The organism is Steroidobacter sp. (assembly GCF_036406195.1).
GTDB lineage: Bacteria > Pseudomonadota > Gammaproteobacteria > Steroidobacterales > Steroidobacteraceae > Steroidobacter.
Genome location: NZ_DASWVW010000028.1, coordinates 1 through 57,671 on the forward strand (window position 1 = coordinate 1; position 57,671 = coordinate 57,671).

General features: G+C 63.0%; 48 protein-coding genes and 3 pseudogenes (1 of these 51 running past the window's edge). 31 read left to right on the plus strand and 20 right to left on the minus strand.

Going from position 1 to position 57,671, the window contains the following annotated elements:
- Positions 1 to 238: pseudogene (locus VGE08_RS14235) on the plus strand (hypothetical protein); the annotation flags it as partial.
- Between the two features lie 227 nt (positions 239 to 465).
- On the opposite strand, the gene VGE08_RS14240 reads toward VGE08_RS14235, so the two are convergent.
- Complete coding sequence (locus tag VGE08_RS14240; RefSeq protein WP_331068567.1) at positions 466 to 876, minus strand: DUF6491 family protein; 411 nt, start codon at positions 874 to 876, stop codon at positions 466 to 468.
- A gap of 202 nt (positions 877 to 1,078) precedes the next feature.
- On the opposite strand from VGE08_RS14240, the gene VGE08_RS26365 reads away from it, so the two are divergent.
- The 3 genes and pseudogenes from VGE08_RS26365 (at position 1,079) to VGE08_RS14250 (ending at position 2,852) form a co-directional block, all read left to right on the plus strand.
- Complete coding sequence (locus VGE08_RS26365; protein ID WP_349258702.1) at positions 1,079 to 1,330, plus strand: hypothetical protein; 252 nt, start codon at positions 1,079 to 1,081, stop codon at positions 1,328 to 1,330.
- Between the two features lie 18 nt (positions 1,331 to 1,348).
- Positions 1,349 to 1,864, plus strand: a pseudogene (locus VGE08_RS14245) (helix-turn-helix transcriptional regulator); the annotation flags it as partial.
- A 160-nt stretch (positions 1,865 to 2,024) separates the two neighbouring features.
- Entirely contained in the window at positions 2,025 to 2,852 is an 828-nt protein-coding gene (locus tag VGE08_RS14250; protein ID WP_331068569.1) for a uroporphyrinogen-III synthase, read from the plus strand.
- 31 nt (positions 2,853 to 2,883) lie between these two features.
- Here the strand turns inward: VGE08_RS14250 and VGE08_RS14255 are convergent, their stop codons facing one another.
- Entirely contained in the window at positions 2,884 to 3,807 is a 924-nt protein-coding gene (locus VGE08_RS14255) for a LysR family transcriptional regulator (protein ID WP_331068570.1), read from the minus strand.
- 117 nt (positions 3,808 to 3,924) lie between these two features.
- Between VGE08_RS14255 and VGE08_RS14260 the strand changes: the two genes are divergently transcribed.
- Both VGE08_RS14260 and VGE08_RS14265 read left to right on the plus strand, forming a co-directional pair.
- Complete coding sequence (locus VGE08_RS14260; RefSeq protein ID WP_331068571.1) at positions 3,925 to 4,287, plus strand: rhodanese-like domain-containing protein; 363 nt, start codon at positions 3,925 to 3,927, stop codon at positions 4,285 to 4,287.
- Between the two features lie 76 nt (positions 4,288 to 4,363).
- Positions 4,364 to 4,786, plus strand: coding sequence for a DoxX family protein (locus tag VGE08_RS14265; protein ID WP_331068572.1), 423 nt, complete (start codon positions 4,364 to 4,366; stop codon positions 4,784 to 4,786).
- Between the two features lie 26 nt (positions 4,787 to 4,812).
- On the opposite strand, the gene gcvA is transcribed toward VGE08_RS14265, so the two are convergent.
- Positions 4,813 to 5,733, minus strand: a complete 921-nt coding sequence (gene gcvA / locus VGE08_RS14270) for a transcriptional regulator GcvA (protein WP_331068573.1) — start codon at positions 5,731 to 5,733, stop codon at positions 4,813 to 4,815.
- A 142-nt stretch (positions 5,734 to 5,875) separates the two neighbouring features.
- Here gcvA and VGE08_RS14275 point away from each other — a divergent pair, with 142 nt between their 5' ends.
- From VGE08_RS14275 to VGE08_RS14300, 6 genes are all read left to right on the plus strand, one after another.
- A complete protein-coding gene (locus VGE08_RS14275; RefSeq protein ID WP_331068574.1) occupies positions 5,876 to 6,400 on the plus strand; it encodes a GNAT family N-acetyltransferase in 525 nt (174 codons plus the stop codon).
- A 202-nt stretch (positions 6,401 to 6,602) separates the two neighbouring features.
- Positions 6,603 to 6,932 carry a LysR family transcriptional regulator gene (locus VGE08_RS14280; RefSeq protein WP_331068575.1) on the plus strand — a complete coding sequence of 110 codons (330 nt, stop codon included), beginning with the start codon at positions 6,603 to 6,605 and terminating at the stop codon, positions 6,930 to 6,932.
- Between the two features lie 126 nt (positions 6,933 to 7,058).
- Positions 7,059 to 8,228, plus strand: coding sequence for a cytochrome-c peroxidase (locus tag VGE08_RS14285; RefSeq protein WP_349258704.1), 1,170 nt, complete (start codon positions 7,059 to 7,061; stop codon positions 8,226 to 8,228).
- Between the two features lie 2 nt (positions 8,229 to 8,230).
- Entirely contained in the window at positions 8,231 to 9,304 is a 1,074-nt protein-coding gene (locus VGE08_RS14290) for a metallophosphoesterase family protein (RefSeq protein ID WP_331068577.1), read from the plus strand.
- A gap of 32 nt (positions 9,305 to 9,336) precedes the next feature.
- The gene (locus tag VGE08_RS14295) at positions 9,337 to 9,738 is read left to right on the plus strand and encodes a hypothetical protein (RefSeq protein ID WP_331068578.1); all 402 of its coding nucleotides are present in this window, start codon (positions 9,337 to 9,339) and stop codon (positions 9,736 to 9,738) included.
- A complete protein-coding gene (locus VGE08_RS14300) occupies positions 9,738 to 10,142 on the plus strand; it encodes a rhodanese-like domain-containing protein (protein ID WP_331068579.1) in 405 nt (134 codons plus the stop codon). Before VGE08_RS14295 ends, VGE08_RS14300 begins: the two co-directional genes overlap by 1 nt.
- Positions 10,143 to 10,163: 21 nt before the next feature.
- Here the strand turns inward: VGE08_RS14300 and VGE08_RS14305 are convergent, their stop codons facing one another.
- The 7 genes from VGE08_RS14305 to VGE08_RS14335 all read right to left on the minus strand — a co-directional run bounded on the left by VGE08_RS14305 (position 10,164) and on the right by VGE08_RS14335 (position 21,004).
- Complete coding sequence (locus tag VGE08_RS14305; RefSeq protein WP_331068580.1) at positions 10,164 to 13,271, minus strand: efflux RND transporter permease subunit; 3,108 nt, start codon at positions 13,269 to 13,271, stop codon at positions 10,164 to 10,166.
- 3 nt (positions 13,272 to 13,274) lie between these two features.
- Positions 13,275 to 14,345 (minus strand): efflux RND transporter periplasmic adaptor subunit, encoded by a 1,071-nt coding sequence (locus VGE08_RS14310; protein ID WP_331068581.1) that lies wholly within the window; start codon positions 14,343 to 14,345, stop codon positions 13,275 to 13,277.
- A gap of 2 nt (positions 14,346 to 14,347) precedes the next feature.
- Positions 14,348 to 15,766 carry a TolC family protein gene (locus tag VGE08_RS14315; RefSeq protein ID WP_331068582.1) on the minus strand — a complete coding sequence of 473 codons (1,419 nt, stop codon included), beginning with the start codon at positions 15,764 to 15,766 and terminating at the stop codon, positions 14,348 to 14,350.
- A gap of 120 nt (positions 15,767 to 15,886) precedes the next feature.
- Positions 15,887 to 16,558 (minus strand): TetR/AcrR family transcriptional regulator, encoded by a 672-nt coding sequence (locus VGE08_RS14320; RefSeq protein WP_331068583.1) that lies wholly within the window; start codon positions 16,556 to 16,558, stop codon positions 15,887 to 15,889.
- A gap of 31 nt (positions 16,559 to 16,589) precedes the next feature.
- The gene (locus VGE08_RS14325; protein ID WP_331068584.1) at positions 16,590 to 18,467 is read right to left on the minus strand and encodes a DAK2 domain-containing protein; all 1,878 of its coding nucleotides are present in this window, start codon (positions 18,465 to 18,467) and stop codon (positions 16,590 to 16,592) included.
- 45 nt (positions 18,468 to 18,512) lie between these two features.
- Entirely contained in the window at positions 18,513 to 19,361 is an 849-nt protein-coding gene (locus VGE08_RS14330) for a general secretion pathway protein GspB (RefSeq protein ID WP_331068585.1), read from the minus strand.
- On the minus strand, positions 19,361 to 21,004 hold the full coding sequence (locus VGE08_RS14335; protein ID WP_331068586.1) for an ExeA family protein: 1,644 nt from the start codon (positions 21,002 to 21,004) through the stop codon (positions 19,361 to 19,363). The genes VGE08_RS14330 and VGE08_RS14335 overlap by 1 nt, the downstream gene beginning before the upstream one ends.
- 311 nt (positions 21,005 to 21,315) lie before the next feature.
- Between VGE08_RS14335 and VGE08_RS14340 the strand changes: the two genes are divergently transcribed.
- Entirely contained in the window at positions 21,316 to 22,272 is a 957-nt protein-coding gene (locus VGE08_RS14340) for an ABC transporter ATP-binding protein (RefSeq protein ID WP_331068587.1), read from the plus strand.
- Positions 22,273 to 22,306: 34 nt separating this feature from the next.
- The gene (locus VGE08_RS14345) at positions 22,307 to 23,092 is read left to right on the plus strand and encodes an ABC transporter permease (RefSeq protein ID WP_331068623.1); all 786 of its coding nucleotides are present in this window, start codon (positions 22,307 to 22,309) and stop codon (positions 23,090 to 23,092) included.
- Positions 23,093 to 23,098: 6 nt separating this feature from the next.
- On the opposite strand, the gene VGE08_RS14350 is transcribed toward VGE08_RS14345, so the two are convergent.
- The 4 genes from VGE08_RS14350 to VGE08_RS14365 form a co-directional block, all read right to left on the minus strand.
- Positions 23,099 to 23,467, minus strand: a complete 369-nt coding sequence (locus VGE08_RS14350; RefSeq protein WP_331068588.1) for a VOC family protein — start codon at positions 23,465 to 23,467, stop codon at positions 23,099 to 23,101.
- A 231-nt stretch (positions 23,468 to 23,698) separates the two neighbouring features.
- Positions 23,699 to 24,256, minus strand: a complete 558-nt coding sequence (locus VGE08_RS14355; RefSeq protein ID WP_331068589.1) for a hypothetical protein — start codon at positions 24,254 to 24,256, stop codon at positions 23,699 to 23,701.
- A gap of 51 nt (positions 24,257 to 24,307) precedes the next feature.
- The gene (locus VGE08_RS14360; RefSeq protein WP_331068590.1) at positions 24,308 to 24,817 is read right to left on the minus strand and encodes a DUF2938 domain-containing protein; all 510 of its coding nucleotides are present in this window, start codon (positions 24,815 to 24,817) and stop codon (positions 24,308 to 24,310) included.
- 116 nt (positions 24,818 to 24,933) lie between these two features.
- Positions 24,934 to 25,164, minus strand: a complete 231-nt coding sequence (locus VGE08_RS14365; protein ID WP_331068591.1) for an addiction module protein — start codon at positions 25,162 to 25,164, stop codon at positions 24,934 to 24,936.
- Positions 25,165 to 25,487: 323 nt separating this feature from the next.
- Between VGE08_RS14365 and VGE08_RS14370 the strand changes: the two genes are divergently transcribed.
- The 3 genes from VGE08_RS14370 to VGE08_RS14380 are packed head-to-tail and all read left to right on the plus strand — an operon-like array spanning position 25,488 to position 29,797.
- Positions 25,488 to 27,191: an AMP-binding protein gene (locus VGE08_RS14370; protein ID WP_331068592.1), complete on the plus strand. Its 1,704-nt coding sequence runs from the start codon at positions 25,488 to 25,490 to the stop codon at positions 27,189 to 27,191.
- Positions 27,192 to 27,207: 16 nt separating this feature from the next.
- Entirely contained in the window at positions 27,208 to 28,395 is a 1,188-nt protein-coding gene (locus tag VGE08_RS14375; RefSeq protein WP_331068593.1) for an FIST signal transduction protein, read from the plus strand.
- A gap of 1 nt (position 28,396) precedes the next feature.
- Positions 28,397 to 29,797, plus strand: a complete 1,401-nt coding sequence (locus VGE08_RS14380) for a hybrid sensor histidine kinase/response regulator (RefSeq protein ID WP_331068594.1) — start codon at positions 28,397 to 28,399, stop codon at positions 29,795 to 29,797.
- Positions 29,798 to 29,826: 29 nt separating this feature from the next.
- Here the strand turns inward: VGE08_RS14380 and VGE08_RS14385 are convergent, their stop codons facing one another.
- Positions 29,827 to 30,513 carry a response regulator transcription factor gene (locus VGE08_RS14385; protein ID WP_331068595.1) on the minus strand — a complete coding sequence of 229 codons (687 nt, stop codon included), beginning with the start codon at positions 30,511 to 30,513 and terminating at the stop codon, positions 29,827 to 29,829.
- Between the two features lie 182 nt (positions 30,514 to 30,695).
- Here VGE08_RS14385 and VGE08_RS14390 point away from each other — a divergent pair, with 182 nt between their 5' ends.
- From VGE08_RS14390 to qhpE, 9 genes are all read left to right on the plus strand, one after another.
- Positions 30,696 to 32,246: an aldehyde dehydrogenase family protein gene (locus tag VGE08_RS14390; protein WP_331068596.1), complete on the plus strand. Its 1,551-nt coding sequence runs from the start codon at positions 30,696 to 30,698 to the stop codon at positions 32,244 to 32,246.
- Positions 32,247 to 32,327: 81 nt separating this feature from the next.
- The gene (locus VGE08_RS14395; RefSeq protein ID WP_331068597.1) at positions 32,328 to 34,625 is read left to right on the plus strand and encodes a TonB-dependent receptor; all 2,298 of its coding nucleotides are present in this window, start codon (positions 32,328 to 32,330) and stop codon (positions 34,623 to 34,625) included.
- Between the two features lie 26 nt (positions 34,626 to 34,651).
- Positions 34,652 to 36,019, plus strand: coding sequence for a flavin-dependent monooxygenase QhpG (qhpG, locus tag VGE08_RS14400; RefSeq protein WP_331068598.1), 1,368 nt, complete (start codon positions 34,652 to 34,654; stop codon positions 36,017 to 36,019).
- Between the two features lie 44 nt (positions 36,020 to 36,063).
- The gene (gene peaA, locus VGE08_RS14405) at positions 36,064 to 37,650 is read left to right on the plus strand and encodes a quinohemoprotein amine dehydrogenase subunit alpha (RefSeq protein ID WP_331068599.1); all 1,587 of its coding nucleotides are present in this window, start codon (positions 36,064 to 36,066) and stop codon (positions 37,648 to 37,650) included.
- 111 nt (positions 37,651 to 37,761) lie between these two features.
- Complete coding sequence (gene peaB, locus VGE08_RS14410) at positions 37,762 to 39,207, plus strand: quinohemoprotein amine dehydrogenase maturation protein (RefSeq protein WP_331068600.1); 1,446 nt, start codon at positions 37,762 to 37,764, stop codon at positions 39,205 to 39,207.
- Complete coding sequence (qhpC, locus tag VGE08_RS14415; protein ID WP_331068601.1) at positions 39,204 to 39,524, plus strand: quinohemoprotein amine dehydrogenase subunit gamma; 321 nt, start codon at positions 39,204 to 39,206, stop codon at positions 39,522 to 39,524. Before peaB ends, qhpC begins: the two co-directional genes overlap by 4 nt.
- A 31-nt stretch (positions 39,525 to 39,555) precedes the next feature.
- Complete coding sequence (peaD, locus tag VGE08_RS14420) at positions 39,556 to 40,671, plus strand: quinohemoprotein amine dehydrogenase subunit beta (protein ID WP_331068602.1); 1,116 nt, start codon at positions 39,556 to 39,558, stop codon at positions 40,669 to 40,671.
- On the plus strand, positions 40,655 to 42,373 hold the full coding sequence (locus tag VGE08_RS14425) for an ABC transporter ATP-binding protein (protein ID WP_331068603.1): 1,719 nt from the start codon (positions 40,655 to 40,657) through the stop codon (positions 42,371 to 42,373). The genes peaD and VGE08_RS14425 overlap by 17 nt, the downstream gene beginning before the upstream one ends.
- Positions 42,366 to 43,037 carry a subtilisin-like serine protease QhpE gene (gene qhpE, locus VGE08_RS14430; protein ID WP_331068604.1) on the plus strand — a complete coding sequence of 224 codons (672 nt, stop codon included), beginning with the start codon at positions 42,366 to 42,368 and terminating at the stop codon, positions 43,035 to 43,037. Before VGE08_RS14425 ends, qhpE begins: the two co-directional genes overlap by 8 nt.
- Positions 43,038 to 43,116: 79 nt before the next feature.
- Here qhpE and VGE08_RS14435 read toward each other — a convergent pair whose 3' ends face one another.
- The 3 genes from VGE08_RS14435 to VGE08_RS14445 form a co-directional block, all read right to left on the minus strand.
- A complete protein-coding gene (locus tag VGE08_RS14435) occupies positions 43,117 to 44,601 on the minus strand; it encodes a glutamate synthase subunit beta (RefSeq protein ID WP_331068605.1) in 1,485 nt (494 codons plus the stop codon).
- A gap of 132 nt (positions 44,602 to 44,733) precedes the next feature.
- A complete protein-coding gene (gene gltB, locus VGE08_RS14440; protein WP_331068606.1) occupies positions 44,734 to 49,395 on the minus strand; it encodes a glutamate synthase large subunit in 4,662 nt (1,553 codons plus the stop codon).
- A 364-nt stretch (positions 49,396 to 49,759) separates the two neighbouring features.
- Entirely contained in the window at positions 49,760 to 50,209 is a 450-nt protein-coding gene (locus VGE08_RS14445) for a hypothetical protein (protein WP_331068607.1), read from the minus strand.
- 256 nt (positions 50,210 to 50,465) lie between these two features.
- Between VGE08_RS14445 and VGE08_RS14450 the strand changes: the two genes are divergently transcribed.
- On the plus strand, positions 50,466 to 51,530 hold the full coding sequence (locus VGE08_RS14450) for a CsgG/HfaB family protein (RefSeq protein ID WP_331068608.1): 1,065 nt from the start codon (positions 50,466 to 50,468) through the stop codon (positions 51,528 to 51,530).
- Positions 51,531 to 51,605: 75 nt separating this feature from the next.
- Here the strand turns inward: VGE08_RS14450 and aac(6') are convergent, their stop codons facing one another.
- The gene (gene aac(6'), locus VGE08_RS14455; RefSeq protein ID WP_331068609.1) at positions 51,606 to 52,076 is read right to left on the minus strand and encodes an aminoglycoside 6'-N-acetyltransferase; all 471 of its coding nucleotides are present in this window, start codon (positions 52,074 to 52,076) and stop codon (positions 51,606 to 51,608) included.
- 559 nt (positions 52,077 to 52,635) lie between these two features.
- On the opposite strand from aac(6'), the gene VGE08_RS14460 reads away from it, so the two are divergent.
- Together VGE08_RS14460 and VGE08_RS14465 are read left to right on the plus strand one after the other, a co-directional pair.
- Positions 52,636 to 54,888 (plus strand): TonB-dependent receptor, encoded by a 2,253-nt coding sequence (locus tag VGE08_RS14460; RefSeq protein WP_331068610.1) that lies wholly within the window; start codon positions 52,636 to 52,638, stop codon positions 54,886 to 54,888.
- A gap of 59 nt (positions 54,889 to 54,947) precedes the next feature.
- Entirely contained in the window at positions 54,948 to 56,201 is a 1,254-nt protein-coding gene (locus tag VGE08_RS14465; protein WP_331068611.1) for an MFS transporter, read from the plus strand.
- A 68-nt stretch (positions 56,202 to 56,269) separates the two neighbouring features.
- On the opposite strand, the gene VGE08_RS14470 is transcribed toward VGE08_RS14465, so the two are convergent.
- Complete coding sequence (locus tag VGE08_RS14470; RefSeq protein ID WP_331068612.1) at positions 56,270 to 57,121, minus strand: TauD/TfdA dioxygenase family protein; 852 nt, start codon at positions 57,119 to 57,121, stop codon at positions 56,270 to 56,272.
- A 276-nt stretch (positions 57,122 to 57,397) separates the two neighbouring features.
- On the opposite strand from VGE08_RS14470, the pseudogene VGE08_RS26560 reads away from it, so the two are divergent.
- Together VGE08_RS26560 and VGE08_RS26370 are read left to right on the plus strand one after the other, a co-directional pair.
- Positions 57,398 to 57,481, plus strand: a pseudogene (locus VGE08_RS26560) (hypothetical protein); the annotation flags it as partial.
- A gap of 10 nt (positions 57,482 to 57,491) precedes the next feature.
- Positions 57,492 to 57,671 carry the 5' portion of an aspartate dehydrogenase domain-containing protein gene (locus VGE08_RS26370; protein WP_349258703.1) on the plus strand. Its footprint extends 15 nt past the window's final position, so 180 of the gene's 195 nt are visible here — the first part of the coding sequence; its start codon is at positions 57,492 to 57,494; its stop codon lies beyond the right edge, outside the window.

Here is a 57,671-nt window from a genome sequence, read left to right on the forward strand (position 1 = left end):
CGATTGGACCGGGCGGCGACGCCGTGCTGACAAGCGCGGGGCTATGGAGCGGGATCTGCCACCCATGTTCACTCGATTGCAGATCGATCCGGATGCGTGGCTGCGAATGATGCGGCCGGGCGGCAATCTCTTTGGACGCGCCATCGGTCGGCTGGATCACTTGCACTCTTACGCCAGAAGATTGGGGCAGTGCTGGATTCGAGGGTTGCAGGCGGCGCGAAGGTTGCAGCAGGCGTGAGCTCAGCGCAAGCGGTCGATTCAGCACTGCCTGTCCTTTCTATTTTCTGATCTGCGTGGGTGTGTTGTTCTTTCAACCCGACGGATGACAACAGGTCGAGCCTCGGGATTGTTGGCGACAGCTTGTATGTGGATGTCCAGAGGAGGCGATGGCTTGTATGTGGATGTCCAGAGGAGGCGCAGAGGAGGCGGAGGAGGCGCCGCGGCAGCTGCCGAAAGAATAATGGCTTACTCACTCATTTCGGGCTTGGCTCGCGCATCCTGTTTCATCCTGCGGTAGTCGACCGGACGGATCTCGGTGATCATGCAGCGTTGATTGCGGCCGACGATGACCGAGTCGCCGCGATCGAGCGTGGGCCCGCGGCTCTTGATGGCGATGCGATTGACGAACGGCAGGTCGTTGCAGGGGCCGGCGATGGACAGCAAATAGGCATCGTTGATGCCGGTCCAGATCACGAGATGGTCCCGGCCCAACGGACGCCAGCTATCGTAGCGGCCGAAAGACGTAATCGAGCTGACCGGCTCGCCGGCGTACTGCCGGTACCTTTCCAAGACCTCCTTGTCGCTGGTCCGCTGCGGGATGCCCGCGCAGGCGGTCAGGAAAAGTGACAAGAGCACGGCAACAGCTGATTTGTTCATGTTTGCTCTCCGGTGCGAGGTTTCATCACCCGCAAATCGCGTCTGCAAGCCCCAATTTCAAGCGAATCGCCCAGTTAATCAACCATTTCGCCCCATCCAAGGGTGCCACTCTGCCATCCGACCTTGCAGCTCGGTGTTGGTTGCAAGCGCGGGTTGTCATTTGACAACCTTCACATCACTGGCTACTCTACAGGTGCGCGAAATGTGGCGAGCGAAGCATCCGAAGAAGGAAGTGGAGCGGGCTCTGCAATATGCGGAAATTTCTGGTTGGCGCGTCGAGCCTGGAGGCAGTCACGCCTGGGGTCGGATGTACTGTCCATACAATCGCATCGAGTGTCGCAAGGGCAGGCACTGCATCGCGAGCATATGGAGTACGCCGGCGAGCGCTGGAGATCACGCGCGAGATCTGGCGCGTGTGATCGACAACTGCGTGTTCCGCGAACAAAGCAACTGACGTGCCGAGCGAGCTGCGATGAAATATCACTTTGAGCTGGACTTCAAACTCAGCGCCGGCCAGGACCTCGAAGAGGTCGTGGGGCGGCTTGGCGAAGCGGGCTGCACGGATGCAACGCCGGGCATTGGCGTGGCGGGGGAGATTGCATTGACGTTCACCCGCGAAGCGCCATCGGCGCAGCAGGCGATCACTAGCGCGATCGCGGACGTGAAACGAGCGGTTCCGGATGCCGAGCTGATCGAGGCCGGCCCGGACCTGGTCGGTCTTACCGATATTGCGCAGTTCGTCAGCGTCACTCGGCAGAACATGCGCAAGCTGATGCTGAATAACAGAAACGATTTTCCCGCGCCCGTTCACGGCGGCACCACCATGATCTGGCATCTCGCTCCCGTGCTGGAGTGGCTGCTCGCGCGAGGTTACTCGATTGAACCTGGGCTGATCGATGTGGCGCGCATGACGAGGCAGGTCAACCTGGTGAAGGAGTTACAGAACCTGGAGCCAACCTTGGAGAATCGACTGCGCGCGCTGCTCGCTCCGCCGAAGCATGTGCGTGAATCAAAGGAGTCGGCGCCGGCGGCGCGCAGAAGCGATGTGCCGCGAGCCGCGCAAGCACGATGATGACACGGCGTTGCAGGCGTGCCGAATGCCGCCGAGGTCTGGCCTCGGCGGTGTCGAAGATGGTATAGCAAGACCAATGGCAACACTCACCGGTCGCACAATCGCTGTTCCCGAAACCCGGGAACTGGATGTCTTTTCCTCGATGCTGGAACGTCGCGGCGCGTCGGTATTGCGCTGTCCTCTCGTAGCCATCCTCGACGCACCCGATCCGCAGCCCGTTCTTCAATGGCTGCGTGCCTTCAACGAGGGTTCGTGCGACGACCTGATTCTTTTGACCGGTGAAGGCTTGCGACGGCTGCTGAGCTGCATCGAAAGAAACGATCCAGGATTGCGCGAGCCGTTCGTGCAGCGTCTGGGTGCGGTGAGAAAGATCACGCGCGGTCCGAAACCGGCGCGCGCCCTTCGAGAGCTCGGGCTCAAACCAGACATCACCGCCGAATCGCCCACGACGCCGGGCGTGATCGATTCGTTACGAGCGGAGAATCTGCAGGGGCGCAGAGTAGGTGTGCAACTGTATGGCACCGAACCCAATCGCCCATTGATGGAATTCCTGCAATCGGCTGGCGCCCAAGTGCTGACCGTCGCTCCCTATGTATATGCAGACAAAGCCGCGGACGACGCCGTGCGCGAGCTGTTGCAACGAATGGCCGCCGGTCAGGTAGATATCATTGCGTTCACCAGCACGCCGCAGGTCGAGCGATTGTTTGCGGTCGGGCCCATCGACCTGGTGAAGGCGGCGTTCGAGAAGACCGAGGTCGCTGCCGTCGGTCCGGTCGTCGCCGACGCATTGAAACGGCACGACATCGCCGTGCGCCTGATGCCGGAAGAATCGTTCTTCATGAAGCCGCTGACCAGTGCCATCGAGCAAGGCATCGGCACGCGCGACTCGAACGGGGAATCCTGACAGCGCGCGAGCCAGGGTACGCGCGCCGAGCTCAATCTTCCAGCGTCCAGCCTTTCTCCCACGGCGGCTCGGGACCAAACGTCGTCGCAACGAAGTCCACGAACGCGCGCACTTTGGGCATCAGATTGCGCCGCTCCGGATAGACCGCGTGCACGGCAATCTCGGGTGGCCTGAACTTGCAAAGCACTGGCTTGAGCTCTCCCGAGCGCAACTGGTCGCCGATGTAGAACGTCGGCAGTTGAATGATGCCGCCACCGGCGATGGCAGCGGCGCGGTTCACCAGGCCATTGTTCGAGTGCAGGGTCCCTTTGACTGGCACCACGTGCTCCTGTCCGTCGCTGTCGATGAAGCGCCATTCGCGCGGCGCGCTCAGCAACGAATAAAGAATGCAGTTGTGCTCGAGCAGATCCTCCGGCCGCTCCGGTGTGCCGTGTTTCGCGAGGTATGCCGGTGAGGCGCAGAGCACCTGGCGCGTCGGCGCAATCTTGCGGGCGATGAGATTCGAGTCGCGCAACCGGCCGATGCGAATCGCCACGTCGAAACCTTCTTCCACCAGATCGACCTGCCGATCGTCCATGGTCAGCTCGACGGTGACGCCGGGATAGCGCTCCATGAATGTTTGTATGGCTGGCCCGAGCTGCAGGATGCTGAAAGACATCGGTGCCGACACGCGCAACGTTCCGCGAGGCTCCGTTTGAAAGCGAGCGACTTCCAGCTCGGCATCTTCGATCTCGCGAAGTGCACTGCCGGAACGTCGATACAGCTCCGAGCCTGCTTCCGTCAGGCTGAGCCGGCGCGTCGTGCGGTTCAAAAGCCGCGCGCCGAGCTTCTCTTCAAGGCGCGTAACTGCCTTGCTGACAACGGGTTGTGACATCTCCAGCGCCTCCGCGGCGGCCGTAAAGCTGGAGAGCTCGACTACTTTCACGAAGATGGCGATGTCGGTGAGGTGCTGCATTTGGGGCGCTTCACGGAATAAATCCCATGCCGCCGAGGCCAATGATCCGGCGCCGGCGCATGACTAACGTAGCACCCCATCGGCCGGTCGTCCCGACCGTCTCAACGAGGTGCTGCCATGTTTACTCAAGATACCCGCCAGGCGCGCGACTATTTCGCGCAGAAGCTGGCTTTTCTCACCGGGCCGCACGAGCTGCACGGCCAGATGCTTCGTAACGAGCCCGTGACCATCGTCGATGTCCGGCTGCCGAGCGACTATCAAGCCGGCCACATCCCGGGTGCCATCAATCTGCCGCAAGGCAAGTGGCACACGCTCGCCGGCCTCCGCAAGGACCGTACCGCCGTCCTCTATTGCTACAGCCAGACCTGCAAATTGGCCGCCGCCGCTGCCGTGGAGCTTGCCTCGGCGGGTATTCCCGTCGTCGAGATGGAAGGCGGATTCGAGGCCTGGGTCAAGAGCGAATTCCCGGTGGAGCGCTGATGCGCGCGCCATGAAGTGTCAGTGCAACAGATGAGTCGAAGAGTCGTCGATCAACCCATTATCAACAGGAGCTGTCATGTCATTCTTCAATAGTTCTCAGCAGGCGGGCAATGCGTTATTGCGAGTTTCGCTCGGCATCATGTTCATTGCGCATGGTCTGATTTTGAAGTTCTTCATGTTCACGTTGGCGGGCACGGCGCAGTTCTTCGCGTCGATCGGCTTGCCCGGAGTGCTGGCGTACGTCGTGTTTGCGTTGGAAACGGTGGGTGGAATACTGCTGTTGATCAACTATCGGACGCGTTGGGTCGCCCTCGGGTTGATTCCCGTGCTGCTGGGGGCGCTGTGGGTTCACATCGGCAACGGCTGGGTGTTCAGCAATCCCAACGGCGGTTGGGAGTATCCGCTGTACTTGATCGTGATCAGCGTGGTCGTGGCGCTGCAGGCCGAGCCAGTGCAGGCGAAGAACACGCTCGGATCGGCGCAGCCGACGCTCGCATGAGCCATGCGATATCGAGCGGCGTCGCGCTATTGAGGCTCGAGCCGCTCGCCTTCCGGCGGCGGAAACTGGCTGCAGACCTCGCGCAGCCAGTCCCGGAAGCGGATGACCTTGGGGACTTCGAAGTTGTGGGCCGGTGCTACGAAGTAATAGGAGTGATGCTGTCGCACACTCTGGTCGGACGGCCGCACCAGTCTGCCCGACGCCAAATCTCCAGCGACCAGCGACCATCGCGCCAATGCCAGGCCGTGACCTTGTTCAGCTGCCGCGAGCACCGATGCAGAGTCGTCGAGAATCGGCCCGCGTTCGACGCGCGTTGTATCGCCGCCGACCCGGCGCAACCAGTCCACCCAGGGCTCGCTCGCGCTGTGCAGCAGCGGATACTTGTTCAGATCGCCGAGCGTCGAGATCGGTCCGAGCTGCGCGAACAAACTGGGGCTCGCCACGGGAAACACCCAATCGTCCAGCATCTTCTCCGCTTGCAGCTGCGGCCAGTTGCCCGAGCCGTAACGAACGGCGGCGTGGAAATCGGTTTGCATGAAGTCGACCAGCTCGCGACTGGCGCTGAAGCGCAGGTCCACCTCGGGATGCTTCTGGTAGAAGTCGCCGAGCCGCGGCAGCAGCCACTTCTGCAGGAACGAGCCGAGCAAGCTGATGTTGAGCAGGCCGCTGCTGCGATCGAGGCGCAATTGATCGACGGCACGGGTCAGCTCGCCCATGCCTCGTTGCACGCCAGGCAGCAAGCGTGCACCCTGCGGTGTGAGTCGTACCGAGCGGCTGTGGCGCACGAACAGAGGAGTCTCCAGAAACTCTTCCAGGGACTTGATGTGCGAGCTGACCGCCGCGGTGGTGACGTTCAGGGACTGAGCCGCGCCAGTGAAGCTCAAATGGGCGGCCACGGCTTCGAAAGCGCGAAGCGCGTTGAGAGGCAATTTGGTGGCATCGCTCATCACTCGCCCGCTTCGTTCAAAATTCTTTGATTCCGTGAACTCGAACGCCACACGAATTCTTGTATAAGTCACGAAAATATATCGATTCCCTTAATGATGCAAGGTACGATGCCGCGCCCTGGTCAAGCGGTAGGAGAGCGCCATGACCCGCCTGCATATTGAGCCGGCCACCCCGGCCGACGTGCCAATGATCCTGCAGTTGATTCGCGAGCTGGCCGAGTTCGAGAAGTTGCTGCACGAGGTGACTGCCACCGAAGCTCAGCTGCATGAGGGACTGTTCGGTCCGAAGCCGAGCGCCGAAGTAATCATGGGCCGGCTGGCGCCTGGCGGCGAAGTCGCGTGTTTCGCGCTGTTCTTCCACAACTTCTCGACCTTCCTCGCCAAGCCGGGCATCTACCTCGAGGACCTGTACGTGCGTCCGCAGTTTCGCGGCCGCGGCTTCGGTGAAGAGATGCTGCGTCATCTGGCTCGGCTGGCCCTGCAACGCGATTGTGGCCGCCTGGAGTGGTCGGTGCTCGACTGGAACCAGCGCGCGATCGCTTTCTATAAGAGTCTCGGCGCCGTGCCCATGAATGAATGGACGATGTACCGGGTCACTGGCGCAGCCCTGCAAAACCTGGGCACGCCCAATGCAAGCGATCCTGTCGATGGGGCCGATCGAAAATAACTACCGATATACCGCCAGGCGCTGCGTTTGGTGTGCTGACAGGCTGTCAGCACGCAGTGTATTTTCGGACGCGCATCTATGGCAGCGAGTGGACGGGATGTCCGAGCGCCTCGATGAACGGGTTTACTAATAAATCTAGCGCCGCGCTTGCGCGCACCGGCCCGTTGCGGGAACGCAAGCGTGCTGGACCAACGAGGGTCGCATGTCCATTCGCGCATTACGCTACCTCATCGCTCTCGCAGACTGTCTCAACTTCACTCGTGCGGCCGAGCGCTGCTCCGTCACTCAATCGACACTCAGCATCCAGGTGCGCAAGTTCGAGGAGTATCTCGGCGTGCGCTTGTTCGAGCGTGATCGATCGCATGTCGCGATCACTGAAGAGGGCCGCAAAGTGCTGCGCTTCGCTCGCGTCGCTGTGCGTGCCGCCGATCGCATCGTCACTGTGAGCCGCAATGGTCGCACTCGCTCGACCGCAGCCACTGCGGAGGCGCTTATTGAGGAGATCAATTGTCAGCGCGCGCCCATTGATTAGACTTTGTCTAAATTAGCCAGGATCGGCGCACAGTGGCCGGACCTCACAGGGGAGACTTCCAGCATGGGACCGCCGATTCACACCGTGCGCGTGGCGACGTGCGCCAGTATTTTGTCCGGCCTCATCATGATGAGCGCGGCACTGGCGCAGCCATTGGGTCTGCCTCCGGTGCCCATCCCGCCCGACAATCCGCAAACGCCCGAGAAGATCGCGCTCGGCGACAAGCTGTTCAACGACAATCGTTTCAGCAGCACCGGCGATGTGAGTTGCGCGAAGTGCCACGATCCCAAGAAGGGGTTCACGGATAGCCCGCTGGTGACGTCAGAGGGCATCAACAAGCTCACCGGCACGCGCAATTCGCCCACGGTCATCAACGCCGCCTATTTCAAGACGCTCTTCTGGGATGGCCGTTCGATCGATCTGGAAGACCAGGCGCAGCATCCCATCGTCAATCCGGTGGAGATGGGTCTGCTCAACCACGATCCGGTGTTGCAGATCGTGCGCACCGATCCCGACTACGTGGCGCGCTTCAAGAAAGTGTTCGGCAAGGAAGGCGAGCAGATCACGATGAACGAAGTGCAGCAGGCTATCGCCAGCTTCGAGCGCACCATCATCGCCGGCGATTCGCCATGGGACCGCTGGTACTACGGCGGCGATGAAAAAGCGGTGAGCGAGCAGGTGAAGCGCGGCTTCGACGTGTTCCTGACCAAGGGCCGCTGCGTGTCGTGCCACACCATCGAGCAGGACTACGCGTTGTTCACCGACAACCGCTTCCACAACATCGGCGTCGGTGTGAATCGCATCCAGAATGAAATCCCGCAATTCGCGCCAGCCTTCCTGACCGCGAAGGCGGCCGGCACGGATGTGGACAAGGCCGTGCTCACCAATCCGAAAGTCTCCGAGCTGGGACGCTTCGCGGTCACCGAGACGCTGGACGAGATCGGCGCGTTCAAGACTTCGACCTTGCGCAATGTCGCGGTCACCGCGCCGTTCATGCACGACGGCAGCCTGAAGACGCTGCGCGATGTCGTCGAGCACTACAACAACGGTGGCATTACCAAGAAGGATGATCCGGTCAACGATTTCTTGAGCGGCGGTATCCGTCCGCTGAACCTCACTGAGGAAGAAATCACCGACCTGGTGGCGTTCATGGAATCGCTCACCAGTCCGCAGTTCGCCGAACAGAAAGCTGCATCGGCCAACCCGGTGTCGTGCAATGTGAAGACGCCTGCTGTCGCGGCCACCAGCCCCGCGGCTCCGAGCTCGAGCTCCGTCAGCGGCGGAGCGGGGATGTAATCATGGACATCAAATACGATCGCCGCAGCTTCCTCAAAACCTCGACGGTGAGCCTGGGCGCCACGGTGCTGCCGCTCACCATGGTCGAGCTGGCGTTCGCGAAGCCCGATGAGAGCTTTACGTTCGCGTACATCTCCGACTCGCACATCCAGCACATCAAGGGCACGCAGTTCGTTCGCAACTGGGATCGCGGCTTGATCCGCGCAGTCGCCGAGACCAACCTGCTCACGCCCAAGCCGGACTTCATCATGTATGGCGGTGACCTGGCGCAGATGGGCACCAAGGCCGAGCTGGATCACGGCGCGGAGATGCTCTCCAAGCTCAATGGCAAGGTCTACCACGTCATGGGCGAGCACGATTACTACCTCGACCTGGGCGCCTACTGGTCGAAGCTGTTCGGCAAGCAGTACTACAGCTTCAACCACAAGGGCGTGCACTTCGTAGTGTTGAACAGCATCCTCACCTACGACGACTGGACCTTCAATCGCTGGCCCAGCGCCGAGCAGCGCATGGCCGAAATGGCCGGCCTCGACAATCCGAACGGCTCGCCCTTCATGGTGGGCGAGAAGCAGCGTGAGTGGTTGAGGAAAGATCTGGCGAAGGTGAAGAAGGACAGGCCGATCGTGGTGTTCTCGCATTCGCCGCTGCAGAAGATCTACAAGGGCTGGAACTTCTGGACCGAGGACGCCGAGCAAGTCCAGGCCTTGCTCGCGCCGTTCGACAAGGTCACTGTGTTCTACGGGCACGTGCACCAGATCCAATACAACCAGGTTGGCAACATCTCGTTCACCTCCGCCATGGCGACGGCTTGGCCCTGGCCGTATCCGCAGAGCTATGCGCAGGCCGAGCAGCTGCTGCCGAAGCTGACCGTGCAGATGAACCGCGCCGATCCGTTCTTCGAGCGCGACGCGACGGGTTGGCAGTTCATTGACGTTCACAGCGGCCGCGCCGCCGCGACGTTCAATCTGTACAACAACACCACGCGCACCGTCGCGTTCGATCCGCAGTCAGGTCATCCGCAGGACAAGACCTATCAGGATCCGGACAGCCGCATTCCGCCTCAAGTGCACTACTGAGCCGCGCCCACATCGACGCCAGGGTTATCAACATGAAAATCGCATCTGTCATTGCCTGCGCCGTGCTGACGTTGGGCGCCGCTGGTGTAGCCAGCGCCGATGAGTTCACCAAGGAAGACCTGGCGCGTTGGCAGGAGCAGTTCGACGGCGTGGTGAAAGAAGGCCGCGCCCTGTGGACCGATGCCAAGCTCGGCACAAACGGCGTGGTGTGCGCGCAGTGCCATCCCAATGCCGCGAACACTCATCCGGAAACCTATCCCAAGTTCCAGAAGCAGCTGGGCAAGGTGGCCAACCTGTGGGAGATGGTGAACTGGTGCCTGCGCAATCCGCTCGAAGGCAGCGAGCTGGCCGCGAATGATCCGAAGATGACGGCCATGCTGGCGTACATCACCTGGGAGCGCCGTGGCGTGAAGCTGGAGCCGGGTAAACACTGATGCGCTTCGTCGCACGCTCCGTACTAGCGATCGCGGCTTTATCGCTCGCCTCGATCGCTATTGCGGACGATGCTGAACAGACAACACCGCGCATCGATCAAGCTTTGCTGCTGAAACGCATCGATGACAGGGATTCGTCGGTGGTCATCCTCGACGTGCGCACACCGGAAGAATACGCGGCGGGCCACGTTCCAGGTGCCATCAATATGCCCTACACCCACCTACCCGCACGCATTTCCGAGATCGCCGATGCCGCCGACAAGGACATCGTCGTGTACTGCGAGGTCGGTGTTCGGGCAGAGGAGGGCGCCGCCCGCCTTCGCGAGAGCGGCTTCACTCGTCTCCTGCATCTCGACGGGGACATGAAGGCCTGGCAAGAGAGCAAGCGGCCGCTGGCGAAGTGATCTGCCCTGAAGCTCCGCAGATTACGGCTGCGGAGCTGCAAGAGCGGCTGTGTGTTCCCGGCGAGGAGAAATCTCGCCAGCCGCCGGCTTCACTTCAATCGCCGGCGGAATGAGCTTGTACATCACTGGCGTCACGATGCGTGCAACCAGCGTCGACGAAATCAAGCCGCCGATGATGACCCATGCCAGCGGCGAGTACATGCCCGCGTTCTGTACCGCCAGCGGCAACAGACCGCCGATGGCTGTCGCGCTGGTCAGCAGGATGGGCAGGAATCGAATCTCGCCCGCGCGCTCGATGGCTTCATCCAGCGGCATGCCTTCGGCTCTGAGTTGATTCGTGAAGTCCACCAGCAAGATCGAGTTCTTGGTCTCGATGCCGATCAGCGCGATGAAGCCGATCGTCGCGGTGAACGAAATGCTGTAGCCGGCGAGGCCCAATGCAAGGATGCCGCCTGCGATGCCGAATGGCACGACACTGAGCACGATGAGCGTGCTCTTGAAGCTGCCGAACTCGAGCACCAGCACCGCGATGATGCCGAGCAGTGCGACGATCGTTGCAGCCTGCAGACCGCCGAAGCTCTCGGTGCGGCTTTCGAGCTCACCGCCAGGTACATAGGAATAGCCGCGCGGCCACTGCATCTCGTCCAGCCTGCGCAATACTTCGGTCGTCACGCGATCCGTGTTGTAGCCGTGCTGCACTTCCGCGTTGATGGTGACAGCGCGCGAACGGTTGTAGCGATCGATCTGCGTCGGTGCCGTCGCGAACTCAATGTCGGCCAGCTGGCTTAGGGGCAAAGTCGCGCCGCTCAGCGTGGTCACGCGCACTTGATCGAGTGCATGAATGTCGGCGCGCTCGGCGATCGGTGTGCGGACCACGATGTCGTATTGCTCGCCGTCCGTATCCTTGTAACGGCTGGCAGGAATGCCTGCGACCGCGAGCCGCACGGCGCGATCGAACTCGATTGCAGGCACGCCGAACAGCGCGGCCTTCTGCGAATCGATCTTCAGCTGCAGGTTGGTGCGCTTGATGCGCACGGGATTCTCGACGTCACGGGCTCCTGGAGTTTCCCGAATGATTTGCTCCACGCGCGCGGCTAGCCGATCGAGCTCCTCCAGCTCCGGCCCGATGACGCGGATCGCAATCGGCGCAGTGATCGTCGGACCGTTCTGGAACTCCTTCACATAGATATGCGCGTTCGGATATCGCTTGAGCTTCTGCCGTAACTGCTCCAGCTTCCTCGGGGTCTCGCTGGTGTCGTATTCGTTGAGCTTGACGAACAGGTCGCCGTAGTTGCTGGCGCCCTCGTTGCCGAACTCGTTGTAGTAGATCCTGGGATTGGCGCGGCCCAGGTTGGTGAAGTACGAAGCCACTTCCGGCATCTCTTCGAGCCGCGCTTCGACGAACTTCAAGGCACGATCGGTCTCCGCCAGGCTGCTGCCATCGGGCGTTTCGACCGTGATGATGAAGTTGGGAGTATCCGCCTTGGGAAACAGGCTGAACCCGATCAAGGCGCCGACGCCGATCATGATGACGAAGCATGCGGCGAGCGAGCCCCACACGGTGAGCTTCGGCTTGATCAGCGCCCGGTGCAGCAGCGGCTGATAGAAACGATGAATGCTCCTCTGCACCCATTGCAGCAGGCGATTGCCTTCCGGGTTCTCGTGCTTGCTCAGGATGCGGCTGGCGAGGAAGGGAATGATGGTCAGCGCGATCAGCAGCGAGGCCAGCACGGTGGACAGCACCGCCGTCGGCAGCACGCGAATGAACTTGCCCGAGGGGCCGGACAACATCATCAGGGGCAGGAAGGCGAAGATGATGGTTGCCGTACAGCCGAGGATGGCCAGGAAGATCTGCCGTGTCGCGAGAATCGCTGCTTGCGTGCGCGAGTGTCCCTCGCGCAGGAAGCGCGAGATGTTCTCGACCACCACGATCGAATCGTCCACCAACAAGCCCAGCGCCACCACGAAGCCGGCGATGGAGATCTGGTTCAGCGAATAGCCCATCAGGTGCAGGGTGGAGACACCGATGGCGAGCGATAGCGGGATGGAGATCATCACGATGCTGGCGGCGCGCAGGCCCAGCGGCAGCAGCGTGATGGCCACCAGGGCGATGGCGATGGCGAAGTCGGTGGTCAACCGGTTCAGCCGCGACGCGACGTTCTGCGATTGATCGAAGCCCAGCTCCAGCTTGATGCGCTTGGGCAGCTGCTGCTCGAATTTCTTTGCAGCCGCGAGAATGCGCTCACGGACTTCGAAGATGTTGTAGCCGTCTTTCTGGTTCGCCGTGACGAACACGGCGCGTTGCCCGTTGAACCGGCCGATGTAGGTATGCTCCTGCGTGTCCCAACTTACTTCGGCAACATCACGGATGCGCACGGTGCGGCCATCGACCGCCGCAATGACTGTATTGCGCACTTCATCCAAAGACTCGTAACTTCCCGAAGTCTTGACGCTGAAGCTGCGGCTGCCAACGTCGATGGCACCGCCCGGCACCGTGGTGTTCTCGCTTTGCAGGGCCTCGATGACCCTGCTCGGCGCCAGCTTGAGCTCGGCCATGCGAGGCAGATCGAGCGCGACCCGCAGCTCGCGCGCCGGATATGCCCACGTTTCGGCGGTCCGCACACCGTCAACCGCCTTCAGAATGTCCTTCAGATCGCGCGCCTGATCCTCCAGCTCGCGGTAGGGAGCATCCGGCGACACGAGCGCGAACTGCACGATGTTCACGAGGCCGGGACTGGTCTTGCGAATATCGAGCCGTGCGATCTCCGCCGGCAGGGAAGGCCGCAGTGCGTTGATCTCGCGCACCACCTCGTCATATTTCTTTTCGGCGTCGGTCGTGCTGTAGAACTCGGCGATCAGCGTCGCCAGGCCATCGTTGCTGAACGACTCGATCTTCTTGAGGTCGTCCAGCTCGCTGAGCCGGTCCTCGATCGGTTTGACCACCAGGCGCTCGACATCGCGCGGCTCGGCGCCGGGATACGCGACGATGATCTGATAGAAGGGGATCGCAAAGTACGGGTCTTCCTGGCGCGGAATGCTCAGGAACGACGAAACGCCGAGCGCCACCAGCATGGCGAACGCCACCAGCGTGAACTGGTAACGCTTGATGGGAAATTCCAGGAAGCTCATGCGCTACTCCCGGTTGGCGGCCACTGGCTCGGCGAGCGTGACCTCTTCGCCATCTTCCAGATACTGAGCGCCATCGGTGATGACCTGCTCGCCCGCTTGCAGGCCGGCGTGCAACGCGACGGACTCTCCTTCAATGAACGCGACTTCAATGTCGCGCCGCCGCGCATGTTTCTGGTCCAACACGAACACGCGCGCGGTACGGCCACTGCCTTCGACGATCGCGCTGATGGGAACGTAGACGCGCTCGCCAGCTTTGGCCGTGGACGGGATGATGGTGAGCTTGGCAACCAGGCCGCTTTTCAACGGCAGATCCGTCGGATCGAGCGCCACCTCGATGCCGAACATGCCGCTGGCGGTATCCGCGGCTCCCGATACTTCCGTGACCTTGCCCGTCAGTGTCTTGCCGGGGAGGGCGTCGAGCCGGATCTGTGCCTCATCGCCAAGCTTCACCTGCACGATCTCGCGATCGGCCAGCCCGGCGCGCACCACAAAGCCTTTGTCTTTGGCGCCTAGCACCAGAATCGGAGCACCCGCTTGCACCAACTCGCGTTCTTCCGCGAGCCGGCGCAACACAGTACCGTCGTGTGGAGCAACGATTGCCGCATAACTCCAATTGAACTTCGCGGAGCTCAACGCGGCTTCATTCACAGCCAGTTGCGTGCGCAGGTCCTGCAACTGTTCGAGGCTGATGACCTTGTCGGCATACAAGCGATCGCCACGCTCCAGGTCACGACGAGCCTTCTCGTAGGCTTGCGAGGCCTGCTCCACCTGGGCATCGATCTCCGCCTGCTCGATCTCCGCCAGCTTCTGGCCTTTGCGGACCTGCTCTCCCTCGGTCACCGACAAGCGACGGATGACGCCGCCGACTTTGAATGACAGGCGAATCTCGTCTTCATTGGCGAGCAAGCCGTTGGTGCGAATCGAAGGAGCCGCCGGTCCCATAACGGCCTCGGCAACGCGGACTCGTGCCAACTCGACGGGCTGCTGGTTGTCTGCGGTGCTGTCGCAACCTGCGATGACCAACAAGCTCGCGGACAACAGCAGCGAGGATAGAACGCTGGACAGGCGCGTCATCATCAGACTCCAGGATCGAGCGGGAGGTCTCCCGTCGAGGTCGCATATTCCAGCTCGGCGCGGCGCGCGAGCACATTGAATCGGGTGAGGTTGTGATTCAGCTCGGCGCTCGTCAGCGCGCTGCGCGCGTCGATGAACTCGACCTGGCTGATGACGCCTTCGTCACGTTTGCGGCTGGCGATTCGGAACGCCGCACGCGCTGCATCCGCGCGTGCCTCGGCTGTCGCAAGCGAATCGCGGGCGGTGATGAGGCGATCATAAGCCTGCTGCACTTCGAGTCGAATCTGTTGCGCAATCTCTTCCTGCTGCAACACCAGTTGTTTCTCGACAGCACGCGCTTGATGAATGCGGGCGGTATCGCCGCCACCATCGAAGATGCGCCAGGTGAAGATCAGCGACGCGGCGCCGAAGTTGTAGCCCGGGCCGAAACGATGGTCCTCGCCCTGCGTGCCGGCATCGATGCCGAGCGAAAGGGTCGGCCATTTCTGCTTGCGGGCAATGCGAACCTGCTCTTCGCTCGCGCGCCGCAACTGTTCCAGCTGGGCGATCTCCGGTCGTCGATCCAGTGCCATCGACCACAGCTGCTCGAGCGCGGCTTCGCTGGCGGCGCTCGGGTTGGGAGGCGAGGTGACTTCGATGGCCGTTTGCAGCTGCCGGTTGAGCAGGAAGTTGAAGTAGCTCTGCGCTTGCGTGGCGAGATTGGCCGCTTCGCGCTTCTGTTGTTCGACGTCGAGCAGCTCGGCCTTGGCGCGCAGCACCAGGTCTTCGGTGATCTTGCCGTTGCTGAACAGCGATTCGTTCACGCGGAGGTTTTCACGCAGCAGTGCTTCACTCGCCGCCACGATTTCGACCGAGCTGCGCGCCTTCAACCAATCCACATAAGCGACCGTGATGTCACGACGCAGGGCGCGGGCGATTGCCATCCGGTTGAAGCTGCTGGCATCCAGAAGAGCGCGTTGGGCGCGAACGGCAGCGGGTATCGCCGGTGCATATAAAGGCTGGCGAAGCATCAGCCGCGTGTCCTGCTCCTCCCTGCGCAGGAAAGGAATGGTCGTATCGGAAATCTGTGGGAAGCGTTCGGGCTGGCCTTGTGCCACCAGCAACTCATTCAATGTGGAATACACGGGATTGAGCGCTGTACCGAGCGGCACATCGATGACGCGTCCACCGTCGGCTCGCGTGTAGCGCGCTTCGAGCGAGAGTTGCGGAAAGAAATTGGCGCGCGCTTCGGCCAAAGCCTGCGCCGCTTTTTCGACCTCGAGCGATTCACCCTGCAGAGCGAGATTGCTGCGCAAGCCCTCAACCACGTAATTCGCTACGACACTTTTGAAGTCGCTCGCCGCAGGCGTCTGCGCGCCAGCGGTGCACGCCATCAGGCTCAGCGCCGCGCCAATCGTCGACAAATACCGAAGCGTTCGCATGCCTAGTCCCCGTGGAGCAATGGCCGCGTCGACGCGAAATACCTGGTTCGGTGCATGGCGGCTTCCACAGTTGTTCAGTAGTTAGACAAGTGTCAAAAATTGCTCAAATAAAAACCAGACCTATTCAGTCAGCGACGAGCCCGAACCGGCCCCCGAACCGGCCAATGTGTAGCGGATCAGGGCGATCGCCTGCTGGGTGAGCTGCGTGACACTGATGCCTGCCTGGGCCAGCGGCCCAGCCTTGGTGATCGCGATCTGCATCAGTCCGTGCGTAAAGCCCCACAGCACGCGCGACGTTACTTCGAGGTCGCCGAGATCCGCCCGGACGCTGCCGTCCGCCTGGCCAGCCTTGAGGGAGGCGACCACGACTTCGTGGACCCGAACGCCCATCTGGAACACAGCCTCCTCGATCGAACCCTTCTCCGGGGTCTCGCTCGCGCGCTGTTCGAGACGCGCGCAGGCGTCAAAATAGTGATTGAATTCAACGCCGAAGGCCATGTATGCCCGACCCATGGCTTCGATCTGGTCGAGGCCGGTCCGGGCACGGGAGCGGGCCTCTTCGAAGCGCGCGCGGAGCACCATGAAAGCGCGCTCGGTGATGGCCAGGAGCAACTCGCGCTTGTCCTTGAAATACACGTACACCAGCGCCCGGCTCAGCCGGGCCTTCTTGGCCACGCTGTCCATGGTGACCGCGTCCCAGCCGAGCTCTTGATACAAGCTCTCCGCCGCCTCGACGATTTCGCTGCGGCGACGGTCCTTCTCTTCCTGGCGGCGATCGGCAATGTAGGACATGGCGCGATGGTGCGCGCACGTTGACACGGTGTCAATAAATAAATGAGCGTCTAATAACTTGGATGGGTGTCCGATCAGGGAGTGGGAGACGGAGATGGCCGATCAAGGACCTCGGAGATGGCTGGACACCCACCACGAGCGTGCCCGGCCCGCCGTGAACGCTGAGGGCGCTGCCGACCGGTATCACGAATGAGCTCTCCACCAGCGGATGTGCACGGCGCAACTCTTCGAGCAGCCGTTGTGCTTCAGCTTCCGCATTGGCGTGACCGATGCCGATTCGATACGACCGACCCTTGTCCAATCGAGACGTAATGAAGCGAACGAGCTTATCGCGCCGATGGCGACGCCCGAACAACATGCCGGCCGGCGCCACGCGGCCATCGACGTGAGTCGCCAGTACAGGTGAAAGCCTCAGCGCGCTCGCAATAGTTTTCACCGCAGGTTTCACGCGCCCGCCGCGCACCGCGTAGTCCATGGAGCCGACCAATGCATATGTGCGCGTCAGCGGAATCATTTTGCGAAGGGCCGAAACGATCTGCTTCGAATCCCATCCTTGCGCGGCCAGCTCGCCTGCGTAGATTGCAAGCAGACCTTGCCCGATGGAGGCATTGAACGAATCGACCACTGCGATGCTGCTAGATTTCTGCACCCGCTGCGCGGCCGACAAGGCTGCATTGCACGTGCCGCTGACTTTGCCGGTGACATGAATCGACACCACGCCTTCGAAATGCGATGCCAGGAACTCGTACTGTCGCCTGAAGTCGCCGGCCGGCGGCTGCGATGTCTGCGGATGTTTCGGGTTGCGCACCAGCTCGGCGAGGAATTCTTCGGGCGACAGCCCTACCTTGTCCAGATAACTCTGCTCGCCGAACTGAATGCGCAACGGCACCACGTGAATGCCGAGCGAATCGAGTAGATCCTCAGGAATGTCGGCGACGGAATCCGTCACGACGGCCACACGCCGCTGTCGATCATGAGCCGCTTGCTGCTGGCGCTGCATGTCGTCGGCCTTTTGCGCGGTCACTTCGCCGAATTCATTGGCGATGCGAAAGACTTCGGCAGGATCGTTCACGTGAATATGAACTTTGGACTTGCGCGTGGTTCCAGCCAGCACCAGAGAGGAGCCGAGCGCGGCCATTCGCTCACGCAACTTGCGTCGATCGATGTTTGTATTCGTGATCGTGCACTCGGTGCAGAACCGATGTGACAAATCGTGAGTCTCGCCGACGCTCACTTCGCTATCGGCCGATTGCACGGCCGGTTCGGCCGGCTCGGCGTCCACGTCCCAGTGCAGGTGCGCCGTCATGCCTTCGAGCAGGTCGACGAAGCCCTGCGCGCCGGCGTCGACGACGCGAGCTGCACGCAATTCTTCCAGTTGTTGGGCCGTGAGCTGCAGCGAGGCTCGTGCCTTGCCGAGAGCCTGCGAGAATAGCGTGAGAAAATCATGCAAGCCGGTCGCTGCCAAGCGAGCCGTCTCCGCAGCGAAGTCGGTGATGACGGTGAGCACCGTGCCTTCGCGCGGATCCGAAAGACTATCGCGCGCGTATGTGGCGCCCGTTGTAACCGCGATGGCAAATTGTTTGGTCGACAGCGCTGCGTGTGATGCGGCGCTATCACCCATCCCAAGCAGGAACTGCGCAAGGATCGCACCGGAGTTGCCGCGAGCACCGTCGAGTGCGGCGTCGGCTGCGCGAGTCAACGTGGTGCCGGCATGCTCATCTGCGGCACGTCGCAGGCTTGCCAGCACCGCGCCCATGGTGAGCGCCATGTTGGTGCCAGTGTCGCCATCAGGCACGGGGAATACGTTGATACGATTCAAATGCTCTCGATCGGCGAGCAGCCGGTGGATGCCGGCACGCAGCAGCCGGCTAAGGCGCGCGCCGTTCAGCTCGAGGACGGGGGCGGGCATGTTGCCTTGGTTCGAGAGCCACGCTTGCGAGGATTCACACCCGGTTCATTGTCGAGGTAACAAGAACCGCAGCCCGCGTTGATTCAGGATCACGCCCTCGGTGGTAATGCGCTCTACGCTCGGCCCTTCCTTGAGCGTCTCGCCCTCCAGGTACTTGCGCATGTTCACGAACACGAAGCGCTCGGCCGGATTCTGCGAAGCCACGTGAATGTCCAGGTGCAACTCGGGCAAGTTGGTGCCGCTCGCGGACAGATCCTCCAGCGTCGGCAATGTTTCATCGCCGACCAGCGCGCCGCGCGGTGGCGCATTCGCGGCGGTTTTGGCAGCGAGCACGGCACCCGACGGCAGCGGTGCTACCGCGGGAGGTTCGATCTGCCGAACCATGGGCGCGCCTTCGGGCACTCTCGCAGCGCCGGCCAGATGAGGGCTCAGCGATTCATCGGGATAAGGTTCCTGGTAAGCGCCTGCCTCGTCGGCCAGGGATCGAACCGATGGATCGGTGGGCACGGGGTTCGGTTGGTAAGCCTGGCGCGCGGGCGGCTGCTGATATTGCCGAGCCGGCTGGCCAGCATAGTTCGGCGCGTATTGCGGCCCGGCGTTGTAACTTTGTTGAGGCGCCTGCGTCGGAGGCGGCCCGTTATAACCTGGTTGACTATAACTTTGCTGAGCCGCCGCCGCTTGCTGAATCGTCGTGTCCGGCTTCGCACTCCAGCCGCGGATCAGCACGACAAGTAATACGCCTAGATTGACGACGAGCAACGCCGCAACGGCGATGACCCACCAGGGCCGCTCGGAGTTGCTGCGCCTGACCACGCGCACGTCGGCCAATGAAGGCCCGACCTGACGCTGACGCTCGCTCTCGGATTTTTTCAGCGCGTCGAGGATGAAACTCATCAGATCGTTCCCCGCGCCTGCGCCACCAGCAGGGGCGAACCGGGCTTGCTGCCGAGCGCGTCCAGCACGATCTGCGTCTGCACGCCGGCGATGCCGTCGACGTTCAAGCGATACTGACGCTGGAAGTCCTCGACCATCTTCACCAGGCTCTCATCGTAGTAGTCGCTGGCCGGTTCGGTCTCTTCCTTGCCCGCGACAGAGTTGAGGCTGCTGCGCAGCCAGCGAACGCCGTCGCCCTTCATGCCGGGCGACAGCGCACGCGACGGCCCGACTTGTGGCCGCCACATCACCAGATAATCGCCGAACCAAAGCCGTGACAGCGAGGCGATCGACACCAGCCGGGTTTCGTCGGGCAGGTTGACCTTGGCGGTATCGTTGACCAGGCCGGACACCACCACCTGGTGCGCGTTGCCCTCGTCATCGATCAGCGTGAGGATGGCCGGGCGATTCAAGGTTCGCAGCTGACCCCACGAGCCTTGCTGATAAACACATTCGAGCCCTTGTTTCAGCGCCTGGTCGCACGGCCGGCCGGCGCCCGGAACGAACTTCCCGCCCCACAGCGCGAACAGCTGACCGAAAGCACTCTCCGTGTTGGTCATGCCGACCTTTTCCGCCAGGATATCGGCGACATCCTCCGCCCGGGGCAAGATCGGCAGCACCGGACTTGCTTGCGCCAGCTGCACGGTTGGCGGTACCTCTTCGGCCGCAGCCTCCGCGACTGGCTCCACGGATTCAGTCGCCCGAGTGAAGTGCCAGGCACTCAGCCCCAGGCCCAACGCGATAACGCCGGCGGCGGTGCCCGCCAATAGTTTCATCCACGGCGGACTGACTGAACGGCCCGACACCTCGCTGGCCGCTTCGCGCACCATGCCCGGTCCGATTCGATGCTGCTCCTGGGTGAAGGCGCCGAGCAGCGCGCGATCGCAAATCACATTGATGACGCGGGGAATGCCGCCACTCAGGCGATGTACTTCACGCAGCGCTGCTCTGCTGAAGATTTCGCCACTCGCGCCCGCGACTTTGAGTCGGTGATTCACATACGCAACCGCTTCGCCGCGCGACAGCGGCGCCAGGTGATAGCGGCCCGTGATTCGTTGCGCCAGCTGCCGCAGCTCGACCCGATCCAGCACTTCGCGCAGCTCCGGCTGCCCGATGAGGATGATCTGCAGCAGTTTCTGCGAAGCGGTCTCGAGATTGGTCAGCAGCCGCACCTGTTCGAGCGTGGCCGGCATCAGGTTCTGCGCTTCGTCGACGATGACCACGATGCGCCGACCCTTGGCATGGGCCTCCAGCAGGCGGCGATTGAGCAGGTCCACCAGGTCCTTGAGGCTGGTGCTGTCATCATCGCGCATGAAGATGCCCAGCTCCTCGCAGATCGTCAGTACGAATTCAACCGGTGTTAATTGGGGGTTGAGGATCACCGCCACGTCGGCGTGGCCGGGCATGCGCTCCAGCAGCGAGCGCACGATGGTGGTCTTGCCCGTGCCGACTTCGCCGGTAAGCTGAATGAAGCCGCCGGCCTCGGTGATGCCATATAAAAGATGCGCGAGCGCCTCCGCATGCCGCTCGCTCATGAAGAGGTATCGCGGGTCCGGCGTGATTGCGAAGGGCTTCTCGCCCAGGCCAAAAAAGCTCGTGTACATGCTGGGTTGCGCTCAACAGGCCGTCATGATGCGCCCTGGAATCCCGCCGTCAAGCCACTCCGGCGGGGAACCATCCCCGCCTGTCGGTGAACCGACACGCTGGCGTCACATCGCTGCCACATACGCCTCATTCGCCCGAACAGCTCGGATGGTGGCAGTGGCCCGCGCCCGCGGCAGCAGGTCTTTTCAGGCACGACATTGATGACTCAGGCCGCCTTGCTGGCGCCCGCCCGGACCGATACGCTTCGCGCCACTTTTTTCCACTCCGATCAATGCCATCGCCGCCGCCCGAAGCGGCGCCCGCGGACGCCATGAAAGCACTGACTTTCCAGAAGCTGACCAAGACCTACAAGAACGGCGTTCAGGCTCTCAAGGGCATCGATCTGGCGGTGGAGGAGGGCGATTTCTTCGCGCTGCTGGGCCCCAACGGCGCCGGCAAGACCACGGCCATCGGCATTGTCACCTCATTGGTCAACAAGACCAGCGGCAAAGTTCACGTGTTCGGCCATGACATCGACACCGAGCTGGCTGCGGCCAAGTCGTGCATCGGCCTGGTCCCCCAGGAAGTCAATTTCAACCAGTTCGAGACGGTCACCACCATCTTGCTGAACCAGGCGGGCTTCTATGGCATTCCGCGCCACCAGGCCTCCAAGCGCCTGGAGAAATATCTGACCGCACTGCAGTTGTGGGACAAGCGAAACGCTGTGTCGCGTACCCTGTCCGGCGGCATGAAGCGCCGCTTGATGATTGCACGCGCGCTGATGCATGAACCACGGCTGCTGATTCTCGACGAGCCCACCGCGGGCGTGGACATCGAAGTACGCCGGTCGATGTGGACGTTCATGCGGGACATCAATGCCGCCGGCACCACCATCATTCTCACCACGCACTATCTGGAAGAGGCGGAGAACCTGTGCCGCCACGTGGCCATCATCGACAAGGGCCGCATCATCGAGAACGACCGGATGAGCCGCGTGTTGCGCAAGCTGCAGACCGAGGTGTTCGTGTTCAACCTGCGCAATCCGCTGGCCGCCGCGCCGGTGCTGCCGGGCTACTCGGTCAGCATGCCGGACGATCATTCGTTGGAAATCGAAGTCTCCAAGGATCAAAGCTTGAACGACATTTTTTCGCAGCTGACCGCCTCCGGCATCGAAGTGCTGTCGATGCGCAACAAGACCAATCGGCTCGAAGAGCTGTTCATGCGACTGGTGGGCCAGGAAGAAACGAACCAAGAGGCCCGCAAAGAGGTTCAGCCCGCTCATGGATAAAGCCATTCAAGACCAACGCACTCTCGCGCCTTCGATGAGCGAACCCAGTCTGTTGAAGACGAACATCGTCGGCTTCAACACCATCGTCATTCGCGAATTCAGCCGCATCGTCCGCATCTGGGGCCAGACCATCGTCCCGCCGGCCATCACGGCGACTTTGTATTTCATCATCTTCGGCACGCTGATCGGGCGCCGCCTGGGCGACATGGGCGGCTACTCGTACATCCAGTACATCGCACCCGGCTTGATCATGATGTCGGTGATCACCAACTCGTACGGCAACGTGGTCTCGTCGTTCTTCGGCGCCAAGTTCGGCAAGCACATCGAGGAATTATTGGTGTCGCCGCTGCCGGATTGGCTGATCGTCGGCGGCTATGTGGTCGGCGGCCTGCTGCGCGGCCTGATCGTCGGTGGCGTCGTCACGGCCGTCACCCTGGCCTTCACTCACCTGAAGATCCACAACATCGGTGTGGTGGTTTCGGCGGTGCTGCTGAGCTCGATGGTGTTCGCGCTGGCCGGCATGATCAATGCCATCTTTGCCAAGAACTTCGATCAGATCACCTTCATTCCGACCTTCGTGCTGACGCCGCTGACCTACCTGGGCGGCGTGTTCTACAGCATCCAGATGCTGCCGGAGTGGGCCCAGCACCTGTCGCACGCCAATCCCATTCTTTATATGGTGAACGCATTCCGGTTCGGCTTCCTCGGCGTTTCGGACGTGGACGTGCGATTGGCGTACGGCATCATGATCGGCGCCGCTGCGGTTCTATATGTAAGCTGTGTGTGGCTGCTGCACCGGGGCGTCGGCACGCGAGAGTAAGGTTCGTCAGCTGGTGCTGATGACGATGGCGTTGCCTTCGCTGTCGCGCAGCTGCGCGAAACGTTGCCCGCCGTTCCAGGGCGCGGTGGTGGGCTCCTTGGTGAACACGACGCCGTTCGCGCTCAATTTGCGATAGGCGGCGTCCACGTCGTCGCAAATGAAAACCAGGTGCGGCGTGTCGGATTTCTCGTCGCCTCGCTGCGCCGTCAGCAAAATGTGAGTTTGGGCGCCGGGCACGGCCAGCTCGATCCAGCGCCAATCGTCTTTGTATGGTTCGTCCTGAGCCACTTGCAGGCCGAGCTTCTCGGTGTAGAAGCTCACCGCCCGGTCCTGATCGGCCACGGGCAGCTCGGTGAACTTGACGAACTTCAACATGCCGACGTCCCTCGCCGTTCCCCCGGGCCAGTTATAGACCGTCTCGAACCTGCAATCCAGATCGCGGTTTCGTGTAGGCGTTTGCTGATGAACTGAATGAAGACAGGATAGAGCCGGGCGTCCATCCTTTCAGGATTGGACCAATGCGCCGGAACGGCTTCATCGACATCTGTTTCGCTCGGAGAGCGACGAAGACGGCTACGAGTAGAGAACTGCCGTCCGCACGGATGGTTACCGTGACGGTCTGCGATTGTCGGTACTGCTTGGGTTTCGCTGCTGTTGCTTTCGAGGCGCAGGTCTTTCGACATCCAGGCCCCTGTGACACTCGGCCGAATCCTGCATCGCTCGCGCGATCTGTCCAGCCTTGACCAAGCCTTGCGCGCCGAGCACGCACAGGTAGGTGATGAACATCGCCGGTATGAGTGCGAATGCGACGGCTTGCCAACCTCTCTTCACTTTGACGCGGCGGTAGACCTTCCTGCCCGGCGGCGGGTACTGGCGAGTCGCGATCGTTTCGATGGACCAGCGTGCCGTCAGCGCGACGATCAGAACAGCCGCCGCGAGCGGCGCGCCCACGAAAGCAGCGTAAACCAGCACAGTGGACGCGGGCACTCCAAAGATGGCTTCGCACGGTGCATCAGCGGAGAAAACGCGAAAACGCGGCAGCACCCACCAATACACGGCGCCAGCCATCAGCGCGCACAGCACTCCGTGCAGGAGCAGTCGCTGCCGGCGCTCCTTGGGCGAATACCGAGGGGCAAACTCGGGCGGCTTCTCATCAATAGCCATTGTTCCGTTGCGGCTTCGCCGGGCGAAGCATTTCGATCAGTTGCAAGCTTGCTAAAGTAAGACGCTATTGAAGTGCCAGAGCAAGACCCGTTCTCCCCACCCCGCAGTCCACAATCCCAAGCCGAAGACCGAGTGAGTGATGAAGCTCTGAAGTCTTGCGGAGCCCGGGTTCGGTGTGCGCGAGGCGGCTATGCCAGCACCCATCCCTGGTTGCATGATAAAGAACGGTGCGGCCACCGTCGCGATGCCGAACGCCAGTGCGGGCGCGAGTGTCGGATGACGCAGCCATTCGAATCCAACCATGGAAAGAAACCCGGCCGCGAACGCGATGCCGGTAGTGTAGTGGATGGTCCAGCCGAGCAGTCGCTCTGCCGGAATCGGCGCAGCTGCAGCGATCCGGTCATGGCGGAACCTGCCGCGCGCCATGTGACCGAGCCAGCGTCCGACCATGCCATAGTCAGCTGGCGGGACGCCAAGCAGCCGTTTACGGATTGCGCCCCAAACGTCCATGAGCACGGTGGCACCCACCCCGGTGAGAAGCAACGCAAGCAAGTCGCTCATGAAGTGCTCTTTGGTATGCCCGATCGTTGCGATGCAGGCAGAGTGCCACTTCAAGTCGACTTGAGGTCAAGAGCCAACGGACATTGCGAGTCAGTGTGACGTGCGTCGGTGGGCGTTTACACCGAGCGCCGACGAATATCCGCAAACTCATCCCCTTCCAGACACCCCGAGTAGTCGCCACGCTCGATCGCTGCAAGGCGTTGCCGCATCATTTCCGACCATCTCTTTCTTCTGGCCTCGGGCGAGGGTCGACGCAGAGATTTCAACACGGCTTCGGCGAGCTTCACCCGATCCGCCATACTCAGGGCGAGAACCTGCGCTTCGATCTGCTTCAGGGAAGTCGGCATGGTGCACCTCAAAGGTTCGCCCAGAGTGTGCGAGGGTGGGCGGGGATCAGCAAGGATCCCCGCCGCTAGTCATCGAAATTCAGGGAAGCTCTGTAGTTCCCATCAACGCGCTGGGTCTACGACGATACGTTGATGCCACGATCCGTCGCGTCGCCGTCAGGCGCGGAATTCCTCTGCAGATGGCCGCGGTCAGCGGCTTCGGCGGCGCCGGCGAGGCAAAGATGCCGGCGGAAGTCAATGAGACTGAAGCTTGCAGTCGCTGTTGTACCGGCGGGTGGCATCATGGGCTCGTGATTCCGGCCCGGCCAACGGAGGCACGGCAAATGATTTCTACCCAACGCTTCCTCGATGTGCGCGACGGACTTCTGCGGGCGCGTGATGACCTCGCGACCGCGAGCCAGGAGTTTCACTGGCCGCAGTTCGAGCATTTCAACTGGGCCTGGGACTACTTCGACAGCATCGCGGCGGGTAATGAGCAGATCGCCCTGCGCGTCTGTGACGATTCAGGTCACGAGCAGTCACTGACCTTCGAGCAGCTCGCGCAACGCTCGCGGCAGGTTGCGGCGTTCCTGTCCGAACTGGGCGTGGGGCAGGGCGACCGCGTGCTGATCATGCTCGGCAACGTCGTGCCGCTGTGGGAGGTCATGCTGGCCGCGATCCGGCTCGGTGCCGTCATGATTCCGGCATCGACCCTGATCCAGCACGACGACCTGCGCGACCGCATCGACCGGGGCGCGGTCAAGGCGGTGATCACTCACGACACGCTCACCGGGCGCTTTGCCGGCATCCCGGGTGCGCCGGTGAGAATCAGTGTCGGCGCCGCAGTTCAGGGTTGGGCCGGATACGAGCAGTCGGCGGCGGCGTCCGAGCGCTCCGCGCCCCGGGTTCGCACTCGCGCAGACGATCTGTTGCTGCTCTATTTCACTTCCGGCACCACCGCCAAGCCGAAACTGGTCGCGCACACGCACGCCAGTTATCCCATCGGGCACTTGTCGACGATGTACTGGCTGGGGCTGCAGCCGGGCGACGTTCATCTCAATCTGAGCTCGCCGGGGTGGGCCAAGCACGCGTGGTCCTGCTTCTTCGCACCGTGGAATGCCCAGGCGACGGTGCTCGCGTACCAGTACGAGCGCTTCAGTGCCGAGGCGCTGCTGGACCGGCTGGTACAATATGAAGTCACCACGTTCTGTGCCCCCCCCACCGTCTGGCGCATGCTGATCCAACAGGATCTCGCCAAATGGCACGTGCGCCTGCGCGAAGCGATCAGTGCCGGCGAGCCGCTCAATCCGGAAGTGATTTCCTGTGTGCGCGAGGCCTGGGGTCTGACCATCCGCGACGGCTTCGGCCAGACGGAAACCACCGCGCAGGTAGGCAACTCGCCCGGCCAGCCGCTGAAGCCGGGCTCGATGGGCAGGGCCTTGCCCGGCTATCGCGTCGTGCTGCTCGATAACGAGGGCCAGCCTGCCGACGAAGGCGAGCTGTGCCTGGATCTGCGCGCGCGCCCGCTCGGCCTCATGCAGGGATATCTCGACGATCCGGAGCGCACGGCGGCCGTGATGAAGGACGGCTATTACCACACTGGCGATGTAGCATCGCGCGACGCCGACGGTTACTTCACGTACATCGGACGCGCCGACGACGTCTTCAAATCGTCCGACTACCGCATCAGCCCCTTTGAGCTCGAAAGCGTGCTGGTCGAGCATGAATCCGTCGCGGAAGCCGCAGTGGTCCCGAGCCCGGACCCGGTGCGACTCGCCGTGCCGAAGGCGTTTGTGGTACTCGTCGAAGGCTGCGAGCCGAGTGCTGAGACTGCTCGCTCGATCTTCGAGCATGTGCGGGCGCGAGTATCGGCCTATAAACGCATTCGCCGGATCGAATTCGCATCTCTGCCGAAAACGATCTCTGGCAAGATCCGTCGTGTGGAACTGCGTCAGGGTGAGGCGGCCCACTGCGCGAGCGGGAAGCGCAACCCGTGCGAATTCTGGGAAGAGGACCTGTACGGAGCCAGTACTTCATCCGGGCGATGACCAGCCTGTCGTAGCGATGGCCAGGGCACCACATCAAGCCGCGCCGGCTCGCGCCGGTCGCGCGTCGATCCTGCGACTGTCGACGGCCGCCGCTGATGATCGCGCCGCCGTGCAGGAGATCCTGCGTCAGTGTCCGGGCGGTGTCCCGGGCTTCGCGATGATCTTCTGTTCGACCTCCCATGATCTGGCATCGATCGGTGCGGCGCTGAAAGCTGCCGGATGCACGCGCGTCGTTGGCGCCGCAACCGGGCGTGCCATCGGTGCCCAGGGCTTTCTTCCCCAGGGACTCACGGGATTTCATCTTCCGGCACGCCGGTTCCAGGTGGCGGACACTGTCATCGAGGATGCAGCGAAGTTCGGCCTGCCCGACGCGCGGGATTTCGTCAGGGCGCTGCGTGGACGGTTGGAACGCAACGGCGGTGCGCAGCTGCCGCATCTTTTCGGCTTGCTGCTGGTCGATGCAGAGGCACGCTGCGAGGAAAAGCTGATCGCCGCGATCGGCACGCAGCTCGGCGGAGTACCGATCGTGGGCGGGTCAGCGGGCGACCTGTACTTCAACCCTTTCGGCCACCCGCCCGGATCGACGCGCATTCTCCACCACGGCCGCGCGCTGCGCGGAGCGGCGGTGCTGTGCCTGGTGGCATCCGAGTCGCCAGTGATAGCAGTCAGCCACAACCATTTTTCCGCTGGTACGCGCCGTGTGGTGATCACGGATGCGGATCCGGAGAAGCGTCTCGTACGCGAGATCAACGGCCGCAAGGCATTGACCGAGTATGCGGCGGCCTGCGGCCTGCGCAGGCGTGCGAAATGCACGCAGGACTTCGCGCCGTATCCCCTCATGATCCGGGTCGGCGGACAATTCTTTCCGCGCGGCGTGCAGCGCTGCTACGACGATGGCACGCTCGAATTCGCCTGCGCGATGGAACCGGGGATCGTCGCGACGGTCGCTCGTCCGGGCGACTACGTCGCGCGCCTGCGTGATATGTTCGAAGGCATGAGGGCGGCGATCGGGCCTCCCGAGCTGGTCATCGCATTCGAGTGCTCGGCGCGCACGGCCTACATGGAGCAGCATGGGCTGACTTCCGACGTCGAAGGGCTGTATCGCGACAACGGGGTGGTTGGGTTCTCCACGCTCGGCGAGCAGTTCAACACAGTGCACGTCAACAACTCGCTGACCTGCCTGGGCATCGGAGCGGCGCGCTGACGTGGCGGGCCGGTCGCGCAAGGCTCCCGCAAAGCGCAGCCGCTCGGCTGCGCAGACCATCGCGCGCCTCAAGCGCCAGAATGCCGAGATGCGCAAGACGGTGCGAGCGTTGATGGCGCGCGTCGAACGATCGATCGACGATCAGGGTGCGTTCTCGTGGTTCCAGGCAGCGGCCAAGCTCGAAGAAACGGTGCGCGTGCGCACTGCGGAGTACGAATCGCTCAACCTGAGGCTGACGCGTGAACTGGACTCCCGCCGCGAGATCGAGCTGGCGCTGAAGCAGGCCAAACTGCAGGCGGAACTCGCCGACCAGAGCAAGACGCGGTTCCTGGCGGCCGCGAGCCACGATCTGCGCCAGCCGCTCAACTCGGCGTTGCTGTTTCTGGAGTCGATCAACGAGCAGGCGCTGCAGGAGAACGATAGTGCACTGCTGCAGCGTGCGCGGGTGGCGCTCGCCTCGCTCAACAATCTGCTCGGTACGCTACTGGATGTGGCGCGCCTGGATTCCGGCGCCATCGAGCCTCAGCCGATGAGCTTTCCGGTCATGGCACTGCTCAACGGCATCGGGCCGGAGTTCGAGGGCGTGGCGCGCTCGGCCGGCATCTCACTCAAGTTCATGCCGTGCAGCGCACACGTGCATACGGACATGCACCTGCTTGAAACGATGCTGCGCAACCTCATCAGCAATGCGATCCGCTACACACCGAGCGGACGGGTGCTGGTCGGTTGCCGGCGCCGGCGCGACGGACTGCTGATCTGTGTCTACGATACCGGCATCGGCATCGGCCGCGAGCATCTCGAAGCGATCTTCGAGGCCTACTATCAGGTGCCTACTCGGGACCGGCCGCACACCGCGGGGATCGGCCTGGGATTGTCCATCGTCAGCCGCCTGGCACAGCTGCTTTCGATCGAGACCCTCGTGCGTTCCGAACCGGGCAGAGGTTCGATGTTCGCACTGCTGGTGCCGTATGCTCCCTCCACCGCAGTCGTGGAAAGTCCCGCTCCACGTACGCGCACGATGAAGCGTGGCCATGGCCCCCGGCAGCTCAATGTCGTGGTGATCGACGACAACGCCGATGTGTTGTCGGGCATGAAATCGCTGCTGGAGAAATGGGGACACCGGGCCATCACGGCCGCGACGGCGACCGATGCAGTCGTGCAGCTCATCGGCGCCGATGCGGAGCCGGACCTCGTGGTGTCCGACTATCACTTGGCGAACGGCGTGAAGGGCCACGAGGCGATCGCCGAGGTGAGGCGCGAATTCGATGGTGTGGCGCCTGCCGTCATCCTCACCAGCGACCCCGACCCCGCGCTAAGTAAGCGCCTCGCGCGCCGCGGGCTACCGGTGCTCGCCAAACCGCTAAATCTCGCGGAGTTCCGCGCGATGCTGGAGCGGTTGTAGAGACGTACCAATACGCGTCTGCTCCCCCGCTAACCGCTTCCATTCTGCTCAGCGTGCAGCAGCTTGCGCGCATCCATCGCTGCCTGCACGCGGTTCTCGACGCCGAGTTTCTTCAGGATGGCCGAGACGTGTGCCTTGACGGTGATCTCGGCAATGCCGAGCTCGCGCGCGATGCGCTTGTTCGACATGCCCTGAGAGAGCAGGTCGAGTACGCGCAGCTGGCGAGAGGTGAGATCGTACTGCGTTGCGACCTGATCGCGATGCTGCTTCCTGGCATCTGCGCTGCGCAACGCGACAACGGCGGAGGCCGGCAGATAGGTGCCGCCCGCGATGGTGGTGCGGATTGCATCCAACAGTATGCCTCGCGAAGAGGACTTCGGAACGTAAGCGGTCGCGCCGGCGAGCACTGCCTCGCTGATCGTGGCCGGATCTTCGAGCGCTGAAACCACCAGGATCGGCGTGTGCAGCACTCGCTCGCGCACCTGCTTCAGGCACGACAAGCCGGTGGCGCCCGGCAGATTCAGGTCGAGCACGATGAGATCGAAAGCGGCATCCGAGGTCGCCTGTGCCAGCACTTCGGATTCGCAGCAGGCATCGTGCATTTCCGCGGCCGGGCAGACTTGCGGCACGACGGCACGCAATGCTTCACGATAAAGCGGGTGATCATCCGCGATCAGCACGCGCTGGACGTCGGTTCGATCGGACGGGTCGGGCATGTGCTAAGACGCTCCATGCAGGAAATCCGGCTGTCAAGCGCTACCTAAGTATAGAGGTGACGTGCTGCGATGGTTCAATACTGCTACCGGTACGACCTTGAGGATACTCGCGTTCGTGGCCCGATTGCACGGGTCCGCCAGGCAGCTCGATTCCAACGAACGTCGGCGAGACGGGGGGTCTCATGTCAGCAGCACAGTCAGGGCGAGCACCGGCCGGGGCCGACGCGCTTGCCAACAACCTGTCCAATCTGCATCCGGCGAACGCCGCGTTCCTGCGCGCATCGCGCCAGATGCTCATCGATGGGCAGTGGGTGGATGCCGCGAGCGGCAAGTCCTTCGAAGTGAAGGATCCGTCGAGTGACCGTGTCATCGCGCGCTGCGCGCAGGCTGAGGCAGCCGATGTTGATCGCGCCGTCGCGGCTGCCCGCCGCGCCTTCGATGACTCGCAGTGGTCGCGCATGAAGCCGGTGGATCGCGAACGGCTGCTGCACCGACTTGCGGATCTGATCGAGCAGCACGCCGACGAGCTCGCCGAGCTCGAGGCGCTCGACAATGGCAAGTCGGTCGTCATGGCGCGCCACGTCGACATCAAGCACGCCATCGAAGTGTGGCGCTACATGGCGGGCTGGCCGAGCAAGCTCGAAGGCCAGACGTTGCCGATCTCCGGCACCCTCGTGCCAGACCATCAGTACGCGGCGTTCTCGCAGCGCGAGCCGATCGGCGTGGTGGGCGCGATCATCGCTTGGAATTTTCCCTTCCTGCTTGCCACATGGAAGCTTGCACCGGCGCTCGCCGCCGGCTGTACCGTCGTTCTCAAGCCGGCGGAGGAAACGCCGCTGACGGCGCTGCGGCTCGGCGAGCTGGCGCTGGAAGCGGGTTTCCCCCAGGGTGTGCTGAACATCGTCACGGGTTTCGGTCCGACCGCAGGCGCGGCGCTCGCGGAGCACCCGGACGTGGACAAGATCACATTTACCGGCTCTACCGAAGTGGGCCGGCTGATCGTGCGCGCAGCCGCCGGCAACATGAAGAAGGTCACGGTCGAGCTCGGCGGCAAGTCGCCGGCGATCGTGTTCGAGGACGCGGACATGAATGTCGCGATCCCCGGCGCGGCGAGCGCCATCTTCTTCAATCACGGCCAGACGTGCTGCGCGGGCTCGCGCCTGTACGTCGCCAGACGCAACTACGAGCAGGTGCTGGAAGGCGTGGCGGCGCAGGCCAAGGCGCTGAAAGTGGGGCCCGGTCTCGACCCCGCTTCGCAACTCGGACCGCTCGTCTCCCAGACGCAGCGTGAGCGGGTCACGAGATATATGAAAGAAGGCCTCGCGAGCGGCGCACGCGCAGTGCAGGGCGGCAACGCGCTGAACACGCCCGGATACTACGTCGAGCCAACGGTCTTCGCAGATGTTGCGGACGACATGTCGATCGTGCGCGAGGAGATCTTCGGGCCGGTCGTCGTCGTCAAGGCGTTCGACGACCTGGATGAAGTGGCGCGGCTTGCCAACGATTCGATCTACGGGCTCGGCGCCAGCATCTGGACGCGCGATCTGAGCCGGGTGTTCCGACTCGCGCCGAGGCTGCGTGCCGGCACGGTGTGGGTCAACTGTCACAACATTCTGGATCCGACGATGCCGTTCGGTGGCTACAAGCAATCCGGCTGGGGGCGGGAGCTGGGCCGCGAAGCGGTGTACTCCTACCTGGAAAGCAAGTCACTGTGCATCAACTACGCGGTATGAAGGCTGTGCACCGGGTACACGCGTCAATACTGATGCGGTCGGTGTAGCCGCTCTGCTTCGTTCCATTTTCGAGGGGGGATCATGCGTTCGATACTGATGGGATTATTAGGTCTATCGGTGGGCGGCGTGGCCCAGGCGCAGCAAAGCGACACCGCGGCTGCGACCAATGACAATGTGACGCTCGAGGAGGTCATCGTCACCTCGCAGAAACGCGAGGAGAGCATCCAGAGCGTGCCGGTGTCCGTGAGCGTGATGACCGGTGCCCAGCTCGATGCTCTCAAGCTCGACGATGCCTCATCGCTGGTCACGCAGGTTCCGAACCTGCAGGTCAACGGCATCGTCGGCGAAGCCTCGCCCGTGTTCTCGCTGCGCGGCGTATCGATGTTCGATTACAGCCTGAATCAGTCGAGCCCCGTCGCTGCCTACGTGGACGAAGTGTACAAAGGCAACTTCGCGATCTTCGGCGTCGAGCTGTTCGACCTGGAGCGCGTCGAGGTGCTGCGCGGTCCGCAGGGCACTCTGTACGGCAAGAACACCACCGGCGGCGCGATCAATTTCATCACCAGGAAACCGGGCTTCACCACCGAAGGGTACGCCAGGCTCGGCACGGGCAACTACGGCCGAATGGATGCCGAGGGCGCGGTGCAGGGAGCGTTGGTCCCCGACCGGCTGGCGGTTCGCATCGCCGCCACTTATGCCAGCGCCGATGGTTGGTTCAATGGCGTGAACGGCACGCCGGACATGAATGCCGTCGACCAGTACGGGGTGCGCCTGGGCATGCTGTTTCAGCCCACCGATTCACTGGACCTGCTGCTGCGTTACTCCACCAGCCGGCAGAACCCGCGCAACTACGGCATCCTGGCGCGGCCAGGGCCGGACGGCGTCGGTGCCGGCGTGTACGCCGCCTTCAATGCGCTCGATCCGGTCGCCAATCCGCACCTCGACTATTTCCGTGCCGGCCTGGCGAACGATGAGATCGAGACCAGTTACCACCCCAAGCGCAAGCAGGATACGGATGCGGTTTCGCTGACCCTGAACTGGTCGCTGAGCGATACGGTCGAGCTGACCTCCATCAGCTCCTGGGACAAGGGCAAGCTGCACAACCTGGAAGATACCGACGGCAGCCCGCTGCGCGCGGCGGAGATTCCATACATCGGCGAGACCGAGCAGTTCGCCCAGGATCTGCGGCTCACGTCCACCGGTGAGAGCCGGTTCAACTACATCGTCGGGGTGTACTACAGCAACGAGCAGATCTTCAATTCCACCGAGCTGCGCCTGTTCAACGACATCGACGTGAACCTCGACGGGCAGCTCAATGCCCTCGATTGCCTGGAAGGCGGGCTCGACCTGGGCGGCGTCTCGTGCCGCTTCGCCAACCAGTTCGACCAGCAGCGCGACAGCTGGGCGATCTACACCGACACGAGTTATCAGATCAGCGAGCCGTTGACGTTCCGCCTGGGCTTGCGTTACACCGCTGACGAAGGCAGACAGAAGAACTTCTCAGCGCAGTTGCGGGGCAACGACGGCGTGCCGCTAGCCAACCTGATTCCCGGCGACCCGGACAATCTCGATGCCACGGCGCGCCGCTCGCTCAGCGACAGCAAAGTCACCGGCCGCGTCGGCTTCGACTACGTGACCGCGAGCGACAATCTGCTGTACGTCAGCTACAGCAGCGGGTATCGCTCGGGGGCGTTCAACGCACAGGCCTTCTTCGACTCCTCGGAGCTCACGGTGGTCGAGCCCGAATCGGTCGATTCGTACGAAGTCGGCATGAAGTCGCAGTGGTTCGGCAACCGGTTGCAGGCGAACCTGGCGATCTTCCACTTCACCTACGAGAATCAGCAGGTGATCGACATCGACCCGATCACTCTCGCGCAGCCGCTGCGCAATCTGGGTAAAGCGGAAGTGGATGGAGCCGAGCTCGAATTCGTGCTGCGCGCGTCGCGCGATGTCACACTGCGCGGCGGCGTCGGCCTGATGGATGCGAAGTTGAAGCGTGCCACGATGCGCGGCGAAGACGTGAGCGGCAACAAGCTGCCCAACGCTCCGTCGGTGACCGCCACGCTGTCCGCTGACTGGCTGGCGGTGAGCTGGGGTGCAGCTGATCTCACCCTGCATGCAGATGCAGGCTACTCGGGTTCGCAGTACTTCGAGGCATTCAATGTCGACCGAATTCGTCAGGATGCCTATACGCTGCTCAACGCCAGGATCGCCGTCGGTGCGCCGGACCGGCAGTGGGAGATCGCCGGCTGGGCACGCAACCTGACCGATGAGTTCTACATTACTTCGGCGGCGGACCTGCTGAGCGGATTCGGTTTCGACTACACCCATCGCGGTGCGCCCCGGACTTACGGGATCGAGGCGACCTACCGCTTCTGACGGGGGAGGCGACGCGGCGAAAAGTCATGAGACAAGATGGGCGCGCCTCAATGGTCGATGTGGCCGTGCTTGGCGCCGGGCCGGCGGGCGTGGCCACTGCCTGCGCGCTGGCACGGCTCGGCTACTCGGTGGCGTTGCTGGGTCAACCTCGCGGTGAGGCGCTCGAGGGGTTCTCGCAAAGGACACTCGTGCAACTGCGCAATGACGGCCTGCATGCTGCCGCGGCAGCAGTCCGCGTGGCTTGCCCCCGTGGCAGTCGCTGGGGTGGGGTTCAGTCCACGAGCGGCACGGAGTTCATCGTGGAACGCGCGAGCTTCGATCGCGGGCTCCACGAGGACGCCCGGCGGCTCGGGATCGCTGTGCAGGCGACACACGTCGAGTCGGCGCAGCGACAAGGGGATGTGTGGCATGTGCGCACACGCAATGGAGATCTCCGCAGCCGCGCCGTAGTCGAAGCGCGCGGTCGGCGCGTGCGCGGCGCTTCGTGCGTCGGGCCGCAACTCCTTGCTATTTCGCAGCACTACCGCAGCCCACAGGCGCGGCCAGCAGGAGCTTCGGTCTTTTCGCTTCACGACTGCTGGTGCTGGCTCGTGCAGGACGGTGAGGAGAGCTGGCTGCAAGTGGTCGGCGCACCGCGTAACCGAGGTGCGGCAAGCGACCTGAGTGGGCAGATCGAGAGCGTCCGTTCGGCAGTTCCGGAGATTTCGCTCGCGCTGCAAGGCGCCGAACCTGTCGGAGCCCTGCGCGCGCGGGCGGCTACAGCGCGGATGGTCCTGCCTGCGGATGAGCCTGGTCGCGTGCGAGTGGGCGACGCGGCGTTCGCCATGGATCCGTTGACTGGTCATGGAATCTACGAAGCCCTTGCGAGCGCCGGCGTGGGTGTCGCTGCGATACACACCTGGCTCGGCGGCGGCGACTGGTCGATCGTGCAACGCTACGTGAACGAGCGCTGCCAGGACTTGTGGCAAAAGAAGATGGCGGCCGCCGCCGGCTTTTACGAGCAGGCCTCGGGCGCGCAGACGCACAGTTTCTGGCGGCAGCATGCAGCCGCCTACGCCACGCTCGCGGCTGATTGGTCACGGCACGATCCGGGTCCGGTGCGCGTCGAGATGCGCCCGGTCCTGAACGAACAACGCATCGAGCTGCAGCGCGTGGTCGTTATGCCCGATCGTCCGCGTGGTGTGTGGCAGATGGATTCGGTGGATCTCGCGGTGCTGGTCGACTGGCTGCGGACCGGGCCGGATGCCGGCGGGCCGCGGGTGCCGCCAAAGTTGAACAGGCCGCGTGCATCCGTCGCACGCGCGATCCGCTGGCTCGCGACGCATGGCCTGATCACGGCGGGACCGGGTCGGGCAGACCACACGACATTCTTTTCGACGAGCCTGGGAGGTTGAGGATCGTGCGTACTTCATGTCGCGGTTTCGCGCGTCGATCGCGAATGGTGAGGCTCCATGCGGCGGCTGTGATCGCGTTCCTCGGGTTGCTGATAGCCGCTAGCCCGCTCGCACAGGCGCAAACCGCGGACAGCGGGCCGGGACTGATTCGTGCCTATTGCGCGGGATGCCATCGTGAGACGACGCCCGATCACTTCGAGCGCATCAGCACCATTCGCAAGACGCCCGAAGGCTGGATGATGACGCTGTTCCGCATGAGTCACGTGCACGGCAGCCGTCCGCCCGAAGAGCACTACAGCGTCATCCTGCGCTATCTGTCCGACGTGCAGGGCCTCGCTCCCTCCGAAGCGGCGCCAGCGCGCTTCGCGCTCGAGCGGCGGCCGAATGTTCCGGATCTGCAGCTCGAAGACGATCTGCAACCGATGTGTGCCCGATGTCATACGGCTGCGCGAGTGGTTCTGCAACGCCGCGATGCCGGTGAATGGCTGAAGCTGGTGCACTTCCACGCCGGCCAGTTCCCCACGATCGAGTATCACGCTTCCGCCCGCGACCGCTTCTGGTGGCAGAAGGCGACCACGGAGCTGCCGGTCAAGCTCGGATCGCAGTATCCCTTCGACACCGATGCATGGCGGGCATGGCAGACACGTCCGCGCAGCGATCTTGCCGGCGAATGGCTGGTGACCGGACACACGCCCGGCCGCGGCGCCTACCAGGGCACGGCGAGGATTTCGCAAGGCGACGGCAGCGACTATGTGGCGCGCTACTCGCTTGTCTATGCCGATGGCAAGCAGGTCGAGGGTTCGTCCAAGGCCTTCCTTTATACGGGATACGAGTGGCGCGGCTCGGGACAGCTCGGCGACGGCGAGGTGCGCGAGGTTTACGCAGTGTCCGAGGACGGCGCGAGCATCAAGGGCCGATGGTTCCTTGCCGATCACAACGAAGTCGGCGGCGATTGGCTGGCAGTGCGCGCCGGCAGTGCGGCGCGGATTCTGGCGATCAGCCCTGCTGCCTTGCGCGTTGGCACCACGCAGACCGTAACCATCTTCGGCACCGGGTTGGACGGACGGGTCGGCTTCGGCCCGGGCACGCGCGTCAAAGTGCAGGAACGCGGCGCGAATACGCTGATCGCCCAGGTCAGCGTCGATGCCGATGCTGCGCCCGGTTATCGCACGGTAACCGCGGGGCGTGCGAGCAGCGCCGACGCACTAGCGATCTACGATCGAATCGATCGCGTCGCTGTCGAGCCCGGCTACGGCATCGCGCGCGTGGGCGGCGGCAAGATCGCACCGGTCAGCGCGCAGTTCGAGGTGGTCGGATATCTCGACATGCCGGCGACCGCGAACCGCGCGGCCGGCACGATTCGTCTCGGCGTGCTGCCGGCGAGCTGGAGCATCGAGCCGTTCGACGCACAGGCCGCCGCCGCGCAGGACGTCCGGTTCGCAGGCAGCATCGACCAGAGCGGACGCTTCATGCCGGCAGAAGCCGGCCCGAATCCGCAGCGCAAGTACTCCGGCAACAACGTCGGCAACCTCTCGGTGGTCGCGCGAGTGAAGGACGGCGAGCGCGAAGTGCAGGGCAAGTCGCACCTGATAGTGACTGTGCAGCGCTGGAATACGCCGCCCATTTATTGAGAAGTGAATGGCGACTGATGACTGGTCAATGGCATCGGGGCTACTTTCACGTTTCGGGGTCGGCCGTCGGCCGATGAGAAACTACGAAATGGCCGCAGGGGAGAGGGTCTCATGCACGTGAAGCAGACCGAGCTGGTGTTCAACCCCGCGAACGGCCACGTCGTGCGCTTCGACGGGCGGGCGATGCTGTTTCATGTGCCCACCTCCGCGCTTTTCGAGCTTGACGCACTCGGCGCAGCCGTCATCGACGTCGTGCAGGAGCAAGAGCGGATCGATGGCGATGCGCTGGCGGAGAATCTGTCGTCGCGGTTTGCACGCGCCGACGTCGTGCAGCTCATCGAGCAGCTCACGCAGCTGGAAGTCCTGCAGGATCACCATGCGCCACGGGCCGTCAATCCGCGACGGGTCGACATCCAGTCCTACCCGCTCAGCACCATCGTGCTGAACGTCAACACCGGCTGCAATCTCGGCTGCACCTACTGTTACAAGGAGGATCTGGCGGTTCCGGCCAAAGGCGAGCGCATGTCGTTCGAAATCGCCGCGCGCAGCGTCGACCTGTTGTTCGAACAGGCGGCCACGCGGGACAAGGTGAACATCATCTTCTTCGGCGGCGAGCCGCTCACCAACATGCCGCTCATCCGGCAGGTGGTCGAGTACGCCGAGACGCGCGGCGCGCAGTCTGCGAAGGCGGTCGATTTCTCGCTGACCACCAATGCGACGCTGCTGACGCCCGAGCTGGTCGACTATTTTGATGCGCATCGCTTCGGTATTTCCGTCAGCATCGATGGACCGAAGGCGATTCACGACCGCAACCGCCGCACAGTGGGCGGCCACGGCACTTACGATGTCGTGACCCGCAAGGCACGCATGTTACTGGCGCGCTATCGCTCGAGGGCCGTGGGCGCGCGGGTCACGCTCAGCAGCGGCACCACGGAAGTCGAAGCGATACACGAGCATCTGCGCGAGGGGTTCGGATTCCACGAGGTGGGCTATGCACCGGTGACGTCCGCGCCGAATGTGCCGCACGGATTGACGCAGCAAGAGCTGCTCGAAGTGCACGAGGGATTCGAGCGCCTTGGCGAACGCTATCTGGCGGCGGCGCTGCGCGGGTACAACACCGGCTTCTCCAACATGCATCAGCTGATGACGGATCTGCACGAGGGCCGGCGCAAGTCGCTGCCTTGCGGGGCCGGTGTCGGGCTGCTCGCCGTGGACAGGCAGGGTGGGTTGAATCTCTGCCACCGCTTCACGGGTTCCGACCTGGCGCCGTTCGGCAACGTGGCGAGCGGCATCGACAGCACGCGCCTTGGCGAATTCCTGGGCCGGGCTTCCGATCGCGATGGCACGCATTGCGCGACCTGCCGTATACGCAATCTCTGCGCGGGCGGCTGCTACCACGAATCCTGGGTGCGCTACGGCGATCCGCACCACCGCACCTATCACTACTGCAACCTGCTGCGTCGCTGGGTCGACTTCGGCATCCGCATCTACGCGCAGCTGTCAGCACGCAACCCCGATTTCTTCCGCGCGCACATCGAACCGAGGAGAGCCGCATGAGTGGCATGAAACCGACGAACCAGAAGGCGCAATTGCTGCTGCAGGCCGCCGCCGAGGGGCACGTCAGCGAAGTGGTGACGATGGAGAGCGTCGCCGGCTGCGCGACTACCTACGATCCGGGCTGGGAGGTCGATGCCTTCGGCGGCGTTGCATCGCTGTGCCAGCCGATGGAGGCGGACCTCTACGGCTGTTCCGATCCCTGCTGGTGGCCGGCACAGGTGCCGGACACGATGAGCACCTATCCGTCGTGGGATGCCTCGGCACCCTCCGCGCAGGATGACTGGCGCGAGCTCGACGCGGTGTTCCCCAAGAAGTAACCCTGTACCCGACAGAAATCAGGAGAGACGTGTGAAGCTGAGTCATCTCGCCGTGCTCGTGACGACCCTGGTCGGGATCGTGGGCTGCGCCGCGCCGGTGGCCGGCACGGCCGCCCGCCAGAATTCCGGCCAGGACTTTATCCTCACGGCGACCAAACCGGATCGCCTGTTCGTGATCGACGCGCGTGCGCGCACCGTGAAGTCGGAGTTCCGCATTCCCGGCGCGAACAATCTGGTGAGCACGATCGTGCCCTCGCCCGATGGCCGGATCGCGTATGTGCTCGTCAACAAGATGGAGAGCATCGTCGGCATGGATCTGGAGACCGGCCAGGCGGTGTTCCGCGCCGACTTTTCCACGCCCGGCGAGCGCGTGAGGTCGATCATGTCATTCGACGTGACGCCGGACGGCAGGGAAATCATCGTTCACCAGCTGCCCGTGCGCGTGGAGCTGAACGAGTACAAGGTTCAGGAGCCGCGTTTCGCGGTGTACCGCACCGACGCTGGCCTGCAGGCGAAGCCCGTGCGGACCTTCCCGGCGCCGCGGCGCGTGCACATGGTGCTATCGCGCAAGGACGGCCGAAGCTTTTACGCCATGGGGTTCGACCTGTACGAATACGATCGCCAGACCGGCAAGTTGATTGCGCAACAGGGCATACGCGACTGGCAGCGGCCTGATTACAGCCTCCCGGATCTGCTCGCGCTCTGGCCGGTGACCGAACCGACCGGCATCTTCTCGAGCCCCGTGTTCGGCGTGGTCACACCGCCGGGCGGGCCCGAGGACGGCGTGGCGAAGACGGCATTGATGACGCTCGATACCGCCTCGGGCAAGCTCGAGTATCACGACTTCGAGGAGACGACGGCGGTGATCTTCTCCACGGTCATGAGCCCGTCGCGGCCGGAAGCCTTCGGTGTCTACACGCAGCTGAGCAAGATCGACACGGCGAATCACACGCTGGCCAAGCGCATCGATCTGCCACACACGTTCTATTCGATCAACATCTCCTCGGACGGCTCGGAAATCTACATCGGTGGAGCCATGTGCGACGTTGCCATCCATGACGCGGCGACGCTGGACCCGAAGGCAAACATCCGGTTGCCCGGCTGCGGGGATCAGAGCCTGGCGACACTGCGTGTGGTTCGGCGCTGACAAGGCGCAGCCGCGGGCCGGCTGGCGCGGCTTCGGCTGGCTATGGCCGTATGTGCGGCCGCACCTGCGCGCGCTCGCGAGCGTGCTGACGGTCGCGTTGTTCATCTCGGTACTGTCCACTCTCCAGCCATACCTGTCCAAGTTGATCATCGACGACGCGCTGCTCGGCCGGAATTTCCCCTTGCTGGTGCAGCTGTCCGGTCTCATCGTCGGACTGGCGGTCGTGGCATTCGCGGCCGGCGCGGTGAATCGCTGGCACTACACCCGTGTATCGGGCCGGATTCTGTTCGCGCTGCGCGAAGACGTGTACGCGCATCTGCTCGCGCTGCCGCCCGGATTTTTCCGGCGGCGGCCGGTCGGCGATCTGGTCGCGCGCCTGGACGGTGATGTGGCGGAGGTGCAGCGGTTCAGCACCGACACGCTGTTGTCCGCCTTCAACAGCATCCTGCTGCTGGCGGTGACTGCCGTCATCATGGCGCTGCTCAGCTGGCGGCTGGCGCTGGTGGCGGCAACGGTTCTGCCGCTGCAACTGCTGCTGCGTCACAAGGCCCGGCCGTGGATCAGCAGCACGACACGCTCGGTGCGCGAGCAGGCGAGTGAAGTGACTCACTTTCTGGTCGAGACGCTGGGAGCGGTGAAGGCCGTGCAGGGCGCCGCGACCGAAGAATGGGAGCGGCAGCGGCTCGCGGATCTCAATCGCAGTTATCTGCGCCGCGTATTGCGGCAGCAGCTGGTGGGTTACGCGAGCGGGGGACTGTCAAACGTGCTCTCGCACTGTGCGACGGCTGCGGTGTTCATCGCCGGCGGATACGGGGTCATGCAAGGTTCGCTCACTGTGGGGACACTCGTTGCGTTCGTTGCGTACATGGCTCGCGGCACGAACTCGGCGCTGTCACTCCTCAACATATACACGGCTTACCAGCGGGCCGCCGTGAGTCTCGAGCGGGTCGAGCAACTGCGTGCGGCGCCATCGCATGCCAGGATCGGCACGGCAGTGCCGGTGGCCGATGGCGACGATCCCGCAGGACATCTGGTTCTCGATCATGTGACCGTGCGCCACGACACGGGTGGTCGCGCGGTGCTCGATGACGCCTGCTTGGATATCGCCGCGGGATCGAAGATAGTCATTTGCGGCGATTCCGGCGTCGGCAAGACCACGCTGGCGGATGCACTGCGTGGGTTCGTGGAGATCGAGTCCGGGAACATCCGCCTCGATGGACAGGATATCGCCGCCTGTCCCTTGCAGGCTTTGCGGCGCCGGATCGTGACGATCGAAGCGGAACCGGTGATGTTTCGCGGCAGCATCCTGCATAACCTACGGTACGGAAACTTCCATGCCGCGGAAGCCGATCTGCTCGATGCAGCCCGCCGTGCCGGAGTCGATGAAGTCGTGAGTGATCTGCCTGAAGGCTATGGGACGCAGATCGGCGGCGGCAACGGCATCTCGGCGGGCCAGAGACAGCGTATCGCGCTCGCGCGTGCGCTGCTGGCCGACCCGCTCGTGCTGGTCCTGGACGAGGCGACCAGCCATCTGGATCCCGCAGCGACGGCATCGTTGCACGCGCTGATCGACGACCACTTCGCGCAGCGCACACGCATCGTGATCACGCATGCGCCGCAGGCTGTGCCGCGGGCCGATGCCGTTTACGAACTGATCGCGGGCAGGTTTCATCTGCGGTCGCATGTGCCTGTGCATGTCTGAGAACAGATGGACAGTCGCGGTAATCGACAGCGGCTTGCAGGATACGAGCCGACTGTCGCCGCTCGCTTGCCGCCGCTTTGTCGACGATGGCAATGCGGTGCAGGAGCTCGATGCCGTTCCGGCCCTGACAGATCACGGCAGCGCGGTGGCGGAGATCATCGCGAGCGGTGGTGCTGACCTGCTGATCGCGCAAGTGACCGATGCGTCCGGCCGGACGACTCCAGCATGTGTGGCGGCGGCGATCCAGTGGGCGCAATCACAGGACGCGCGGCTGATTCACATGAGTCTCGGGCTGAGCAACGCTCGGGCGGTACTCGCGGCGGCAGTGCGCGAATCGATCGATGCCGGCATCATCATCGTGGCATCGACGCCCGCGCGCGGCGTGACAACGTATCCGGCAAACCATGAAGGCGTCATTCGCGCTACCGGCGATGCGCGCTGCATGGAAGACGAAGTGTCATGGCTCGGTACGCCGCAGGCCGATTTCGGTGGTTGCGTCGTTCGTTCCATCGCAGGGCGAGCGGCTCGTGGAGCGAGCATCGGGGCGGCGCACGTGAGCCGGTTCATCGTATCGCGATTGCCGCCGCTGCCGGATCACCGTGCGGTGCGCGCGGCGCTCGCGAGCCTGGCGGCCCATCGGGGATGCGAAAGAAGAACGAGTTGACGGTTGCACCTCAAAGGTTCGCCCGGAGTGTGCGAGGGCGGGCGGGATCAGCAAGGATCCCGCCGCTGGTCATGGAAATTCAGGGAAGGCCCGTAGTCCCCATCAAATAGCGATCGCATTCGCGAGCGGCGCCGCGGCCCTCGTTGATGGCCCACACGATCAGGCTCTGACCGCGACGGCAGTCGCCGGCGGCGAACACACCCTTGAGGCTGGTGGCGAACTTGCCGTGCTCGGCCTTCACGTTGCTGCGCGCATCGGTCTCGACAGCGAGGTCCTTCAACAGCATCTGTTCGGGACCGAGGAAGCCCATGGCCAATAGAACGAGCTGAGCGGGATGGACCTTCTCAGTGCCCGGCACTTCGACCGGTGCGAAGCCACCCTTGTCGTTCTTTTTCCATTCGATCTGCACAGTGACCACTTCCTTCACCGCACCCTGATCGTCGGCGTTGAAGCGCTTCACCGTCGTGAGATACGTGCGCGGATCGGCGCCGAACTTCGCCGCGGCTTCTTCCTGACCGTAGTCCATCTTGTAGACCTTGGGCCACTCCGGCCACGGATTGTCAGGGGCGCGGTCCATCGGCGGCTGCGCCATGATTTCGATTTGAGTGACCGACTTGCAGCCGTGGCGCATGGCGGTGCCGACGCAGTCGGTGCCAGTGTCGCCGCCGCCGATGACGATCACGTCCTTGCCGCGAGCATGAATGGGGCTTTGATCCGGGCCGCCGTTCAGCAACGACTGCGTGCTGGCGGTGAGATATTCCATCGCGAAATGAACGCCCTTCGACGAACGGCCCTCGACCGGAAGATCGCGAGGCTGCGTCGCGCCGGTGGCGATCACGATGGCGTCGAAGTCCTTGCGCAACAGCTGCGGCTCGACGTTGTCGCCCACATTGGCGTTGCAGATGAACCTGATGCCTTCCTGTTCCATCAACTTCAAACGCCGCTCGACCACGTCCTTCTTGTCGAGCTTCATGTTCGGAATGCCGTACATCAGCAGACCGCCCGGACGATCGGCACGCTCCAGCACCGTCACGTTGTGACCGGCCTTGTTCAACTGAGCCGCGGCCGCCAGACCCGCGGGCCCGGAACCGATGATCGCGACCTTCTTGCCGGTGCGAACCTTGGGCGGCTCGGGCAACACCCAGCCTTCCTCCCAACCGCGATCGACAATGGCGGCCTCGATGGTCTTGATGGTGACCGGCGGATTGTTGATGCCGAGCACGCATGAACCTTCACAAGGCGCCGGACACACGCGTCCGGTGAACTCGGGAAAGTTGTTGGTCATGTGCAGGCGCTCGAGCGCTTCGCGCCACAGCCCGCGATAGACCAGGTCGTTCCATTCCGGAATCACATTGTTCACCGGACAGCCCGACGCCATGCCGCTGATCAATTTGCCGGTATGGCAGAACGGCACGCCGCAATCCATGCAGCGGGCGGCCTGGTGGCGCAGCCGCTTCTCTTCCATGTGGTGATGGAATTCCTTCCAGTCCTTGATGCGCTCCTTGGGCGTGCGGTCGACCGGCAGCTCGCGTAGATATTCGATGAATCCTGTTGGCTTACCCATGGTTTTAGCGGTTGGCGGTTAGCGGTTGGCGGTTAGTCGGAATCAGATGCATCTGCAGCGGCAGAGGTTTGCGCCAGTGCTGTTTCCGCACCAACCGCCAACCGCCAACCGCTATCCGCTTCAACTTCCTCATCAGTTGCCTCCCACGCGCGCCGTGTCCTTGGCGTTTTCTTCGAACGCCACCATGATGGCGTCGTCGCCCGTGAGGCCTTGTTCATGGGCGCGCGCAATGCATGCCAGCATGCGGCTGTAGTCACGCGGCAGCACGCGCACGAACTTCTTCACGAACTCGTTCCAGTTGTCGAGCACCTGCCGGGCCCGGCCGCTCTTGGTGTAGCCGTAGTGGCGCTCGATCATCGCACCGACGGCCGCGATCTCTTCCGGCTCTTCCAGCGGGCCGACATCGACCATCTCTTTGTTGACCTTGGTGTCGAAATCGCCGTGCTCATCGAGCACATACGCCACGCCACCGGACATGCCCGCGCCGAAGTTACGGCCGGCGGGGCCGAGCACGATGACGCGTCCACCGGTCATGTATTCGCAGCCGTGATCGCCGACGGCTTCCACGACAGCGTGCACGCCGCTGTTACGAACGCAGAAGCGCTCGCCGGCCATGCCGCCGATATATGCCTCACCGCTGGTCGCGCCGTACAACGCGACGTTGCCGATGATGATGTTCTCGTGCGACGTGAACGTCGAGCCGGCAGGCGGGAACAGGATCAGCTTGCCGCCCGACAGGCCCTTGCCGAGATAGTCGTTGGCATCGCCTTCCAGATAGAAGGTCATGCCTCGCGGCAGGAATGCACCGAAGCTCTGGCCGGCAGAACCCTTGAAGTGGATCTTGATCGTGTCCTCGGGCAGGCCCGCGGCACCATACTTGCGAGTGACCTCGCTGCCGGTGATGGTGCCGACCACGCGATTCACATTGCGAATCGGCAGCTCGGCGTCGACTTTCTCGCCGCGCTCGATGGCAGGCTTGCAGATCTCCAGCAGCTGGGTCATGTCGAGCGACTTCTCCAGGCCGTGATCCTGCTCCATCTGCTTGAAGCGCGGCGTGTTCTCGCTGGAATCCGGCTGATACAGCAGATTGCTGAAGTCCAGACCGCGTGCCTTCCAGTGATCCACGGCCTTGCGCGGCTCGAGTCGATCGACGCGACCGATCATTTCGTCGACGGTGCGGAAGCCGAGCTGAGCCATGAGCTCGCGCATCTCCATCGCAATGAAGCGCATGAAGTTCACGACGTGCTCCGGCTTGCCCGCGAATCTCTCGCGCAGGCGCGGATCCTGAGTCGCGATGCCGGCTGGGCAGGTGTTCAAGTGACACACGCGCATCATGATGCAGCCGGTCGCAACCAGCGGCGCCGTCGCGAAGCCGAACTCTTCGGCGCCGAGCAGAGCGGCGACCACAACGTCGCGTCCCGTCTTCAGCTGACCGTCGGTCTCCACAGCGATGCGGCTGCGAAGGTCGTTCATCACCAATGTCTGATGAGTCTCGGCGAGACCCAACTCCCACGGCAGACCCGCGTGAGTCAGTGACGTTTGCGGAGACGCACCGGTGCCACCGTCGTGACCGCTGACGAGCACGACATCCGCATGCGCCTTCGCGACGCCCGCGGCGACGGTGCCGACGCCAACTTCCGCCACCAGCTTGACGCTGATGCGAGCGTGACGATTGGCGTTCTTCAGGTCATGAATCAGCTCGGCGAGATCTTCGATCGAGTAGATGTCATGGTGCGGCGGCGGCGAAATCAAGCCGACGCCCGCGGTGGTGTGACGAGTCTTGGCGATCCACGGATACACCTTGCTGCCAGGCAGCTGACCGCCTTCACCGGGCTTTGCGCCCTGCGCCATCTTGATCTGGATCTCGCTGGCGCTGACCAGATATTCGCTGGTGACGCCGAAGCGTCCCGAGGCGACCTGCTTGATCGCCGAGTTCTTCGAATCGCCATTCGGCAGCGGCTTGAAACGCGCCGGGTCCTCGCCGCCTTCGCCGGTGTTGCTCTTGCCGCCGATGCGGTTCATGGCGATGGCCAGCGTTTCGTGCGCTTCCTGGCTGATCGAGCCGTAGGACATCGCGCCCGTCTTGAAGCGCTTCATGATGCTCTCGATCGGCTCGACTTCCTCGAGCGGCACCGGATCGCCGAGCTTGAAGTCCAGCAAGCCGCGCAGCGTGCACAGGTTGGTGGCCTGATCGTTGATCAGCTTCGAGTATTCCTTGAACTGCTCGAAGTTGCCGTTGCGCACGGACTTCTGCAGCCGATGGATCGACTCGGGATTGAACAGGTGATATTCGCCATCGGCGCGCCACTGGTACTGACCGCCAACCGGCAACGTGTGGCTGTTGGTCGGACGCTCCGGGAACGCGGCGCGGTGACGCACCAGCACTTCCTGCGCTATCACATCCATGCCGATGCCGCCGACGCGCGATGCCGTCCAGGTGAAGTACTCGTCGATCACGTCCTGACGCAGACCGACTGCCTCGAACACCTGCGCGCCGCGATAGCTCTGGATGGCCGAGATGCCCATCTTCGCCATCACCTTGATGACGCCCTTGGTCGCGGCCTTCACCAGGTTCTTGCAGGCGGTCTTGTGGTCGATATTGGTGAGGCGCTCGTCGCGGATCATGGCGTCGATGGTCTCGAACGCCACATACGGATTGATGGCGCTCACGCCGTAGCCGATCAGCAGCGCGAAGTGATGAACCTCACGCGCTTCGCCGGTTTCGATCACGAGGCTGACGCGAGTGCGCAGACCTTCGCGGATCAAGTAGTGATGCAGGCCGGCGACCGCGAGCAGCGCCGGGATGGGCGCGAACTCTTTGTTCACGCCGCGATCGCTGAGGATGAGGACGTTCACTTCCTCTTCCTCGATCATGCGGCGGGCCATCAGCCGGATCTCTTCCATCGACTTCACCAGGCCCTTCTCGCCGCGAGTCACACGGAACAGGCTGGGCAACACACCAACGCGCAGACCGGGCAGGTCCAGGCGGCGCACCTTGGCGAATTCCTCGTTGGTGAGGATCGGCCACTTCAGCTCCAGTCGACGGCAGTCCGACGGCTGCGGGTTCAGCAGGTTGCCTTCCGAGCCCAGGCGCGTCTCCGCGGAGGTGATGATTTCCTCGCGAATGCAGTCGATGGGCGGATTGGTGACTTGCGCGAACAACTGCTTGAAATAGTCGTACAGCAGGCGCGGCTTGTTCGACAGCACCGCCAGCGGCGTGTCGTTGCCCATCGAACCAATGGCCTCCACGCCGTTTTGAGCCATCGGCGTCAGGATGATGCGCTCGTCTTCGAACGTGTAACCGAACGCGATCTGCCGTTGCAGCAGCGTGTCGTGATCCGGCGCCGGCACTTCGGGCGCGGGCGGCAGATCGTTGACGTGCACCAGGTGATCGTTCAGCCATTGCCGGTACGGGCGCTCGCTGGTGATCGCCTGCTTGATCTCCTCGTCTTCGATGATGCGGCCCTGCTCGGTGTCCACCAGGAACATGCGGCCGGGCTGCAAGCGGCCCTTCAGCAACACGTTCTCCGGCGCGATGTCGAGCACGCCGGCCTCGGAGGCCATCACGACCAGGTCATCCTTGGTCACGTAGTAGCGCGAGGGGCGCAGGCCGTTGCGATCGAGTACGGCGCCAATCTGTTTGCCGTCGGTGAAGGCGATTGCGGCGGGGCCGTCCCATGGCTCCATCAGCGATGAGTGGTACTGATAGAAAGCTCGCTTGTTGTCATCCATGGTTTGATGATTCGACCAGGGCTCGGGAATCATCATCATCATTGCGTGGGGGAGTGAACGGCCGGCTAGAACCAGCAGCTCGAGCGTGTTGTCGAACATCGCCGAGTCGCTGCCGTTCGGATTGATGATGGGCAAGATCTGCTCCATGTCGTCTCCGAACGCCTCGGACTGGAACAGCGCTTCTCGTGCGTGCATCCAGTTGGCGTTGCCCCGCACGGTGTTGATCTCGCCGTTGTGAGCAACGTAGCGATACGGGTGAGCGCGATCCCAGCTCGGGAACGTGTTGGTGCTGAAACGCGAATGGACCAGCGCGATCGCCGTTTCCATCAACGGGTCCTGCAGGTCCGGGAAGTAGGGGCCGAGTTGCTCGGTGAGCAGCATGCCTTTATAGACGAGCGTCTTATAAGAGAGGCTCGCGACATACCAGGACGCCGCGCCTTCCATCGTCGAGGTGCGGATCTCGCTGTAGGCGCGCTTGCGGATCACATACAGCTTGCGCTCGAACGCCAGCGCGTCGGGCAGACTGGGATTGCGTCCGATGAACACCTGCCGCATGTACGGCTCGCAGGACTTCGCAGTGTCGCCCAGCGAGGAGTTGTTGGTGGGCACGGTGCGCCAGCCCAGCACCGTCTGGCCCTCGGACTGCACGATCTGCTCGAAGCGCTCTTCGATGCGCCGGCGCAGGGTGGGATTGCGCGGCAGGAATACGATGCCGCAGCCGTAATGCTCCGGCTCGGGCAGATCGATGCGCGACTTCTTCGCCACCGCCGCCAGGAACTGGTGCGGCATCTGGATCAGCACGCCGGCGCCGTCGCCAGTGTTGGTCTCGGCGCCACAGGCGCCACGATGATCCAGATTGGTCAGAACCTGCAGGCCCTGCTGCAGGATCTTGTGCGATTTCCGGCCTTTGATGTCAACGACGAAGCCGACGCCGCAAGCGTCGTGCTCATGAGCGGGGTCGTACAGACCCTGCTTGTCCGGGCGGGTGGTTCGCAAGCTCCTCGCGGTACCAGCCGCGTGGCTGGCCTCTGCCTTGGAGGCCCCTTCAGTGCCGTTTGTCATGTTGGCCTACCGTTATATCGTCGGGAAATCCGGCCTGGCCATGCCTTCGATGCAAGCGACGCGCATGGCCAGGGCCGCGCAGCGGACGGCCCCCGCGGGAGCGGCAGCGACATTACTGCATCCCAGGAGGAGCCCGGCGCGGGACCGTAGCCGCGGGCGCGCGGCTTGGATTGGCGGCTTCCATACACCGCAATCCCGGTCTAAGTCTTTGATTCAGTAGGGTCGATTCGCGAAGGTTGGCGGCGCGTAAGGCCGGCAGGGCCTCGACGCGGACAAGCGCGTTGAATACAACCCGAAGGAATGTCATCCATATTACAGAGGTCGGTCCCTGCGTCAATGCGGTGCCAAAAACAAGGCCCGCCAGTTATTTCTGTATCACGCGCGCGAAAATCACTTTCCAGGCGCCGTCCTCGCGTCGCAGGGCGATATCGAAAGCCTGCAGGTCGGCGGCGAGGTCCCACTGATTGGTTGCCGCGGCATCCCGGCTCACCATGCCGACCAGCACTTGCGCGCGTGCTTCGTCGTCGGCCGGGAATTCCAGCTGCTCGATCCGGGTGAGCAACTGGATGGACTGGTTGGCGATGAAGTAGCCACGCAGATAGCGAGCGATCTCTTCGCGCCCGTTGCCATTGGAGTCGCCGAAGTCCTCGGACAGGTGCTCTGTGAGCTCGCCCACATCCCGGTTTTCGGCGGCTCGCTCCATCTGATCGATGACGGTACGCACCTGCTGCTCGGGCGAATCGCTGTTGCCACAGGCGGCGAGCATCCCAAGCGCAAGAATCATCCAGGTTCGGTGCAGGGCGCGAATGAGCATGGGGGCAGTGTACTGAAGTTGCATTTACCGGCCCGGCTGCCGGCTGGAATGATGCCGGGCCTATGCGGGCCGCCTCCAGATCCAGCGATGCTGGCGAGCGGCCTCGCGGAGTGCGAGCTGTCCGCTTGACCGTCCTCGGGCCGCGTGCTCAGAATCGGCCGGAAACGGCCGACGGTCCAACTGGCCCCAACAAGTATTCATTACCGTTGGCGCATTCAGGGCGCCTGCCTGCTCAGCCGTTGTGGAGACATCTAATATGAAGTCCATCTCGTCCCATGTTTCAGGCGTGAAGACCGTGGGCGTGCGTGCCGCTGTCGCGGCCGCGCTTGCGCTGTTTTGTCTGCCGCTGGCAGCGGGTGCTCAGGGCCTGCTGGGCCAGAAGAAGGGCGAGGGTGGCAGTGAGATCCAGGGCTCGGCCGGGCCGGGCGGCTCGCAGGGTGACAATGGCCTCGAGCATTGTGACAAGCCCATGGGGGCGCTCGCGGTGGTCGAGCCGCAAGATTATGTTTCACAGTCGCTGTCGCGTTACGGCCTGCAGTCTCCCACCGGTTTGATCCGCATGATGGTGCAGCAGTCGAACTGCTTCATCGTCGTCGAGCGTGGCATCGGCATGCAGAACATGATGCAGGAACGCGCGCTGCAGGAGTCGGGCGAGTTGCGCCAGGGCTCGAACATGGGCGGCGGCCAGATGGTCAGCGCGGATTTCGTGCTCACTCCGGCCGTGGTGTTTTCCGAGAACGATTCGGGCGGCGTCGGCGGCGCGTTGGGTGGGCTGATCGGCGGCAGCAAAGGGCGCGTACTCGGCGCGGTTGCGGGCGGACTGAAGTTCAAAGAGGCGCAGACCAGCATGCTAGTGACCGATGCTCGCTCGGGCGTGCAGGTCGCGGCCGCCGAAGGCAGCTCGAAAAAGGCTGATTTGAAGCTCGGCGGTGCGTTGTTCGGCAGCAGCGCCGCGGGTGCGCTGGGCGGTTACACCAAGACCAACGAAGGCAAGGTGATCGCGGCCAGCCTCATGGACAACTACAACAACATCGTTCGCTCGGTGCGCGGCCAGCCCGCCCTGCAGCGCGACGTGGGCACGCTGGCGGAAGAGGCCGGCAAGAAGACCAAGGGCGGCGCGGTGTTCAACGAAGGCGACACCATCGTGCCGAAGATCGGCAACCTCAAGGTATATGCATCGCCAAGCGAGTCGTCCAAGACGGTCGCAACCCTGAGCAAGGGCGAAGAGATGATCTTCATGGGCGAGGAGCAGGACGGCTACCTGAAGATCGAGTCCGGCTCCGGCGGCGGCTGGGTGAGAAAGGTTCTGGTGACGCGCTGACACGCGCGCGACGGAGCGAAGCCGGGCCAGGCGCGAGCCTCGCCCGGCTTTTTTATTCGCGGGGCCGCGGTTGGATCAGGACCGGTCCTCGTCGGACAGCTCTTTTCTAAAACAACGTATCACGCCAACTTCGACAAAGCCGCATTCGCGGTGTGCGGCAGCGCTGACGTCGTTGTCGATCTCCGTGTCCGAGGCGAATTCGGTACACCCATTGCTCGTGGCCCATTCTTCGGCGGCGGCGACGAGTGCGCGAGCAATCCCACGCCGGCGGAATTCCGGCGCGACGTACCAACCTTCGAGGAACGCCACGCGATCGGTGTGACAGCCTTCGGCGTAGGCTCTGATCGACAGCTCCGCGAAACCGATGAGTGCGCCACTGTGTTCGTCGCATGCGACCAGCACCGCTTGCGGCTCGCGCGCGGAGCCGGAGAGAAACCGCTGGATCTCGGCCCGATGCTCCTGCTCCGAAGCATCGGGCCACAATGCATGTCTCAGACGCAGCCAAGACGTTAGATCCTTCTGTTCGACGTGCCGAATGCTTGTCATGCCTCGTGCTTCCAGCGCTTCATGAACCTCGAGGCCGCGTCAGGGCGGCACCAGCTCTCGTCGACAGAATCTTCTCCATCGTTGCCCTTGGCAAGCTCCTCGATCGGTTTGGCCCGACAACCACTTCGGCGCGCGAACCCAAGCGAGGCAATCGTCCGGTTGCTTCTCAATCGACCGGTTGCTTCTTCGGAGACGCGCTGACCCAATTCGCCTCGTCGTTCACATCGCCCTTGCCCATGTACTTCGTATACGCAGTTGCGCAGTCCGGTAGAGCAGCCGCGAAAATACGAGCACGCCGGCCGCTTGCCGTAGTAACGTTCGGTCAGTGCCCTTGCCAGCAACGGACAGCAAATGCGTGGAACGGCCGGCGTAGTCTTCGCGCAGCGAAGGATCGCTTCCCCAAACAGGATCCTTGGTGACCCATCCGGCGTGGCCATGTTGTGAGCGGCCACGACGTAGCCGCTCGCGAGCGCATGCAGGTTGCCTGCGTCAATCGCAGTCTCGAACGTTGGGGTGGGGTTCGATGCCCGCACGGATTGCTTAACTCTGAGGAGCGTGCATGAGAGTCATGAATAGCCGGTTCGCTGGCAGGATGGGCCATGCGGTTACACTCGCGGCAACGGCCGCCGTAACGGTCGCCAATGCTCAGGAGCTGGTGGTGGAGGAACTCATCGTCACCGCCACCAAGCGCGAGACGACCATGAAGGACATTCCCGCGGCCATCGGCGCGGTGAGCGGCGATGCGATCCGGGAGAGCCAGGCGTTTTCGCTGGAAAATTTCTCGCGCCTCGATCCCTCCATTCAGGTGAACAATCGTGGCGTAGGTGACAACCAGATCATCGTTCGCGGCATCTCCTCATCGGGCAAGCCCACAGTCGGCTTGTACTTCGACGAAGCTGTCATCACCGGTCTCGGCCTGGACGGCGGCAGCGACAATCAGCCCAATATCCAGCTGCACGACATGGAGCGCGTGGAAATTCTCAAAGGCCCGCAAGGCACGCTCTTCGGTGCGGGTTCCATGAGCGGCACAGTGCGTTTCATCACCAACAAGCCCGACTTGTCGAAAGCCTCGTTCGCTTTCACCGGCGCGGCGGCCGGCGTCAAGGACGGCAACGAATTGTTTCAGGGCGAGGCGGTGGCCAACGTGCCTCTGATCCAGGACAAACTCGGTGCACGCGCCGTGGTGTGGGGCGACACGGGTGGCGGTTACATCGATCAGAATCGCGATAGCCGCCGCTTCGAAGATGTCAACGATCAAACCGTGTGGGGCGGCCGTCTGTCGCTGACCTCGCACGTCACCGACGCGTTCAAAGTCACGGTGATGGGCTTGTATCAGGAAAGCGAAGCGGACGGTTCGCAGTACTTCGAATTCGGCCAGCCCGAATACCAGAACGTATCGCCCACGCAGGAGCCGTTCGAGGACGAGATCAAGCTGTTCAGCGTGATCGCCGACTACGACGCGGGCTTCGGCATTTTCACCGGCACGGCTTCCTACATGGACCGCCAGCTGTTCTTCTCGCGCGATAGCACGCCGACCGCCGACCGCTTCAATCTCGGTGTGGATCTCGCGTATCACCAGGCGCAGGATATTTCCAACCTCTCCTCGGAACTGCGTTTCGCTTCATCCTTCGAGGGCCCGCTGCAGTTCGTGACCGGCGTGTTCTACGCGGAGCAGGAATCCGAGTCGCAGAACGCCGCGCTGGTGGCCGATTCAGTAACCGGCCTTGCACCCTGCAATTTCCACTACGACTGCGTGGCCGCGGGTTTCGCGCGTGACGACGTCAACTCCTGGACGAGTCTGGTCACTATCGATCAGTTCGCCGCCTTCGGCGAGCTCGAGTACAAGCTGACCGAGCAGCTGACGGCGATGGTGGGGTTGCGCTATTACGAGGCCGACATCGGCCAGCGCAACATCACCCACCAGGGCCTGCGCCATCCGGTGGTCATGCCGGTGCAGACCGCGGACATCCTGTCGCTCGATGTGGTTACAACGCAAGACGAGCTGAGCTACAACTTTGCGCTGGCCTATGCGGTGACCAACGACACGACGTTGTACGCGCGTGTTGCTTCCGGCTTCCGTCCCGGCGGCGCGAACAATTCCGATGCAGCGGCTGAACAGCGCATCACCGTCCCGGATGCATACGATTCGGACACTTTGTGGAGCTATGAAGTCGGCGCCAAGAGTTACTTCTTCAATCGCGCGATGTACACCGAGCTGGCCATCTATCGCATCGACTGGACCGATCAGCAGATTTCACTGACCGATCCGGGCGGCACATTCGTGTACATCGGCAATGCCGGCAAGAGCTACGTCAACGGTTTCGAGCTCACGGTGAACGCGCAGCCCACCAACCGGCTGTCGTTGTCGTTGGGTGCGACCTACACCGACTCGCGCCTGTCGGAAGACATGCCCGTGCCGCCGCCGCCGACCGATCCGGACGAAGACCCGATGCCGTATGGCTTCGACGGCGACCGGATTCCCTACACGCCGAAGTGGTCGTTCGCTGGCCAGGCGCAGTATGAATTGCCGCTCTCGGCATCGCTCACTGGCTACGCCAACACCAACTTCAACTATCGCGGCGCTTCGTACACCAACTTCAACAGCACCTTCGATGACTATCAGGAGGCCGGCGACTATTTCCTGGTCGGCCTGCGTCTGGGCGTGCACTGGGAGGCTTGGGATACCAGCCTGTTTGTCGACAACGTGACAGATGAAGTGCCGGAGATCGGCTTGCGTGTGACGGGCGACGGTTATCGCGTCTACACCACGCGGCCACGTACCATCGGCGTGCGTGTTTCGACGCGCTTCTAAGACCATTGCGAGTTGCGGCGGCCGTTCCCAAACGGCTGGCGCGATTTGCCGGGCCCTTCATGACTGAGCAGAGAACTTTCTGGCGTGGCTGGTCCACCGTCGTGGTGTGCCTGCTAGGCATCTCCACCGGGCCGGCGGCGTTCGGGCTGGCTTCGCTGTTTCTATTGGGTGGCCCGATCGGTGAGGAGTTTGGCTGGAGCCGCACGGCGATCAGCGCGGCTGTGTCGGTGATGATGTTGTGTACGGCCCTGTCGCTGCCGTTCATGGGGCGACTGGTCGACCGCTGCGGCGCGAAGCAGGTGCTGGTGCCATCCATCATCATCTTCGGCCTGTGTTTCATTGCGGCCTCGATGATCGATTCGTATTGGCAGTTCATCGCACTATACGTCGCGATGGGCACCATCGCCGTCGGCACGAACAGTGTGCCCTACATGCGCGTGTTGACCGCGTGGTTCGATCGCAGGCGTGGGCTGGCCATCGGCATCGCCGGCAGCGGCACGGGCCTGGGGTTTGGCTATGTGCCGCTGGTGACGGAGCAACTCGTGTCGCACTTCGGCTGGCGCGGCGGCTACTTCGGCCTCGGCCTGATCATGCTGCTGTTCACGCTGCCGATGGTCTTGTTTCTATTGCACGAGAAACCGCAGTCATTGGGCTTGCACCCGGACGGCGCGGCGTCCGACGCAGTCGTCGCTCATCCTGTGGCGCGCGGCGATTCGCTGAGCGAAGCCATACAGCGACGCGACTTCTGGAGTTTGATCACGATGTTCTCGGGTCTGGCGTTCGTGCTGTACGGCCTGATCGCGCACATGGTGCCCATGCTGCAGGATCGCGGTGTTCCGGTGAGCCAGGCATCGTGGCTGGCGTCCGGGTTTGGCTGGTCGGCTTTCGGCGGGCGTTTGTTGATTGGCTTCCTGGTGGACCGTTACGACGCGCGCCACATCGCTTTCCTGTTCTTTTTGCTGTCGGCGGTCGGGCTTGCGTTGCTGTCCCTGCAGATGCCGATCTGGGTGTTCACGGTGGCAGCCATCATATTGGGCGTGAGCCTCGGTGCCGAGGTCGACATGCTCGCGTATCTAACCAGTCGTTACTTCGGCCTGAAGCACTTCGCGCAAATTTTCGGTGCGATGTTTTCGGCAGTGATGGTGGCGATGAGCTTGGGTCCGCTGGCCTTCGGTGCGGTGTATGACTCCACCGGCTCGTATCGAGCCATTCTGGTGCTGGGAGTGCCGCTGTGCGTGCTGGCGATCGTGCTGGTACTGCTGCTTCGGCCCTACGGCGAGCGCGCTCGCGGTGGCCCCGTTTCGGTGACGTGACCGGCCCAAAAAAAGCCCGGGAGCGATGACGCGACCCGGGCATGCCTCGATAAGTCGGGGGGGCTGGCTCAAGCCGATTCCTTCGGACCGCCTTTGTCGGCGATCTGCACGCGGAAGCCGGAGCGCAACTGCGGGTAGTAGTCCCAGATCGCCAGATGTTGCGTGCAACGGTTGTCCCAGAACGCCACCGAATGCGGCTCCCAGCGGAAGCGCACTTGGAAGTACGCGTTCTCGCAATGGTGGAACAAGAACTGTAGAAGCGCGGCGCTCTCGGTTTCAGGCAGGTCGTTGATGCGTGCCGTGAAGCCCTTGTTCACGAACAGCACTTTGCGACCTGTCACCGGATGCGTGCGAATGACCGGATGAACCGCAACCGGAAATTTGCCGTCAGGATTGAAGCGACCGAAGGCGAGCTTGCCATCGTGGGTCGCAGTGAGGCCCTCGAGATAGGCCTTCATGCGATCGGACAATGCGTCGTAGGCGGCATACATGCTCGCGAACACCGTATCGCCCCCCAACGTCGGCAGCGTGTGCAGATACAGGATGCTGCCCATCGGAGGAATCGTCGCGCACGACATGTCGGTGTGCCATTCCTCGCCAGCGACATGCTTCGAGTCTGCATCCGCTTGCAACTTGCGCACTTCGGGATGATCCGGCAGGCCCTGCAATGCATGGATCTGCAGCTCGCCGAAGTATCGGCCGACGCGCTTCAATGACGCCGGATCGAGCCGCTGCTCACGGAAGAAAATCACCTGATGGTCGGCAAGCGCCTGATTCAGGTCGGCGACCTGCCGCTCGCTCAGAGGTTGAGTGAGATCGATGCCGGAGACGATGGCACCGATGGTCGGCGTAAGCCGGTTGGCCCTGAGGGTCTGGTAGCTCTGGCTGGGCGAAATGGCTGGCTGCGGGTTGACGGCCATGAGTATCTCGATGTCGCGAACGATCTTTATCAACGAATTTGCAACGGCAAATCTAACGAACCCTGAGCGAACGTGGCGATGATCGCTGCCGGGACGCGCTTTGGGACGGCCACGGCCTGGGGACTTTACGGATAAAGATGCGGCACAAAGGTAGTATGGTCATACGATATTATCAAATACACATGACGCATTCCGCGGGCGGCAGCAGTGAGGCAGTTGATGTTCAGGCCCTGATCGAGGCGCGTCCACAGACCGTGCTGGAAGTGCGCAGGCCATTCAGCTGTTGAAGAGCTCGCTGCGCCGTTGCTGCGAGCGGGAATCGACGTAGTGATCTGCTGCGTCGGCGTGCTCGCGGACGACGCAATCAGAAATGAAGGCGGCTTTGATTTATCCCAAGAACGTCAATGTGGCCCTGGCAATAGCATTGGTGTGCGTGGGAATGGACGCGACCCGGGTGCGGCGGGTGTCGTCGCGCAACGTCACCGAATCCGCTCGGGCGGATCGAGGCACGAGGCTCGTTCGGTCATTTCCGCTTGAATATTTTCGCGCG

Bases quoted from the DNA above. Each gene is read 5' to 3' on its own strand.
- VGE08_RS14240 (WP_331068567.1), bottom strand. From the start codon at position 876: ATGAACAAATCAGCTGTTGCCGTGCTCTTGTCACTTTTCCTGACCGCC.
- VGE08_RS26365 (WP_349258702.1), top strand. From the start codon at position 1,079: ATGTGGCGAGCGAAGCATCCGAAGAAGGAAGTGGAGCGGGCTCTGCAA.
- VGE08_RS14250 (WP_331068569.1), top strand. From the start codon at position 2,025: ATGGCAACACTCACCGGTCGCACAATCGCTGTTCCCGAAACCCGGGAA.
- VGE08_RS14255 (WP_331068570.1), bottom strand. From the start codon at position 3,807: ATGCAGCACCTCACCGACATCGCCATCTTCGTGAAAGTAGTCGAGCTC.
- VGE08_RS14260 (WP_331068571.1), top strand. From the start codon at position 3,925: ATGTTTACTCAAGATACCCGCCAGGCGCGCGACTATTTCGCGCAGAAG.
- VGE08_RS14265 (WP_331068572.1), top strand. From the start codon at position 4,364: ATGTCATTCTTCAATAGTTCTCAGCAGGCGGGCAATGCGTTATTGCGA.
- gcvA (WP_331068573.1), bottom strand. From the start codon at position 5,733: ATGAGCGATGCCACCAAATTGCCTCTCAACGCGCTTCGCGCTTTCGAA.
- VGE08_RS14275 (WP_331068574.1), top strand. From the start codon at position 5,876: ATGACCCGCCTGCATATTGAGCCGGCCACCCCGGCCGACGTGCCAATG.
- VGE08_RS14280 (WP_331068575.1), top strand. From the start codon at position 6,603: ATGTCCATTCGCGCATTACGCTACCTCATCGCTCTCGCAGACTGTCTC.
- VGE08_RS14285 (WP_349258704.1), top strand. From the start codon at position 7,059: ATGATGAGCGCGGCACTGGCGCAGCCATTGGGTCTGCCTCCGGTGCCC.
- VGE08_RS14290 (WP_331068577.1), top strand. From the start codon at position 8,231: ATGGACATCAAATACGATCGCCGCAGCTTCCTCAAAACCTCGACGGTG.
- VGE08_RS14295 (WP_331068578.1), top strand. From the start codon at position 9,337: ATGAAAATCGCATCTGTCATTGCCTGCGCCGTGCTGACGTTGGGCGCC.
- VGE08_RS14300 (WP_331068579.1), top strand. From the start codon at position 9,738: ATGCGCTTCGTCGCACGCTCCGTACTAGCGATCGCGGCTTTATCGCTC.
- VGE08_RS14305 (WP_331068580.1), bottom strand. From the start codon at position 13,271: ATGAGCTTCCTGGAATTTCCCATCAAGCGTTACCAGTTCACGCTGGTG.
- VGE08_RS14310 (WP_331068581.1), bottom strand. From the start codon at position 14,345: ATGACGCGCCTGTCCAGCGTTCTATCCTCGCTGCTGTTGTCCGCGAGC.
- VGE08_RS14315 (WP_331068582.1), bottom strand. From the start codon at position 15,766: ATGCGAACGCTTCGGTATTTGTCGACGATTGGCGCGGCGCTGAGCCTG.
- VGE08_RS14320 (WP_331068583.1), bottom strand. From the start codon at position 16,558: ATGTCCTACATTGCCGATCGCCGCCAGGAAGAGAAGGACCGTCGCCGC.
- VGE08_RS14325 (WP_331068584.1), bottom strand. From the start codon at position 18,467: ATGCCCGCCCCCGTCCTCGAGCTGAACGGCGCGCGCCTTAGCCGGCTG.
- VGE08_RS14330 (WP_331068585.1), bottom strand. From the start codon at position 19,361: ATGAGTTTCATCCTCGACGCGCTGAAAAAATCCGAGAGCGAGCGTCAG.
- VGE08_RS14335 (WP_331068586.1), bottom strand. From the start codon at position 21,004: ATGTACACGAGCTTTTTTGGCCTGGGCGAGAAGCCCTTCGCAATCACG.
- VGE08_RS14340 (WP_331068587.1), top strand. From the start codon at position 21,316: ATGAAAGCACTGACTTTCCAGAAGCTGACCAAGACCTACAAGAACGGC.
- VGE08_RS14345 (WP_331068623.1), top strand. From the start codon at position 22,307: ATGAGCGAACCCAGTCTGTTGAAGACGAACATCGTCGGCTTCAACACC.
- VGE08_RS14350 (WP_331068588.1), bottom strand. From the start codon at position 23,467: ATGTTGAAGTTCGTCAAGTTCACCGAGCTGCCCGTGGCCGATCAGGAC.
- VGE08_RS14355 (WP_331068589.1), bottom strand. From the start codon at position 24,256: ATGGCTATTGATGAGAAGCCGCCCGAGTTTGCCCCTCGGTATTCGCCC.
- VGE08_RS14360 (WP_331068590.1), bottom strand. From the start codon at position 24,817: ATGAGCGACTTGCTTGCGTTGCTTCTCACCGGGGTGGGTGCCACCGTG.
- VGE08_RS14365 (WP_331068591.1), bottom strand. From the start codon at position 25,164: ATGCCGACTTCCCTGAAGCAGATCGAAGCGCAGGTTCTCGCCCTGAGT.
- VGE08_RS14370 (WP_331068592.1), top strand. From the start codon at position 25,488: ATGATTTCTACCCAACGCTTCCTCGATGTGCGCGACGGACTTCTGCGG.
- VGE08_RS14375 (WP_331068593.1), top strand. From the start codon at position 27,208: ATGGCCAGGGCACCACATCAAGCCGCGCCGGCTCGCGCCGGTCGCGCG.
- VGE08_RS14385 (WP_331068595.1), bottom strand. From the start codon at position 30,513: ATGCCCGACCCGTCCGATCGAACCGACGTCCAGCGCGTGCTGATCGCG.
- VGE08_RS14390 (WP_331068596.1), top strand. From the start codon at position 30,696: ATGTCAGCAGCACAGTCAGGGCGAGCACCGGCCGGGGCCGACGCGCTT.
- VGE08_RS14395 (WP_331068597.1), top strand. From the start codon at position 32,328: ATGCGTTCGATACTGATGGGATTATTAGGTCTATCGGTGGGCGGCGTG.
- qhpG (WP_331068598.1), top strand. From the start codon at position 34,652: ATGAGACAAGATGGGCGCGCCTCAATGGTCGATGTGGCCGTGCTTGGC.
- peaA (WP_331068599.1), top strand. From the start codon at position 36,064: ATGGTGAGGCTCCATGCGGCGGCTGTGATCGCGTTCCTCGGGTTGCTG.
- peaB (WP_331068600.1), top strand. From the start codon at position 37,762: ATGCACGTGAAGCAGACCGAGCTGGTGTTCAACCCCGCGAACGGCCAC.
- qhpC (WP_331068601.1), top strand. From the start codon at position 39,204: ATGAGTGGCATGAAACCGACGAACCAGAAGGCGCAATTGCTGCTGCAG.
- qhpE (WP_331068604.1), top strand. From the start codon at position 42,366: ATGTCTGAGAACAGATGGACAGTCGCGGTAATCGACAGCGGCTTGCAG.
- VGE08_RS14435 (WP_331068605.1), bottom strand. From the start codon at position 44,601: ATGGGTAAGCCAACAGGATTCATCGAATATCTACGCGAGCTGCCGGTC.
- gltB (WP_331068606.1), bottom strand. From the start codon at position 49,395: ATGACAAACGGCACTGAAGGGGCCTCCAAGGCAGAGGCCAGCCACGCG.
- VGE08_RS14445 (WP_331068607.1), bottom strand. From the start codon at position 50,209: ATGCTCATTCGCGCCCTGCACCGAACCTGGATGATTCTTGCGCTTGGG.
- VGE08_RS14450 (WP_331068608.1), top strand. From the start codon at position 50,466: ATGAAGTCCATCTCGTCCCATGTTTCAGGCGTGAAGACCGTGGGCGTG.
- VGE08_RS14460 (WP_331068610.1), top strand. From the start codon at position 52,636: ATGAGAGTCATGAATAGCCGGTTCGCTGGCAGGATGGGCCATGCGGTT.
- VGE08_RS14465 (WP_331068611.1), top strand. From the start codon at position 54,948: ATGACTGAGCAGAGAACTTTCTGGCGTGGCTGGTCCACCGTCGTGGTG.
- VGE08_RS14470 (WP_331068612.1), bottom strand. From the start codon at position 57,121: ATGGCCGTCAACCCGCAGCCAGCCATTTCGCCCAGCCAGAGCTACCAG.